At 39.3% G+C, this 57,671-nt stretch carries 60 protein-coding genes and 2 pseudogenes (1 of these 62 running past the window's edge); 15 read left to right on the forward strand and 47 right to left on the reverse strand.

Going from position 1 to position 57,671, the window contains the following annotated elements; translation table 11 throughout:
* On the forward strand, positions 1 to 375 hold a 375-nt coding region (locus IAE45_RS02970), incomplete at its 5' end, for an IS3 family transposase (RefSeq protein ID WP_002368750.1).
* 286 nt (positions 376 to 661) lie between these two features.
* On the opposite strand, the gene IAE45_RS02975 is transcribed toward IAE45_RS02970, so the two are convergent.
* From IAE45_RS02975 to IAE45_RS03040, 15 genes and pseudogenes are all read right to left on the reverse strand, one after another.
* Entirely contained in the window at positions 662 to 1,186 is a 525-nt protein-coding gene (locus IAE45_RS02975) for a hypothetical protein (RefSeq protein ID WP_200127836.1), read from the reverse strand.
* Positions 1,183 to 1,860: a DUF6998 domain-containing protein gene (locus IAE45_RS02980; protein WP_200127838.1), complete on the reverse strand. Its 678-nt coding sequence runs from the start codon at positions 1,858 to 1,860 to the stop codon at positions 1,183 to 1,185. The genes IAE45_RS02975 and IAE45_RS02980 overlap by 4 nt, the downstream gene beginning before the upstream one ends.
* 371 nt (positions 1,861 to 2,231) lie before the next feature.
* Complete coding sequence (locus tag IAE45_RS02985; protein ID WP_200143119.1) at positions 2,232 to 2,621, reverse strand: hypothetical protein; 390 nt, start codon at positions 2,619 to 2,621, stop codon at positions 2,232 to 2,234.
* Between the two features lie 25 nt (positions 2,622 to 2,646).
* Entirely contained in the window at positions 2,647 to 3,570 is a 924-nt protein-coding gene (locus IAE45_RS02990; RefSeq protein ID WP_200143120.1) for a hypothetical protein, read from the reverse strand.
* A gap of 71 nt (positions 3,571 to 3,641) precedes the next feature.
* Positions 3,642 to 4,652, reverse strand: a complete 1,011-nt coding sequence (locus IAE45_RS02995; RefSeq protein WP_200143121.1) for a DUF4062 domain-containing protein — start codon at positions 4,650 to 4,652, stop codon at positions 3,642 to 3,644.
* Positions 4,653 to 4,801: 149 nt separating this feature from the next.
* Entirely contained in the window at positions 4,802 to 6,199 is a 1,398-nt protein-coding gene (locus IAE45_RS03000; RefSeq protein ID WP_200124905.1) for a HEPN domain-containing protein, read from the reverse strand.
* A gap of 6 nt (positions 6,200 to 6,205) precedes the next feature.
* Positions 6,206 to 6,808 (reverse strand): annotated as a pseudogene (locus IAE45_RS03005) (recombinase family protein).
* A 265-nt stretch (positions 6,809 to 7,073) separates the two neighbouring features.
* Complete coding sequence (locus IAE45_RS03010) at positions 7,074 to 7,346, reverse strand: hypothetical protein (RefSeq protein WP_200124907.1); 273 nt, start codon at positions 7,344 to 7,346, stop codon at positions 7,074 to 7,076.
* 237 nt (positions 7,347 to 7,583) lie between these two features.
* Positions 7,584 to 8,741: a hypothetical protein gene (locus IAE45_RS03015; protein WP_200124909.1), complete on the reverse strand. Its 1,158-nt coding sequence runs from the start codon at positions 8,739 to 8,741 to the stop codon at positions 7,584 to 7,586.
* A 763-nt stretch (positions 8,742 to 9,504) separates the two neighbouring features.
* A complete protein-coding gene (locus IAE45_RS03020) occupies positions 9,505 to 10,131 on the reverse strand; it encodes a hypothetical protein (RefSeq protein WP_144771443.1) in 627 nt (208 codons plus the stop codon).
* 317 nt (positions 10,132 to 10,448) lie between these two features.
* Positions 10,449 to 10,625 carry a helix-turn-helix domain-containing protein gene (locus IAE45_RS19340; protein WP_442784168.1) on the reverse strand — a complete coding sequence of 59 codons (177 nt, stop codon included), beginning with the start codon at positions 10,623 to 10,625 and terminating at the stop codon, positions 10,449 to 10,451.
* Positions 10,617 to 11,018, reverse strand: a pseudogene (locus IAE45_RS03025) (recombinase family protein); the annotation flags it as partial. The gene IAE45_RS19340 and the pseudogene IAE45_RS03025, both read right to left, overlap by 9 nt.
* Positions 11,019 to 11,126: 108 nt before the next feature.
* Positions 11,127 to 12,104 carry a tyrosine-type recombinase/integrase gene (locus tag IAE45_RS03030; RefSeq protein ID WP_200124911.1) on the reverse strand — a complete coding sequence of 326 codons (978 nt, stop codon included), beginning with the start codon at positions 12,102 to 12,104 and terminating at the stop codon, positions 11,127 to 11,129.
* 200 nt (positions 12,105 to 12,304) lie between these two features.
* On the reverse strand, positions 12,305 to 12,634 hold the full coding sequence (locus IAE45_RS03035; RefSeq protein WP_005231940.1) for a metal-sulfur cluster assembly factor: 330 nt from the start codon (positions 12,632 to 12,634) through the stop codon (positions 12,305 to 12,307).
* Between the two features lie 74 nt (positions 12,635 to 12,708).
* Positions 12,709 to 13,644 carry a YitT family protein gene (locus tag IAE45_RS03040; protein WP_005230189.1) on the reverse strand — a complete coding sequence of 312 codons (936 nt, stop codon included), beginning with the start codon at positions 13,642 to 13,644 and terminating at the stop codon, positions 12,709 to 12,711.
* 153 nt (positions 13,645 to 13,797) lie between these two features.
* On the opposite strand from IAE45_RS03040, the gene IAE45_RS03045 reads away from it, so the two are divergent.
* Positions 13,798 to 14,289 (forward strand): YajQ family cyclic di-GMP-binding protein, encoded by a 492-nt coding sequence (locus tag IAE45_RS03045; protein WP_005230187.1) that lies wholly within the window; start codon positions 13,798 to 13,800, stop codon positions 14,287 to 14,289.
* A gap of 90 nt (positions 14,290 to 14,379) precedes the next feature.
* Here IAE45_RS03045 and IAE45_RS03050 read toward each other — a convergent pair whose 3' ends face one another.
* The 3 genes from IAE45_RS03050 to IAE45_RS03060 form a co-directional block, all read right to left on the reverse strand.
* Positions 14,380 to 16,866: an ATP-dependent DNA helicase gene (locus IAE45_RS03050; protein ID WP_200124912.1), complete on the reverse strand. Its 2,487-nt coding sequence runs from the start codon at positions 16,864 to 16,866 to the stop codon at positions 14,380 to 14,382.
* 254 nt (positions 16,867 to 17,120) lie between these two features.
* Entirely contained in the window at positions 17,121 to 17,657 is a 537-nt protein-coding gene (locus tag IAE45_RS03055; RefSeq protein WP_081118975.1) for a hypothetical protein, read from the reverse strand.
* Positions 17,658 to 17,936: 279 nt separating this feature from the next.
* Complete coding sequence (locus tag IAE45_RS03060; protein WP_200124914.1) at positions 17,937 to 18,350, reverse strand: GNAT family N-acetyltransferase; 414 nt, start codon at positions 18,348 to 18,350, stop codon at positions 17,937 to 17,939.
* A gap of 98 nt (positions 18,351 to 18,448) precedes the next feature.
* On the opposite strand from IAE45_RS03060, the gene IAE45_RS03065 reads away from it, so the two are divergent.
* The 3 genes from IAE45_RS03065 (at position 18,449) to IAE45_RS03075 (ending at position 20,790) form a co-directional block, all read left to right on the forward strand.
* Positions 18,449 to 19,069 carry an MBL fold metallo-hydrolase gene (locus tag IAE45_RS03065; RefSeq protein WP_077453727.1) on the forward strand — a complete coding sequence of 207 codons (621 nt, stop codon included), beginning with the start codon at positions 18,449 to 18,451 and terminating at the stop codon, positions 19,067 to 19,069.
* Between the two features lie 33 nt (positions 19,070 to 19,102).
* Positions 19,103 to 19,807 (forward strand): histidine phosphatase family protein, encoded by a 705-nt coding sequence (locus IAE45_RS03070; RefSeq protein WP_077453728.1) that lies wholly within the window; start codon positions 19,103 to 19,105, stop codon positions 19,805 to 19,807.
* Between the two features lie 149 nt (positions 19,808 to 19,956).
* Positions 19,957 to 20,790: an undecaprenyl-diphosphate phosphatase gene (locus IAE45_RS03075; protein ID WP_081118973.1), complete on the forward strand. Its 834-nt coding sequence runs from the start codon at positions 19,957 to 19,959 to the stop codon at positions 20,788 to 20,790.
* Positions 20,791 to 20,865: 75 nt separating this feature from the next.
* On the opposite strand, the gene IAE45_RS03080 is transcribed toward IAE45_RS03075, so the two are convergent.
* Both IAE45_RS03080 and IAE45_RS03085 read right to left on the reverse strand, forming a co-directional pair.
* Complete coding sequence (locus tag IAE45_RS03080) at positions 20,866 to 21,489, reverse strand: DUF47 domain-containing protein (protein WP_077453729.1); 624 nt, start codon at positions 21,487 to 21,489, stop codon at positions 20,866 to 20,868.
* 12 nt (positions 21,490 to 21,501) lie between these two features.
* Complete coding sequence (locus IAE45_RS03085) at positions 21,502 to 22,557, reverse strand: inorganic phosphate transporter (protein WP_081118972.1); 1,056 nt, start codon at positions 22,555 to 22,557, stop codon at positions 21,502 to 21,504.
* A 237-nt stretch (positions 22,558 to 22,794) separates the two neighbouring features.
* On the opposite strand from IAE45_RS03085, the gene rpsT reads away from it, so the two are divergent.
* Positions 22,795 to 23,049: a 30S ribosomal protein S20 gene (gene rpsT, locus IAE45_RS03090; protein ID WP_005230162.1), complete on the forward strand. Its 255-nt coding sequence runs from the start codon at positions 22,795 to 22,797 to the stop codon at positions 23,047 to 23,049.
* 52 nt (positions 23,050 to 23,101) lie between these two features.
* On the opposite strand, the gene holA is transcribed toward rpsT, so the two are convergent.
* From holA to IAE45_RS03140, 10 genes are all read right to left on the reverse strand, one after another.
* A complete protein-coding gene (gene holA / locus IAE45_RS03095; RefSeq protein WP_286088808.1) occupies positions 23,102 to 24,121 on the reverse strand; it encodes a DNA polymerase III subunit delta in 1,020 nt (339 codons plus the stop codon).
* A gap of 31 nt (positions 24,122 to 24,152) precedes the next feature.
* Positions 24,153 to 26,396 (reverse strand): DNA internalization-related competence protein ComEC/Rec2, encoded by a 2,244-nt coding sequence (locus IAE45_RS03100; RefSeq protein ID WP_200124916.1) that lies wholly within the window; start codon positions 26,394 to 26,396, stop codon positions 24,153 to 24,155.
* On the reverse strand, positions 26,368 to 26,865 hold the full coding sequence (locus IAE45_RS03105; protein WP_005230159.1) for a ComE operon protein 2: 498 nt from the start codon (positions 26,863 to 26,865) through the stop codon (positions 26,368 to 26,370). The genes IAE45_RS03100 and IAE45_RS03105 overlap by 29 nt, the downstream gene beginning before the upstream one ends.
* A 93-nt stretch (positions 26,866 to 26,958) precedes the next feature.
* Positions 26,959 to 27,600 (reverse strand): ComEA family DNA-binding protein, encoded by a 642-nt coding sequence (locus IAE45_RS03110; RefSeq protein WP_081118969.1) that lies wholly within the window; start codon positions 27,598 to 27,600, stop codon positions 26,959 to 26,961.
* A 119-nt stretch (positions 27,601 to 27,719) separates the two neighbouring features.
* Complete coding sequence (locus tag IAE45_RS03115) at positions 27,720 to 28,760, reverse strand: CAP domain-containing protein (RefSeq protein ID WP_200124918.1); 1,041 nt, start codon at positions 28,758 to 28,760, stop codon at positions 27,720 to 27,722.
* Positions 28,761 to 29,065: 305 nt separating this feature from the next.
* Positions 29,066 to 29,683, reverse strand: coding sequence for an HAD-IA family hydrolase (locus IAE45_RS03120; protein WP_081118967.1), 618 nt, complete (start codon positions 29,681 to 29,683; stop codon positions 29,066 to 29,068).
* 216 nt (positions 29,684 to 29,899) lie between these two features.
* Positions 29,900 to 31,459, reverse strand: a complete 1,560-nt coding sequence (locus IAE45_RS03125; protein ID WP_200124927.1) for a TPM domain-containing protein — start codon at positions 31,457 to 31,459, stop codon at positions 29,900 to 29,902.
* A gap of 174 nt (positions 31,460 to 31,633) precedes the next feature.
* Positions 31,634 to 32,983: a PFL family protein gene (locus IAE45_RS03130; protein WP_081118965.1), complete on the reverse strand. Its 1,350-nt coding sequence runs from the start codon at positions 32,981 to 32,983 to the stop codon at positions 31,634 to 31,636.
* A gap of 8 nt (positions 32,984 to 32,991) precedes the next feature.
* Positions 32,992 to 33,258: an ACT domain-containing protein gene (locus IAE45_RS03135; RefSeq protein ID WP_081118964.1), complete on the reverse strand. Its 267-nt coding sequence runs from the start codon at positions 33,256 to 33,258 to the stop codon at positions 32,992 to 32,994.
* A 103-nt stretch (positions 33,259 to 33,361) separates the two neighbouring features.
* Entirely contained in the window at positions 33,362 to 34,024 is a 663-nt protein-coding gene (locus IAE45_RS03140; RefSeq protein ID WP_081118963.1) for a 2,3-bisphosphoglycerate-dependent phosphoglycerate mutase, read from the reverse strand.
* Between the two features lie 415 nt (positions 34,025 to 34,439).
* On the opposite strand from IAE45_RS03140, the gene IAE45_RS03145 reads away from it, so the two are divergent.
* From IAE45_RS03145 to IAE45_RS03155, 3 genes are read left to right on the forward strand one after another with little or no spacing between them, the layout of a single operon-like run.
* On the forward strand, positions 34,440 to 35,921 hold the full coding sequence (locus tag IAE45_RS03145; RefSeq protein WP_081118961.1) for an ABC transporter substrate-binding protein/permease: 1,482 nt from the start codon (positions 34,440 to 34,442) through the stop codon (positions 35,919 to 35,921).
* Positions 35,914 to 36,636, forward strand: a complete 723-nt coding sequence (locus IAE45_RS03150) for an amino acid ABC transporter ATP-binding protein (RefSeq protein ID WP_200124929.1) — start codon at positions 35,914 to 35,916, stop codon at positions 36,634 to 36,636. Before IAE45_RS03145 ends, IAE45_RS03150 begins: the two co-directional genes overlap by 8 nt.
* 17 nt (positions 36,637 to 36,653) lie before the next feature.
* A complete protein-coding gene (locus tag IAE45_RS03155) occupies positions 36,654 to 37,808 on the forward strand; it encodes a pyridoxal phosphate-dependent aminotransferase (protein ID WP_200124931.1) in 1,155 nt (384 codons plus the stop codon).
* 134 nt (positions 37,809 to 37,942) lie between these two features.
* Here the strand turns inward: IAE45_RS03155 and IAE45_RS03160 are convergent, their stop codons facing one another.
* A complete protein-coding gene (locus IAE45_RS03160; RefSeq protein WP_200124933.1) occupies positions 37,943 to 38,650 on the reverse strand; it encodes a DUF4811 domain-containing protein in 708 nt (235 codons plus the stop codon).
* Positions 38,647 to 40,125, reverse strand: coding sequence for an MDR family MFS transporter (locus IAE45_RS03165; protein ID WP_034872230.1), 1,479 nt, complete (start codon positions 40,123 to 40,125; stop codon positions 38,647 to 38,649). Before IAE45_RS03165 ends, IAE45_RS03160 begins: the two co-directional genes overlap by 4 nt.
* A 137-nt stretch (positions 40,126 to 40,262) precedes the next feature.
* Here IAE45_RS03165 and IAE45_RS03170 point away from each other — a divergent pair, with 137 nt between their 5' ends.
* From IAE45_RS03170 to spxB, 3 genes are all read left to right on the forward strand, one after another.
* Positions 40,263 to 40,751 carry a MerR family transcriptional regulator gene (locus IAE45_RS03170; protein WP_142962549.1) on the forward strand — a complete coding sequence of 163 codons (489 nt, stop codon included), beginning with the start codon at positions 40,263 to 40,265 and terminating at the stop codon, positions 40,749 to 40,751.
* Between the two features lie 171 nt (positions 40,752 to 40,922).
* Positions 40,923 to 41,615: an N-acetylmannosamine-6-phosphate 2-epimerase gene (locus tag IAE45_RS03175; RefSeq protein WP_200124935.1), complete on the forward strand. Its 693-nt coding sequence runs from the start codon at positions 40,923 to 40,925 to the stop codon at positions 41,613 to 41,615.
* A 126-nt stretch (positions 41,616 to 41,741) separates the two neighbouring features.
* Positions 41,742 to 43,475, forward strand: coding sequence for a pyruvate oxidase (gene spxB / locus IAE45_RS03180; RefSeq protein WP_200125298.1), 1,734 nt, complete (start codon positions 41,742 to 41,744; stop codon positions 43,473 to 43,475).
* Between the two features lie 75 nt (positions 43,476 to 43,550).
* On the opposite strand, the gene IAE45_RS19165 is transcribed toward spxB, so the two are convergent.
* The gene (locus tag IAE45_RS19165) at positions 43,551 to 43,679 is read right to left on the reverse strand and encodes a hypothetical protein (RefSeq protein WP_005236316.1); all 129 of its coding nucleotides are present in this window, start codon (positions 43,677 to 43,679) and stop codon (positions 43,551 to 43,553) included.
* 410 nt (positions 43,680 to 44,089) lie between these two features.
* On the opposite strand from IAE45_RS19165, the gene IAE45_RS03185 reads away from it, so the two are divergent.
* Positions 44,090 to 44,635, forward strand: a complete 546-nt coding sequence (locus IAE45_RS03185) for an NfeD family protein (protein ID WP_081118951.1) — start codon at positions 44,090 to 44,092, stop codon at positions 44,633 to 44,635.
* Positions 44,636 to 44,660: 25 nt separating this feature from the next.
* The gene (locus IAE45_RS03190) at positions 44,661 to 46,115 is read left to right on the forward strand and encodes a flotillin family protein (RefSeq protein ID WP_096742609.1); all 1,455 of its coding nucleotides are present in this window, start codon (positions 44,661 to 44,663) and stop codon (positions 46,113 to 46,115) included.
* A gap of 78 nt (positions 46,116 to 46,193) precedes the next feature.
* Here the strand turns inward: IAE45_RS03190 and IAE45_RS03195 are convergent, their stop codons facing one another.
* The 3 genes from IAE45_RS03195 to IAE45_RS03205 all read right to left on the reverse strand — a co-directional run bounded on the left by IAE45_RS03195 (position 46,194) and on the right by IAE45_RS03205 (position 48,394).
* Positions 46,194 to 46,763 (reverse strand): sugar O-acetyltransferase, encoded by a 570-nt coding sequence (locus IAE45_RS03195; RefSeq protein WP_142962553.1) that lies wholly within the window; start codon positions 46,761 to 46,763, stop codon positions 46,194 to 46,196.
* A gap of 22 nt (positions 46,764 to 46,785) precedes the next feature.
* On the reverse strand, positions 46,786 to 47,298 hold the full coding sequence (locus IAE45_RS03200; RefSeq protein WP_200124937.1) for a cyclophilin-like fold protein: 513 nt from the start codon (positions 47,296 to 47,298) through the stop codon (positions 46,786 to 46,788).
* Between the two features lie 124 nt (positions 47,299 to 47,422).
* Positions 47,423 to 48,394, reverse strand: a complete 972-nt coding sequence (locus tag IAE45_RS03205) for an alpha/beta hydrolase (RefSeq protein WP_200125299.1) — start codon at positions 48,392 to 48,394, stop codon at positions 47,423 to 47,425.
* 337 nt (positions 48,395 to 48,731) lie between these two features.
* On the opposite strand from IAE45_RS03205, the gene IAE45_RS03210 reads away from it, so the two are divergent.
* Positions 48,732 to 49,616 (forward strand): LysR family transcriptional regulator, encoded by an 885-nt coding sequence (locus tag IAE45_RS03210; protein WP_200124939.1) that lies wholly within the window; start codon positions 48,732 to 48,734, stop codon positions 49,614 to 49,616.
* A 193-nt stretch (positions 49,617 to 49,809) separates the two neighbouring features.
* On the opposite strand, the gene IAE45_RS03215 is transcribed toward IAE45_RS03210, so the two are convergent.
* The 11 genes from IAE45_RS03215 to IAE45_RS03265 all read right to left on the reverse strand — a co-directional run.
* Positions 49,810 to 50,670, reverse strand: a complete 861-nt coding sequence (locus tag IAE45_RS03215; protein ID WP_077453758.1) for an AraC family transcriptional regulator — start codon at positions 50,668 to 50,670, stop codon at positions 49,810 to 49,812.
* Between the two features lie 158 nt (positions 50,671 to 50,828).
* Positions 50,829 to 51,614 (reverse strand): ABC transporter permease, encoded by a 786-nt coding sequence (locus IAE45_RS03220; protein WP_200124941.1) that lies wholly within the window; start codon positions 51,612 to 51,614, stop codon positions 50,829 to 50,831.
* On the reverse strand, positions 51,611 to 52,558 hold the full coding sequence (locus tag IAE45_RS03225) for an ATP-binding cassette domain-containing protein (RefSeq protein ID WP_200124943.1): 948 nt from the start codon (positions 52,556 to 52,558) through the stop codon (positions 51,611 to 51,613). The genes IAE45_RS03220 and IAE45_RS03225 overlap by 4 nt, the downstream gene beginning before the upstream one ends.
* On the reverse strand, positions 52,558 to 53,340 hold the full coding sequence (locus IAE45_RS03230) for a MerR family transcriptional regulator (protein WP_200124945.1): 783 nt from the start codon (positions 53,338 to 53,340) through the stop codon (positions 52,558 to 52,560). Before IAE45_RS03230 ends, IAE45_RS03225 begins: the two co-directional genes overlap by 1 nt.
* Before the next feature lie 232 nt (positions 53,341 to 53,572).
* Positions 53,573 to 53,851, reverse strand: coding sequence for an ATP-binding protein (locus IAE45_RS19345; RefSeq protein WP_369522135.1), 279 nt, complete (start codon positions 53,849 to 53,851; stop codon positions 53,573 to 53,575).
* A gap of 80 nt (positions 53,852 to 53,931) precedes the next feature.
* A complete protein-coding gene (locus IAE45_RS03240) occupies positions 53,932 to 54,423 on the reverse strand; it encodes a DUF3788 family protein (protein WP_233618930.1) in 492 nt (163 codons plus the stop codon).
* 6 nt (positions 54,424 to 54,429) lie between these two features.
* Positions 54,430 to 54,927 carry a DUF3788 family protein gene (locus tag IAE45_RS03245; RefSeq protein ID WP_200124949.1) on the reverse strand — a complete coding sequence of 166 codons (498 nt, stop codon included), beginning with the start codon at positions 54,925 to 54,927 and terminating at the stop codon, positions 54,430 to 54,432.
* A 323-nt stretch (positions 54,928 to 55,250) separates the two neighbouring features.
* Entirely contained in the window at positions 55,251 to 55,739 is a 489-nt protein-coding gene (locus IAE45_RS03250) for a hypothetical protein (RefSeq protein ID WP_200124951.1), read from the reverse strand.
* A 59-nt stretch (positions 55,740 to 55,798) separates the two neighbouring features.
* A complete protein-coding gene (locus IAE45_RS03255; protein WP_200124953.1) occupies positions 55,799 to 56,101 on the reverse strand; it encodes an antibiotic biosynthesis monooxygenase family protein in 303 nt (100 codons plus the stop codon).
* A gap of 171 nt (positions 56,102 to 56,272) precedes the next feature.
* The gene (locus IAE45_RS03260) at positions 56,273 to 56,620 is read right to left on the reverse strand and encodes a hypothetical protein (RefSeq protein WP_170924087.1); all 348 of its coding nucleotides are present in this window, start codon (positions 56,618 to 56,620) and stop codon (positions 56,273 to 56,275) included.
* A gap of 283 nt (positions 56,621 to 56,903) precedes the next feature.
* Positions 56,904 to 57,671 carry the 3' portion of a serine hydrolase domain-containing protein gene (locus IAE45_RS03265; RefSeq protein WP_200124955.1) on the reverse strand. The gene runs 216 nt beyond the window's last position, so the window shows 768 of its 984 coding nt (coding positions 217-984); the start codon falls outside the window, past its right edge — the gene reads right to left on this strand; the stop codon is at positions 56,904 to 56,906.

Consider the following 57,671-nt stretch of genomic DNA (forward strand, 5'->3'; position numbering starts at 1 on the left):
CGTATCAAACAACCTCTGACAGAGGTTGAGATTTTTCATACTGATCGTGGAAAAGAGTTTGATAACCAAGCTATTGATGAATTATTAACAACTTTTGACATCAATCGATCATTGAGTCATAAAGGCTGTCCTTTTGATAATGCCGTAGCTGAATCAACTTATAAGTCGTTGAAAGTAGAATTTGTCTATCAATACACATTTGAAACCTTACAACAATTGGATTTGGAGTTATTTGACTATGTCAATTGGTGGAACCACCTTCGGTTGCACGGTACACTTGGCTACGAGACACCGGTTGGTTACCGTAACCAGAGATTGGCGCAGCGAATCCTTGATAATGAGCTCGGATGTGCTAACGCTAGCGAGGCAGTCTAACTTTAACTGTTAGCTCCTGCCGAAGATCGTCACATCCGAGGAGGCTCATTGTCAAGGACAATCGGAATAGCATACGGAAAGAAGTTCTGCACCTTATAAAATTTGTCAAAAAAACTGTTGCCATTCCATAATGATGGAAATTTGTCATTTGATACATGGACAACTGATATAGATGGACACACTATAACTTGGGCTATAACACCACAATAACGCAAAAAACTCAGTAGACTTAGAAAAATTCTACTGAGTTTTATTTTTTTAAAATCTATTTACTCAAAATTATCTCTCAACTTTGAGCTGTAATTATTATCTCGCCATCTTCTCTATCAAAAATACTTACAGGTTTACCACTTGTTAAATTACTTGTTTCAATGGCTTTATTTAGAAATTGTTGATAGTAATCTTCGTTTCCTTGACCAGATGTATAAATCTGTAAATTTTGAACTGTCGCAGCCATTAGCGGTATTAGATTAACTGTACTTCCATCATCTACAATATAACATCCTAAGTATTGAGAGTTTGCTTGAATTGGGTCATTAATGTCTAAATCTTGATAATAGATTGTTCCTAAATTAATCATATCATTTTGTACTATTGTATTTTCGGATTCTGACTCTAATCTAGACGAACTTGTATCTGTTACAACTGATTTCGTACTTGAAGAATTTGTATCAGAACTTGTAATTTCAAATGTACTTGAAGTAATTTGAGTTTCTTTTGATTCCTCTACTCTCTTTTTTGAGTTGCTACAGCATGCTGATAAATTAACAAATAACAAGAAAAATAAGCATACCTTTATTTTTACTTTCATAAATCCTCCTCATTCAATTGGCGAATTACGTCATTGCCAAGTATCCTAGTTGTTTTTAAATTACCATTTCCATTATTAATATCCACACCTATTTCTTTTGCTATTTCTCTAAGAACAGGTTTAACAATAGGAACTTCATTTCCTTCATGAATAACTCTAATTTTTCCACTTTCTAATTTTTGAACTATATAATTTTTGTACTCTGTTTCTTGCATAATAATTGACCTTGTTTCTGTTGTAGAATTTTTAAGCACTTTGCTCTGAGATATAGATTTGTCTCTACCATCTTTAGTATAAACCATTAATTTTTTTGCTTCATTAATAAGTCCATCATAGATAAATTGAACTTCCAAATCTTCAACATTCACATAAACTAATACTATTCTGTCAACTTTTGTTAGAGTTTTACTATTAAATCTAAATTGATGACTTCCACTTTTTCTAGTTGTAGCTTTAACACTAATACGTTCCCCAGACTCAGAAACAACATCATAACCTTTTTGATTTGTTTCCGTAGCCATTTGACCATTTGTCATAATTGCTGTGTAAAGCTCTCCAATACGGCCAGTAATAAATCTTAACTCCCCAGCATTAGTTCCCCAATTACTTTCTTGTTCTAACCAATCTAATAATTTTGATAGTGAATGAATCATATCTTTTTGTGTTATTGACATTCTATCACTCCTATTTTTTCTAATTTTATAAATGAGTATTTCAATTGTATCATTCTTTAAACTGGCAAATGATAATAAAAAAGCTCTCACAAAATTAATTGTAAGAACGATTTATTATTTACGTAAAATCTGTCTGTATTTAGCAATACGGTCAGGTTGACTTTTCTTTTATTTGACAAAATCATACCACATAAAGCTTTGTATATCAACATTATTAAAAATAGATTGTTATGTACTGCTAACTAGGATGCATTTTGCAGTTAGCAATATCTTACTTTATATTCAATTCAGTGTGAACTAAAAATAACCATCAAAAATCAAAGATTAATCATTTTTTTTAAATACACAAAAAATATACATAGTTAAACTTATTATTCATTTCTATAGAAATAGTCACCTATTTTTTCAAAGTCTGTCTTTTGATTAGATAAATAATAAGTATCTATTTGCTGAGTTTCTTTATTCAAGGTTTCTACACATGTACCCCAAACCCCTAATTTTACATGGCCTTCTCCAATTTTAGTGTAAATCGTTTCTCCCAATGCGTTACTTTTCAAATCATAAAAAAATATATAGTCATGCTCATAAATTTTATTACCCTTAAAATCTATAAATCCAGTGTTTTGACTGAGCATATATGTTTGACCTTGAAATTGTCTAATTACATCGTATAGAGTTCCAGTAATTTCTGGTGTTTCATTACTTTCGATTACTTTACCATTAAATAAATCTATCACTCTAAAATCAGCATTTATAGTCATTGTATTCCTCCTAAAATTAAAACATTTATAATTTTGTTATTTTTACTTGAAAACTATTTGTGTAAATATCAAAAATTGGGAAATCACTTTCTATTTTTAAAAATTTTATTTCATAAATATCATCGTAAAAGAAATGTTCAGATAATATTTTTTCATTTACATCACTAGTATTAACTTTTCCTAAAATATAGTTTTCTAGATTTTCATTTCTTATATTATAATTAATTAGTTTTAAAATCTCTACAATATCATATATGTTTATCTTTTCATTTGAAAAACTAGTAAAAAAATCAAAGAAATCTTCTTTATTATCAAAAAAAATTTTCATTTCTAATCTTAAAGAATTTATTAATTGTTTTTTTTGCTCATCATTATGCCTACCGTACAAATTCCTTTGCCATTTATAAAAATTAGTTTTCTCGCGATTATCAGAAAGAATATCTTTTACATAATCCAAGAGTAGAGGTAACAATGTCACTAATAATATAATGGCTACATACAGATAGCTATCTTCATAATTATTAAGCTGAGTAGTCACATAATCTAATACTTCTTTATGTTTTCTTAAATTCGAGTAAGATATTGTTGTATCAAATAACCACTTCGTAATTTTTGGTATCAAAAGTAAAAAAACAGGAGTCAATATTGCCCCTATAACTGCTTCATTTTTATTAGAACTCTTTATTATTTGTTCCACATTCCAAAATAAAAGTATTATAGATATAGCCATTATTAAAATCTGAAGAATAGATATTTTATTATCAACATCGGGCAAATTATTTATTAAAAAATATAATACAACTAATATTGATGCAATTAAATTTACAATTAAATTACTAATAATAACTGAAAAAATGCCTTTTTTATCTAATTTATCTCCTGAGTTCATCTTAATATTAAATTTAAATCTTTTAAATCTGTATTTATATACGTTAACTCTGTTCATCATCCATTGTTTTATTATTCTCACACCCTAATTTAACTGTACATATATTGTTAATATAAAATAAGAATTTTATTCTAAAATAATACATCTTCCCAATCTTCAATAGATTGAAATCCCATTTCCCAACTATTCTTAATATTAGTTACTAAAGGATATTCATATAATTTATCATTGATATCTTTAAAAGTTAATATCACCCTATCAAAATCCCTATTTAATTCACTTTTTTTAATTGCGAAATATAAGGTATATTTTTCTGATGCGTAAGGTTCTAAAAGAAATGTATATTTTTCTTCATTTCCAAAAACTTCCACATCTGTCTTTTGTATTTGAGTCATCTTTCCAAGTTTTTTATCTTTATGATAGAGTTCTAAATTCACGTCTTTTATAAAACCACTCTCATCAGCTGTATTAAAAAATTCAATCCATAATGGCATAGAGAAAATTACTTCGCCATCATTTTCAAATGTTCCCCATGGTTTATTATTTGTTTTTGAGTAGACCTTTTTAACTGAAATCTTTATATTAGAAAGAGGATTATACTTATCTATTTTTGGTATTAATGATTTCTCTCTTATCCATCCTACAAGTTGTTCTGCGGAATCTTCAATAACAAAACTAATATTTTCTGAAATTTTCAATTTTAAATTATCAATACTACCAACCTCATGAGCATATCTACCCGTATCTCTTAACTTACTTTTAAAATCAACATATTGAGGTAACAAAGTTTCATTTTCATTCAATTTTGCTCCATTCAATTTTCTTTCCAACCAATCATTTGATAAAATTAACACTATTCTTGGTTTATTTAACTCTACCGCTAAGTTATATTCCCATTCTGTATAACTTATTTTTGAATCAGAATCTATTGTGCCATACCTGTATCCTAATATTAATACATAAATATCAGATTCTTCAATCCACTTTCTTATTATATCTTTTTGGCTTCTATCATCTGCTCTAAACAACTCCATTCCAGCAGGAATATGACCTTGTTTCAATATTTGTTCAACTACAGCTTGCCTCTCATCCATTAAATCTGTATATGTTGAGGATACAAATACTTGATATTTCTTATTCATGAATATCTCCAATTCTATGATTTATTGTTATGTTGCTATATTTCAAACCTTTTTTAATTAAATTTCTTAAGCATTTTATTAATATTAGTCATCACCAAAATATGATTAATTTAATGTTTAGTATTTACTTTATAATGAATGAACTTCAACTAAAACTTTTCTTCATCAGACTCCATCAAAGCTTTCTTATAACTTCTTTTATCCCTTATTCTTGTAAATTTCTCATTTATTTTAAAAAAATTTTTTTCTTCATCAAATCCCAATTCTCTTAATAGATGATATTCTAAAATCCCTCTTAAAATAGCGATAGCATCTATTAATTCCTCACCTTCTAGTGCATTTTTTCTTCGTTTTTCATTATAATGAGTGTAGTAATTTCTTGTATCAGAAATTATTTTAGGAAATTCTACATAATTAAATCCGCCAGAAAAAATATACTTTGGATTATCTACAAACATTAAATCTGATATCCTTTCACTCAATAAAATTTTATTTCTTTTCTCATCCCTAACTAAAAACTGTAACCACTCTTCTGGGTAATCATTTAATTTCTTTTTACAAACTTCTATATAATTTTTTTTATTATCTGTATACATTCTGGAATGATAGGTTTCTAGTGCTTGACAGATATTTAAAAAATGATTTTCTATCTTTGACGCATCCGAATAGTATGCTTCCACGTATAAATTCAATATTGGTTTTAGTTTTTCACTTTTTTGGTACCAATTAGCCAAATCACTTGCTTCTAATAAATCAGTACAAGTAAATAAATAATTTGTACTATCAAAATAGTTTTCTTCTTGATTATTAATTGTGGAAAATGAAGAATTAACTACTAATATTGAGTCTTTAGTTTCAGAAAAAGATTCTGTATTTTTTTCTTGTACTGATAATTCTTGATAATTAATTTTTTTATGTGTTGCTAACTCAATAATTGTTTTAAATTGATTAAATTTTTCATCAAACCACTGTATGCTTTGAGGCGATTTGCTTTCTATAATAATTGTCGGTTTTTGAGTCAATTTTACTTCTTCTATCATAAAATCACTCTTAAATATATATCCCACAAAATACTCTATTTTGTACTCTTCAGATTCATAAATTAATAGTTTAGTGTCCCTAGACAAATCGATATAATGTTTTGCTTCCTTCGATACTGATAGAATAAAATTTGATTTTTGAGCCCATTTCATTATTCCTGATACTTTGTAGTATACTTTTGAGAACCTATTCAAACTATCAGATGCTCCATCGATTATATAATCAAAATAGTATTTAAAAACCTCTCTTCCATATGATATTTCCGAAGAATGTTGTACTCTTTGACCATCAACTAATAATATTTTACCACCATTAGATAATGTGACTTCCATAGTGTTTATAAAGTAAGGTAAGAGCGTGGATGAGCCTCTTCCTTTTTCCTTATTATAAAAGTTGATATGAACAAAGTTCACATTTTTTTCATCATTTTGGTAAATTATAGTATCAAGAGATTCCTCAATTCCTTTAATCTCGGTTTTTCCAGAGAACCTTAAAGTCAGTTTCATAAATTTTTACTCCTTTTTCTCATCTCTTATCCTATAAATCGTATTCCTAGCAACATCAAGTTCTTTAGAAATCTTAGTTATAGGTACATCTTTCTCTAACATCTCCACAATCTTTTCATATGTTACACGTTTCTGTTTATCTGTTGAATCAGCACTATACGCAAAAGGTCTACCTTTATATTTACCTTTTTCTCTCGCCAACTCAATACCTTGCCTTTGCCTTTCACGTATCTGTTTACGTTCATTCTCAGCCGTATACTTAAACAATTCAATGATTAGATTATTTAGTAACCTTCTCAAGTTATCATCCTGTATACCATTAAGAGATGGTAAATTAAGTATTTCAAGTGTTGCTCATTTATTTTGTATCTGGTTCATAATATTAGTTATCTCTTTATTATTGCGCCCTAGCCTATCTAATTCGCTTACAACAACTATATCACTTTCTCTAATATAATTTAATAACTCTTGTAATTTTGGACGATTATTATCTTTACCACTTAATTTATCCGAAAAAATCTTATTAACTTCTGCTTTCTCCAACAATTCAAATTGTCTTTCTAAATTTTGTTCTCTTGATGAAACTCTCGCATACCCTATTTTTGTCATGGTAATCCTCCTGATAGGATTCATATATAATGAACATGTATATTGAACGCCTTGAAACCATTATAAATCAATGACTGCATGTTGTATTGTTTAGGTATACTCAAGTTAAACAAAAAAACATACTAATTAAAGTGAACATTAGTATGTTTTCAAGAATTAATTTTAATATAAGACTAATTTTTCTTTTATAATGAATAGTGAATGTCTTCGTTTTATACTTCAAATTCATGTTTATAATTCTTCTTATTAAAATTCATTTTCAAAGTTAAGCTAAAATTTCATGAATAGCATCTAAATAATTTTGCGGGAGTATCATTCCGCCTTTGTAATCCTCGCCAATTTCAGCATTCAACATTCTGTCATACTGTTTAGCAGAACGTTTCAAAAAGATTTCAATTTCCTCTTCCATCCTACTATCAATATATTTCTGAGCTGTCTCTTTATTAAAGAGTGGTTGCTCCCACTCTTTCCCATCAGCATTTAAACCAGTATTCAAGAAACCACATTTCTCTTCAACCTCTAAATTGGTAAAAATCAATCCGACTTTACCATTTTCACGCTTTTTAACGATATTTTGTTCTATAAATCACTGAACAACCTCAGTTGTTTCTAAATCACATAAAAACTTTTTGATTTGCGTGAACGAAAAATATTCTTTTCTGTTCTTCTTTCTCTCTTTTGTAATTTCACTCATTTCTTCTAGAGTAATTTCTTTCTCATTTTTATAAGAGCTTAAATCAATAATCTTATCGTTTTACATTTTGTCTACTCCTTTTTATTCCGCTACTTTTTTAAGTAAGTTAATTTGATACAATCTCGCTTTATCTTCTTTGTTTAACTTGCCACCGTTCAACTCTATCATTCTTTTTATTTCTTTTTCATAATTGATGATATTCTCAATAAAGCTTGATACTGCTTCATTATTTTTACTATTTTCATCAAACATTTCTTTAAAAAATAACTTCATGAAATCAACAAAATTACCATTCTTCAAAAGCCTAACATTCAAGATGTCTATACTTGCTTCATCATCATCTACAAATTCTGATTTAGATTGTTTTCGTTCAGCGGACTGAATCACTCGACTATACAGAAAATTTGTAATCTCAACAAAATCATAGTTGTCATTTTTTAACTTTTCTGCATTATGAACAAAGTAAGTAACAAAAGCATATTGAAAAGGAAACTTTTCTTCAACAAGCTTATTCATTTGTTTGACAGTGATTCTTGGGTTATTTTCTTTTTGTTCTTTTTTGAATTTTGTATATTTTTTATACTCTTCTTCTGTGATTTGAATATATTTGCCATCTTTTTCCGCTTTATATTTTACACTGTGTTCATGCTTTGCTAGAACGGCATCTACTCGATTCAACAAACTTGTAGTTATGCGACTCTCTACAAAATAATCAAGATAATCTTTCATTTTTGCCAAGTCGTACATCATTCTATTCAAGTTCCAATTTTCATTGTCTGAATACATATTTTTGACTTGTTGAAGACTTTCGATATTATCATTATTGATAAAAATTCTTACTAATGCTTTTACTATTTTGTCTTCTTTAGTCAATCTCTCTATAATTCTTCTCTTAGTTACATAATGTTCATATTTATTGCCTTTCCTTTCTTCAACAATCATCATATAGCCCATGCGGTTTTCAATGTAGTTATCAATCTCTGACCAATCAATTGATTTACCTCCAACATTCTCATATTGATTATACTCACTTTCTACCTCTCTTGGGTTGCCAAGAATGAAACGTGGTTCTTGACCTCTCTTGCCTGCAACATACTCAACTGTCTCGTGTGAATGCTGTAGTTGACGGATTACTGATTTTTTAACATTGTCTCTCATTTTCCCTGCTTTAATGATTGAATCCTTTGTCGATGGCTTTATTAAATTCGATTGCAACAATTCTGATATTGTAATTTCCATATTATTTACCCCTTTCTTATTGGTACACAACTCTATTCTTTTATTAATCTATTTTAATTTTAATAAAGAAACGGAGTTGTGTACCAATTAAATTATATCTTGTTCAAAGACCGAACCCCCTGACGCGTAGTTTGTTACTCGCAAGCTCGGTCACAAACTACTTGTCGTAGCCAAGAGCTAACGCTCTCGTCTACATCATCTCTTCTGCTACATATATTATTAATTATTCAACTTTCAAAATCTAAAATATTTAAAAGAAGAAGGTTCTAAAAAATAACTTGTATGAGCGAATGCGAGTATAAGTTATTTTTTAGGCGGTCGTGTGATTCGCGCGTTAACTTGTTAACGTGTGAATACGCGGACGGGGGTCTTGAATTAAATAATATTTTGCCTTTAGGAATGATTCAAACTGGACTAATAAATGTAAATTTTTTTAACACTCTATTCCTTAGTGTCTATAAACTGCATTATTTAAACGATAAACAAAAAATTGTCATATCGATATATATATATTATACCATATTTCCAGATTATTTTATCCACAACACCACAAACGTATGTTCCCTTCGCGAAAATGTTAATAATTTTTTCAACAAAAGAGGGTGTCGACTATACTATAGTCAACACCCTCCTAAAAGCCTACAATTAAAATAACGAATTTTTGGTTTTAAATGTCGTTTATAAACGCTGTATAAACACTAAAGGTCTATTGCATCGTGTATATACTTAAATATTATTTTAATCAATAGTTGCGAGAAAGAAGTTATTTTTTGTTTAAATCACTTATAATTAATTCGAGTTGACCAAACAATTTCCATGCTTGTTCCTTCTCAGTTTTTGATAATCCTTTTTTATCACTAAAAATTAGTATCTCCTTGTATGGATTATCCATGTCATTAATTTTAAATTTAAAAGAAATTCTACTTAATTTATTTAATGACTTTGATTTTGCCGTATTGCCACCAATAACTGCACCGATTCCTCCCGCTAGTGCTCCTCCTACAACGGCTCTTGATATAGCACTACTCGAAGATACTTTGCTAACTATGTCATTGTCTTGGATTAATTCGACTTCAATTACATCCGTTAAATTAATCATCTCTTTCATTTTGTAATATGACTTTGAAACTCCATCTAGCTTAATGTGTCTCAAATTTGCTTCAAAAAACACTTTTTTTTGTATATCTATACCAAGTCTACTAAAACTACCATTAAAACAATTATTCGAACTTGTATCAATTCCATAATGATTTAATTCATCACTCGAAATGTCGTTCGTGGTTAATTTTGGTGTTGTTATAGTTGCGATAATTCCCGCTACTACAAAAAAACCTATTGCAATTATTCCTAACCATCCTAAAGTTTCCATCAAACTCATTGACTCTTCCATTTTCATTCTCCTTTTTATTATTATAGTTGCACGAAAGAAGTGGTGTAATCATTACTTTTAATCATTATTACTAATTTTGGTAAAAAGCTACCCCTATATAAACTCCCTTCAATCTATATTTCACTATTACTAACACTGTTAGACTATGTCTAAAACGAACGAATTAGATAATAATGAATATAATAGAAAAAGAATCTCAAAAAACAACCAAAAAGGTTGAGTTTATAAGATTCTGAGTGAGTCAGTTTTTTATTGTTTAACGTCTGTCAAAAACGTTCGTTTCTTAACATCATTATACGTTACTTACTAAAAGTTTATCAACCTTTGTTACTATTTAATTTATGTGTTCTAACTATTCTGTAAATACTGCTTTCACTAATATTAAGCTCAAGTGCTATCTCGCTCACTGTGTAAGTCTGTTTTCGATGCATTTCAAGCACTTTAGCTTTTGTTAAATTATTTAATTTCGGTCTACCACCTTTGTTATCCGACATCGCTAGAGCTTGTTTCGTGCGTTCTGAAATTAAACTCGCTTCCATCTCTGCAACTGCGGATAAGATTGTAAAAATAAGTTTCCCAGTCGCTGTTGATGTGTCAATCCCCTCCGTAATGATATTAAGATGAATCTTTTTCTCTTCTAATTGACTAATAAGATTGACCAATTGTTTAGTGCTCCTTCCTAATCTGTCAAGTTTGTAGACTATTAGCGTATCTCCTTCTTCTAGGATGTCTAGAGCTCTGTTTAATTGCTCTCTATCAACTTTACGACCACTGACTTGTTCAATGAACCAGTGAGTGGGTTGGTAAGCTGTGAGAGCCTCTATTTGGACTTCAATACCTAATGTTTGCTTACCTGTCGATGTTCTTACATATGCTACTTTCTTCATTGCTGACTCCTTCTATTTGTTTAATAACTTCATGGTGTCAGTAATAGTGAGTGGTTAAGAAACTTTGTAGCAAGCTTATGAACTATTACTGATATTGTCAATACATTTTTACTTAATTGTTTGTAGCGGTGAGTGTTTGACTGCTTTTTCTATTGAATCGTCAATATTTAATGACCTTAGATAGACTTCCGTCGTCTTAATCGAGGAATGTCCCAATAATTTTTGAATCATATAAATATCTGCACCATTTCTAACTAGTTTCTGAGTAAAATAATGTCTAAAAGTATGAGGACTAATCCTAATATTTGGATTAACATTACTTGCAACACCAATTTTCTTAATTTCTCTCTCTGCCGAGATATAGCTATATTGTTTGCCATACTTTGTAAGAAATACATATTCATCTTTCATAATTTCATAATATTCAAAAAAAACATTAGCTACTCTGAGATACTTTAGATAAGCTTTATATACTGTTGGCGAACAATGAACTACTCTATCTTTCTTCCCTTTACCGTTCTCCACCTTAATTTGCGATTCTTCAACATGACAGTGTTTAAGATTCATAACCTCACTTATTCTGAGACCAGTGTCAACTAAAATTAGCAACAGTAAGTAACTTCTTTCATTGGTAAACTTGGTCTGAAGTCCTAGATGGTATTTGTCTTTACGCTTTACATTAGTAAATGTTCTTTGTTTAGCGTACTTTAACATCTTTTTAACTTCATCATCAGAGAAGGTGTTGATAACAACCTGTCTCTCTTTTATCCACTTTACATATAAACAGGGATTTTCTTTTTCTCTCATGTAATTCTCATCTATACAATACCTAAAAAACGCTCTAATGCTACGTAAATGGCTATTTACGTAAGTTTCTGCTTTTCCTTCTTCAATATTCTTAATCAAAAAGCCGCGTACGTGAGATACAGTCACCATATCTAGTGAGTCAACATTTTTTTCTTCTAAAAATTTCAGAAACATACTCAAAGTTTTCCCATGTTTTTTTATCGTCTTTGGAGATAATCCTCTTGCCCTGTCATTAAATGCTGACTCTACTACTAAATCCTTTAATATCAATCTTTCCATAACAAAAAAACTCCTTCGCTAACATATTAGTTAACGAAAGAGCCTTCTGACTTTTGCCATTTTAAATTAGAGTCCAATCAAAATTAACTCATGTGGTAAGTAATCCAAGACAGTAAAAATTCATATTGGACACCGCACTAGATGAGTATTTAACCCATCAAATTTCAATCAAAAACCTCTTTAAACCTTGATATATCAGCTTAACGAATCCCCAAAGCAATCCGTGCATAACGACTCATTTTATCGGTCGTCCAAGCGGGATACCAAACTAATTTTACCTCTGGATTTTTGACTTCTGGAATATCGCTTAATGCTTCGTGTATCGATTCAGTCAATACGTCGGCTAAGGGACAGCCCATTGTTGTTAAGGTCATTTTGATTACGGTATTGCCTGTTTCTGCATCAAATTCGACTTCATAAACTAAGCCTAGATTCACTATATCAATCCCCAACTCAGGGTCAATCACGGTTTCCAAGGCAGCCAAGACACGCTCTTTGATTGCTTCTGCTTCTACTTCAGTATATGCCACGGTTGAAGACCTCCTTTAATTCTTGTTTCAAATAATACCTTCTTTTGCAAGATTTGTAAATGGACGATCCTTGATTATGGACGGCTTTTCTTGTGTATTTTCAGTTCTGGGAAGACTCCTGTCGTTTTAAAGGTCCGTTGTTCATCATCTGTCGCAAAACGGCCTGTAATCGATTGGGTCGGCACAAAATTAATAAACGCATTGCCGTCAGCTTCTAAAACGGCTTGTTCTAAATCGTAGATCTCGTAGCGCGTCACGACCATCATGATCATATTGCCAGGTACGCCTGAATACCCTCCGACTGAGGGGAACAAAGTCATGCCGCGAAACACATGCTTAGAAATATTTTTCCCAACAGCTTCCGCATTGGTCGTAATAATCATCGCCGTTACCTTTTGATGACTTGTGTGCAGCATGTCCACCACGTAGCTCATCGCGAAAATCGAAATGATCGTGTACAAGGCACTTTCCCAAGAAAAGACGAAACCTGAGACCATGACAATGATGCCGTTTAAAATAAACATATATTTACCGACCGTTTTTCCAGTCGTTTTTGATAATATCAACGAAAGGATATCCATTCCGCCGGTGGTAAAACCCATTTTCAGTGAAAACGCAACGCCGACGCCTAACAGTACGCCACCGAGCAAAGCGTTAACCAAAATATTGTCAGTGATCGCTCCTTGCGGAAGGATCATCGTTAAGACAGAAACGACAACGACATTGATAAAGCTCAATAGTGTCGATGATTTCCCGAGTTTGATGAACCCGAGAACAAAAATAGGCAAGTTTAAGAGGAAAATAAACAGCCCTGTACTAAGGTGAACGCCAAAATGTTCCAAGGCAAGTGCCACGATCAATTGGGCGACCCCGTTCATCCCAGCAGAAAGAACGTTTGCGGGAATCAAAAAGAAATTTAAAGCAATGGCTGCGGTGATACCTGACAGCAAAATAACCCCTATTTTTTTCAATCGTTCTGATTGTTCGTGCTTCGTTAATAACTTACTCACAATGATCTAGCTCCTTCACTAAAAATCTCCTTCCAAAGAATAGCAGTTTGTGTGAAAAAATGAAACAATTATTTGCAAAAATTTACTTTTCATTCCCGCATCGTTCGCCTCCATGTTAAAATCATAAGTAAGAGATGAGAGGAGTGATTGATTTTGGCAAAAGAAGCAAGTTTTGATGTCGTATCTGAGATCAACACAGAAGAAGTGAAAAACGCCATTCAACAGGCGGAAAAAGAATTGAAAAACCGATTTGATTTTAAAGGCTCCACGGTAGAAATCAAGATGACTGAGGGCAAATTGACGATTGTTGGGGATGACGAATTTAAGCTGGAGCAAATCAAAGATGTGCTCTTTGCGAAGCTGATCAAACGGAATGTACCAACGAAAAATATACAATTTGGCGAAACGGAGCATGCCTTGGGGGCAAAAGCTCGTCAAACGGCAGAATTGATCAATGGCATCGATAAAGAAAACGCCAAAAAAATAACCACAGCGATCAAAAACGCCAAGCTAAAAGTTAAAACCCAAATTCAAGACAATCAAATTCGGGTAACCGGCAAAAGTCGTGACGATCTGCAAGAGGTGATCCAATTATTGCGTAAACTGCCTTTAACGATCGATTTACAGTTTACAAATTATCGCTAATAAAAAAACTAGAACAGAGTCTAACGTGTTGGTTAGGCAAAATCAGCTTTATCTGCTGATTTTGCACAACCTCTCCTGAAAGCTCTGCTTCTAGTTTTTTTCTTGCCAAAAATGAGTCAATGCCTTTGATAACTCTTGCGGCCGTCGAATCTGCAAGGCATGCTGCCAGTGTAGCGGGAAAAGTTCTTGGTAACGCGGTGTCCGAAAGCGCTGATCCAGCAATAACACCACGCCGCGATCGCTGACATCTCGGATCACTCGACCGGCTGCTTGCAGGACTTTATTCATCCCGGGCAGCTGATAGGCATACGCAAAGCCAGCTGCCTTTTTTTCATCGTAATATTCCCGAATCAATTCTTGTTCGTGATTGATTTGCGGCAGTCCGACACCTACCACTGCGGCACCGATCAAGCGATCGCCTTTTAGGTCGATCCCTTCAGAAAAAATTCCTCCAAGGACACAAAATGCCACCAATGTTTTTGGTTGACTCTCTTGTTTATCTTGAATTGTTTCTAGCACGGATGATTCTTGCTGATTCACGGATTGAAACTTTGCAAGAAACGCTTCACGTTCAGCTTCATTCATAGCTGTCCCCTGAATCAAGACCTCCACCTCTGGCGTCTGTTGAGAAAATGCTGCCGCCACATCATCCAAGTAACGATAAGAGGGGAAAAAGACCATATAGTTTCCCGCTTTCGCTGCCGTCATTTGCTGGATCGCATCAACGATCGCAGGAATGCTGGCTTCACGTTGGCGATACGTCGTTTGGATATAGTCCGCAATAAAAATCCCCTGATTTTTCGGATCAAAAGGACTTGGCAAGCGATAGCGCAAAGCTTCATCGCCGCCACCTAATACTTCTTGATAATACGACAAAGGGGTAAAGCTCGCAGAAAACAACAGGCTGGCCTTGCCCTTATCTAACACGGATTCCAAAAACGGCGCTGGTTCGATGCAAAATTGCCGTAGTTTGATATCATAGCGGTCGATCTCCACCGTCGTTTCGTAGTGATCATCATAAAATTCACTGATCTTCAAATAATGGTTAGCTTCAAAATACACTTGCAACACTTCTTCTTGCAATTCATGCTCAGGATTTGCCGGCAACCATTCCTTCATCAATTCAGCTAATTTGTAAAGCTGGTTGACCATTGTATCATGAGGAGCCGCTTGATGATGGTACTCCCATCCTTCCTCTTTTGCTAATTGGGCTATAGCCACAAATTCTTTATCAACTTTGTTTAGTGCGCGTTTTAGTTTCTGTTGATCTTTCGGCAGCTTCTTCTTTAATTCCTTAAATGGCTGTCGCGAGATTGTTGCGGAATACATTTCTTTTGAACGGTTAACTAAGTTATGGGCTTCATCTACTAAAAAGAGATACTCTTCTTCTGGTTCTTCAAAAAATCTCCGTAAATAAACGGTTGGATCAAACAAATAATTATAATCACCTATAATGACATCGCAAAAGACACTGACATCCAGTGAAAGCTCGAAGGGACAAACCGTATGTTTCATTCCATAAGTCTCGATCACTTCTCGGGTTATTTGGTTTTCGTGATGCAACAGATCCCACAAAGCTTCGTTGATTCGATTGTAATAGCCTTGTGCATAAGGACAATGCTCAGGCGTACAATTTCGTTCATCCAAAAAGCAAATTTTGTCTTTGGCAGTGATCGTGACACTCTTAGTTTCACTACCGTTGTCTGCTAACTTGCTCAATGCATCTTCAGCCACTTGTCTGGTGATCGTCTTCGCCGTCAGATAGAAGACCCGATCAGCCCCTTCTTCCCCGAGAACTTTTAATGCGGGAAACAATGTTGACATGGTTTTTCCAGTTCCAGTGGGCGCTTCCGCAAAAAGTCGTTTGCCATTTTTTAGTGTTTTATACGCCGCCGCTGCTAGCTCTCGCTGCCCTTTACGAAAGGTTTCAAAAGGAAAAGATAGCAGCTGCAAAGATGTATTTCGGACACGACGCCAATTCTCTTGAAAGACTAGCCACTTATGATACTCCTGAAGTAAGTCTTTATAAAAAACTGCCAGTTCTGAAAACTGAAACGTTCTTCTCGTACGAGTAATCTGCTTTTCAGTCGTTTGATAATAAGTCAATTGTACGGCAATCCGATCGATTGGCTTCTTCGCTTCTTCTTGATCAGCAGAAACGGCTTCTTTTTTCTCCTGATCTTCACTCTCACTAAGCGCTGCTTGTTCATTTTCTTGTAGTAAAAACAAATAAGCATAAACCATTCCCTGGGCAAAAAACAAGTCGATTTGATCATCAGGAATATCTTCGAAAGCTGGTTCTGAAGTTTTGATCTCATCAATCACCCAAGAATCAACGGAAGCATCAAAAAAGAGACCATCGGCACGTCCTTCGACAGTGATGGCATCTTTCTCAATTTGGCTTTCTCGTTTGAAGAAGACTTCTTTTTGATACCCATCCCCGGCCTCTTTTTGTAGTTGGCGATGGATCCGGGCGCCTTCTTGCGCGGTATGATTACTGACTTTGCGGCTATCAATATCGCCTCGGCGCAAAATAAATTCTACGATTTTTCTAACCGCAACTTTTCCTTTATACACGTGTTCACCTTCTTGTTTGCCATTATAGCGGATAGTTTGCTTTTGGAAAAGCGAACAGAAACAGCTTTTCGTCCTCTGCGAATGGTATTTTCTCCAAACAGGTTTTATCCCTAAAAAAACACTTGTGGCAAAATGCCTACTCATCAAATAATCAACACCATTCCCACTTCCAGAAAATGGGTTTGTCGAAAGTTTATAAAAAAACCTACTCTACTCACCTAAGCAAGTAAAGCAGGAATATTTTTTAAGGAAAATTATTGATCCACCTGAATATCATAACTGACACCATTTTGGTCATAAGCTTGTTGATTGTCTAAATCTAAGGTGAACTCAAAGGTCCGTCCATCTGCTTTGATCGTCAAATGCTTCCCTTCAACCGTGTAGGATGCATCTTGGTAGGTGATCTCATAGATTTGATAGGGATCATTCGACAGCTGAACCTCTGAATGGGAAAAATGTCGCTGAAAATCACTTTCGATTTGGCCTTCATACAGGGTAACATCGCTGGCGCTGGCAGAACTATCTTCTAAATCCGCCATCGGCAAATACTGCTTAACGATCGTCAATTCATTCTCATGAAAATCATAAACCCCTTGGCTTTGCGGAAAGATGACACTCTCATCTTGGATCAGCATTAAATCAAGGCCGCCATTTTCAACCGCTTTCGAGGCGGAAGTAACGGTTTCAGAAGCTTCTTTTGAATCGTCGATGGCTAACTCCTCCTGGCCACAGCTCGCTAAAACGAATGCGGCGAAGCATAGAGTCAACAAAAATTGCAGCGATTTTTTCATAAAAACACCTTCTTACAAAAAAGTTGATGTATACCAATCAAAACTAACGCAAGATAGAGATGACACATTTTCCTCGTAGTTGGTCACGAAGAATGTTCATAGTTCCGTCAAAAACTAAACCAGTTTCAAACGAATCACACGCTTTCTTATTTTAATTAGTATAACAGCAGTTTTTTGCTAGTGCGGTTTCTTAGAAAAATTTTCGAATTCCCACAATAATTCTAAGCTTTTCTCTCATCAAACTATTCTTTATCTGACCACTTGCCTCAGAAGGATCTTTCACAGCATCTTCACAAAATAAAGTTTATCTGTACCAAGCACTGGTGTATCAGAAAGCACACCAAATGTTTCGAAGCCTGCTGCTTGATAGAAATGCGGCGCTTGGTAGTCTTGGGTGGTGACTGTCACAGAACGACATCCTACTTTTTTCCCATAATCAAAGAGCGCTTGAATCAATTGTTTCCCTATTCCTTGATTTTGATGGTCTGGATTGACTGCCAATAATTGAATATGGATCGTATTGCCTGTTCGTTTCCCAATCAATCCACCGAGTTGATCCTGATTGTCAAAAAAAGCCAAAGAGAGCTGTTCTTGATCGAAAAAGGCACTCACTACCTCCGTTTTTTTAGATGAATGATTGAGCCATTGACAGACTGCCTGACGATTGTCTTCTACGTTTATCGTTTTTATCATTAATTTTTCACTCCTAAAAACCTTTCTTTGTTTCCTCTAATACTTTAAGCTATACTTATAGTCAGACACAAGCATTTGTGATCCTAGGAGGTTTTAGCATGAAAATCATTGGTTTAGTGACAGGGCCCGTTCAAGAAAATTGTTACCTTATTTGGAAAGAAGATTTTTTGTTGATTGTTGATCCTGGAGCAGAAGCAGCGAGATTGATCGCTGAGATCGAAAAAACCGGCGCAAAACCAGCAGCGATTTTATTGACCCACACTCATTATGACCATATTGGCGCAGTTGACCATTTGCGGGATTATTATCAGATCCCCGTTTACGTGAGTCCGCTCGAGCAAGAGTGGCTGAGTGATCCTATGAAAAATCTTTCTGGACGCCATCCTGAATTAGGTCCCATCACCGCACGTCCAGCAGAAATTGAGCTTGAACTGAAAGAGTATGAGATAGCTGGCATGTCCTTTAAGGTGGTTGCAACGCCGGGTCATTCTATCGGCAGCGTCAGTTTTATTTTTGACAAGTTTGTCGTTTCCGGAGACGCCTTATTCAAAGGCAGCATTGGGCGGACAGACCTGCCAACCGGAAATTTGGAACAATTGCTGACCAGCATCCAAACGCAACTCTTTGTTTTACCGAATCAAATGGCCGTTTATCCTGGCCACGGGGAACCAACAACGATCGAGATTGAGAAACGGACCAATCCGTTTTTTAACGCATAAACGAATTACGAACCAAAGGAGGAATTACTACTTATGGCAAAAACGGAATTGTATGTCGTGCGTCACGGGAAAACCATGTTCAACACATTGCAGCGGGTGCAAGGCTGGTGTGACACACCATTAACTCGAACCGGTGAACAAGGCATCCACTATTTAGGACTTGGATTACGCGATGTGGATTTTGTGGAAGCAGTATCCAGTGACAGCGGCCGAGCGATTGAGACTATGCGTTTGATCTTAGGTGAACATGTCCGCGGACCGGAAATCCCTTACCATATCGACAAACGGATTCGTGAATGGTGCTTTGGCTCCCTTGAAGGGGCCTACGATGCAGAGATGTGGGGCGTTCTACCAAGAATCCTTGATTTTCCTGATTACGATGAGATGATTGCCAATCATGTCTCGTTTGAGGCGATCGCCAATGCGATTTACCACGCCGATACAGCCAACTGGGCAGAAACCTTCGACGTTTTGACCGAACGTGTGAAAACCGGTTTTGAAGATATCGCCTATCGCGTTGAGAAAAAAGGCGGCGGGAATGCGTTAGTTGTTTCTCATGGCTTAACGATCGCTTTTCTTTTGCATTTGATCAATGATGAGAACAATGTTCGTATGGATATTGAAAATGGTTCGGTCACTCGACTGATCTACGAAGATGGCAGCTTTACGATCGCCGAAGTTGGTAACACAGAATACATCAAAAAAGGCTTAGCGCTCTCTCAAGAGCTTTTATCCTAAAGAAGAACGTTGAACAACAAATCAATTTCTTTAATAAAGGAGCAGTTTTTGTTTTAAAAACTGCCCTCTTTTTTTAGGAAAAAGATTGGTATTCGAATCAGGAAACGGTATACTAAGAGTTGTATTTTGTCATAGAAAGGACTGGACCAATGTTTTTTACAAATTTTATAAAAGCGATTTTATTTGGGATCATCGAAGGGATCACGGAATGGCTGCCAATTAGCAGCACCGGTCACTTGATTCTTGCCGACGAATTTATCGGTTTGAATGTTACCCCCGAATTTATGACGATGTTCAATGTTGTCATTCAATTGGGCGCGATTTTAGCAGTCGTCTACTTATATTTCCATAAACTAAACCCTTTTTCACCGCAAAAAAATGAGATAGAGAAAAAAGATACGTGGACGTTATGGGTTAAAGTTATCGTTGCGGTCTTACCATCGGTTATTATCGGATTACCGTTAGATGATTGGTTAGATGCGCATTTCTACAATTTCTTTTCGGTTTCGATCGTTTTGATCGTTTACGGGATCGGCTTTATTGTAGTTGAAAAACGAAACAAAAATAAAGCACCAAAATGCACCGATTTGAACAAATTCACCTACAAAGCGGCTTTGATCGTCGGCATGTTCCAAGTATTGGCATTGATCCCAGGAACATCTCGTTCTGGTGCCACCATTTTAGGTGCTATCATGATCGGCGCTTCTCGCTATGTTGCTGCTGAATTTTCATTTTTCTTAGGTATTCCAACCATGTTTGGTGCCAGCGCATTAAAAATTTTCAAATTTTTGAAAGATGGCAATGCCTTTGATTTCCAAGGAACCGTCATCTTATTGACAGGAACCATCGTATCATTCATCGTTTCGATCATTGCGATCCGCTTCTTGATGAATTACATCAAACGGAATGACTTTACCGTTTTCGGATGGTACCGTATCGTTTTAGGAATTATTTTGATTGGCTATTGGCTGATCCAATTATAAGCAAAAAGAGCAACTATTGGGCATTTCAATGCTGCAATAGTTGCTCTTTTTTCGTTAAGTAGAATTCTTATTCCATCACGTGTTTTTGATTACCATACCGTCAATAATATCAACCGCACTTTCGGTATCGTTGATGATGGATTCAAAACGATCATAAATATCTTTCCATTTAATGATTTCCAGCACATCCGTTTCGTCTGTAAACAACGCTTTCTTCATTTTTGAATACAAAAGATCTGCTTCTGATTCAATCGTATTCACATCATTGATCATTTGACGCAACGTTTTTGAATTTTTGAACTTAGGAAATTCTTTTAAAGCCGTTTCAACGCCTTGTGTCGCTTGAACGATCATTTCAGCAAATAAGTTCGTCTCGGGGCGGATCTTCGTAATGACCAAATTCTCAAATAAATAAGTCAGTCCCATAATACCATCCAAAATATCATCTAAGCGCTCAGAGATGACCAAGATGTCTTCGCGATCGATCGGTGTGATAAATGAGTCGTACAACTCATTCGTTAGCTCAGCGATCACTTTATCCCCTTCTTTTTCTAATCCATGAATCTCGGCTGCTGCTTCACTTAACGCTGTTTCAGAGTAATCATTGATCAACAGCGAAAAACGTTTCGCAGCTAGATGACCATTTGTTGCCAACTGCTCCATTGCTGCAAAATAATCGAATCCTTTTTTTCGTGCCATTTCTTTCTCTCCTTACAAAATTAGCAATAAAAATTTGACCATTAGAAACGCAATCAATCCACAGCCAGGAAAGGTTAAAATCCAAGCATAGATCATTTCTTTTACAATGCGCCAATCAACGCTAGAAAAACGCCGAGACGCTCCAACGCCCATGATAGCGGTCGTTTTCGTGTGCGTTGTTGAAACTGGGATACCAAATACAGAAGACAAGAACAAACAGATTGCTGCAGTAACATCTGCAGAAAAGCCTTGGTATTTTTCCAGCTTTACCATATCCATTCCCACTGATTTGATGATCTTCATCCCACCGACCGATGTACCGATCCCCATGGTCAATGAGCAAAGAACCATCACCCACAGTGGGATCGCAAAGCCATTACCAGTCTTTTCAGCAAGATTGTTGTAAAAAAGGCCTAACATGAACACACCCATGAATTTTTGGCCATCTTGGGCACCATGCAAGAAGGCATTGGCACCAGCCGCAATGGCTTGCCCAACCGTAAAAATTTTGTTGGCTTTTCGCCGTTGCGTATCACGAAAGAGCCAAACGATCAGTTTTGTGATCAAAAATCCACCAATAAACCCCATTAACGTAGACACTACGAGTCCGATCAAGACTTTCAGCCATTCTTCACCGTTGACTGCATGTAAACCACCCAGGGCCATGGCAGCTCCTGTCAATCCCGCGATCAATGCGTGAGATTCACTGGTTGGGATCCCAAAGTACCAAGCAGCGACCGTCCAGACGACAATCGAGAATAAAGCAGCGGCTAAAGCAATCTGCGAGACTCGAAAGCTTCCACCTGAGTCAAATGTCACAATGTTGCTGATCGTTTCTGCTACTTGCGCATTAAAATACGTCATCACCAGTACACCTAAGAAATTCATGACGACGGCCATGCCAATGGCGATATTTGGACGCAAGACTCTTGTTGAGACCGCGGTTGCAATAGCATTAGGAGCATCCGTCCAGCCGTTGACGAAAATCACCCCTAATGACAAGACAATCGTTAGAAACAAAGCGATATTCACATAGATTCCCCCATTTAAAAATTCCGAAGTAATCATAGCATAGAAAGCTCTTTCTGTGTAAACTTTTTATAACTATTCTGTAAAAAATATGTAAAGAAGTATTTTTAAATTCCATAAAGCAAAAAATAGCGTGGCCGAAAAATCATTTTTTTGTGTTAAGTAAAATTTCTTTACAACTTTTATTGCAATCACTCTTGGCATTAGGTATAATGACTAGTGTTGATTTATACGTTTTCTAAACGTAATTGAACTTTTTTTTCGGAGGTGAAATACATGCCAAACATTGAATCTGCAATCAAACGTGTTCGCACAAGCGAAGCGGCTAATGCTAAGAATTCATCTCAAGTAAGCACAATGCGTACAGCAATCAAAAAATTTGATCAAGCTGTTGAAGCTGGTGCTGATAACGTAGATGCGTTATATAAAGATGCTGTTAAAGCAATCGATATGGCTGAGACTAAAGGATTAATCCACAAGAACAAAGCTAGTCGCGACAAATCTCGTTTAAGTAAAAAAATTGCAAAATAAGCAAATTAAGAAAGGCGCAGCAATCGATGATTGCTGCGCCTTTCTTTTTGACTTACTGTTTGCCATGTTTTAAAACAAATAGCTGGAACAAATACTCTTTGTCCATCTGACCACTTTTTACTAAGTAATCATTTTCGATCAATTCACTATATAGTGCTGCTAATTGCTTTTCTCCAAACCCACGAGCTTGCTGCATCGCTAACTTCACTCGGTACGGATGAATCCCCAACGTTTCTGCGATATTGGCTTGCTGGTAGCCAATTTTCATCAAAATCGCCGCCTGTAACAGCAGACGGACTTGGCTGATCAAGATAGCATTGATCTTGATCGTCTCTTCCCCTTGCAATAATAGATCGTCATACAAGCGCAACGCATCCGATACGTTCCCCTTTAAGACATCGCTGGTTAATTCAAAGACATTGTGTTCCAACGTCTTAGGGATCAACTGCAAGACGATCTCTTTCGTGATTTTATTGCCGTTTCCTGCATACAATCGCAGTTTCTGTAACTCCTGCATCGCTTTTGAAAGTTGCAGATCCGTTAACCGTAAAAACAAATCAAACGCCTCTCGGCTCATCTCGATGCCGTCATTGGCCAACGACTGTTGAAGATACTGACGCACGTCGGCTTCTTTCATAGGTGCGACATCAATCACAACTGCGGCTTTCTTCAGCTGCTTAGTAATTTTTTTCCGTTCATCTAATTTATCGACATCTGCAAAAATCACCATTACCGATGATTCCAATGGGTCTTTGATATAATTCAAAAAATCATCTAGGTCATGCTCAGGTGCATTGCTCTTTTTTTCAGCCGTTAAGAAAAATGGCCGCTCGACGAAAAGTAAGCGCTGATCGCCAAAAAAAGGCAACGATTGGGCTTCTTGGATCACCATATCAAGGGGATCTTTCTCCATGTCAAAGGAAGCAAAATTCAGATCATCTTTCCCAACGGAAAAACGCTCCAAAAAGGCCGTGCGAACTTGCTCTTGTAAAAACATTTCACTGCCGATGACTAGATAAATCGATTGCAACTCCTTGGTCCGAATTGCTTGCAACGCTTTTTGTAATTCCATCGTTCCCCCCGCTTTCATTCTTATCCTACCATTAGTCAATCGGATAGTCTAGCAGCGTTTTTATCAAAAATGATTGTTGTTTTTCAGACCAAATAAATTGGATCATGCCCTGGTGATCCGTTCGCAAAACGGTCTGATTTGCCAACGTTTCCAGCACCTCTTCATGAGGATGCCCGTACCGATTGTTCCGTCCACTTGAAACGATCCCGAATTGGAGGTCGATTGCCGCAACAAACTCAGGTGCCGTCGAGGTTCGACTGCCATGATGCCCTAGTTTCAATACATCAACTTTTAAATTCGGATAATCATGAATCAACTTTTTTTCCCCTGCTTGTTCGAGATCACCAGTAAACAAAAATGTTTTATCCCCTACCTTGGTTTTAATCACCATCGAATCTTCGTTTTGTCCTGCACCTGATTCTGGTGCCAATACTTGCAACTGAAGGAAATCACCTACCACCTGGCCAACCGTCGTCCAAACAACGCTTGTCTGCTTAGGCAGTTCGTTTAATAGCTTGGCAATCCGGTGATCTTGTTCACTTCCTGGTACAAGATATAACGTTTCAACGGGGATCGCCTTCATCAATGCTAGTGCGTCCCCCATATGATCCGTGTCCCCATGAGTTAAAAACAAACCAGTAATCTTCCTGACTCCCTCCCCCTTCAAAAAAGGAATCAATGTAGATTCCGCGGCAGCTTGTCGTTTACGCTCTTGCCAGGTTTCTTTCGGAAAAGACAGAGACCCTCCAGTATCGATCACATAAACTTCGCGATTTTTTTCTGCCTGTAAAACAATGCTGTCTCCTTGCCCAACATCGACATAGCTAATCGTCGGTACAACGCTGTTTTTTTGGTAGACCGTTGGTATAACGAGTGAGAAACAGATCACCAACAACCACCGTGTCTTTTGATAAAAAAACAGGCCAAGCAGACAACAGATGCCAGCCAATCCCACAGGTATAGCACCAATTGTCAGGGAAATGCCCCCAACAGCGCCTATAATTATTTCCAAAAGCAGCAAAAGTCCTTCGAAAAGGACAATCAGCCCCCTGATGGGTGGGAAAAGTGTACTGACCATAAACAATAAAAGACATGCTGGTAGCAAAATTACTTGAAAAAACGGCAGAAAGAAAAACGTCAATAAGCCGCCAAAGAGCGGAAATTCATAAAAAACTGCGACAATGATGGGTGCTGCAAGTACAGGTAAGAATTGGCAACACCAAAACCATGACCATCCAACTGGTCGTTGCATCAGTAGCAAAAACGTCATCAAAAGGCTTAGTTGCCCCGATGTTTGAAGCAATACTTTGGGATCAACGAATAAAAGAGCCGTTAAGACAATCCCATAGCGATCACTCCCCGATAGGCGTTGAGGAAAAAGGGCGTTCACTTGATTAACAGCCAATGCCAAGACGGCGCGCCATACACTAATGCCACCCCCACACAGACCGATCGCCCCTAAGAAAAAGACCACCAAAGGCAACAACATTTCTTTTTGCGTGAAACCCAATCGGCATAAGATCTCGCGAAACCATTTGAAAAATAAGACGACATGCATTCCTGAAATCGTAAAGAAATGCAACAAGCCACTTGCACTGTAAATTTGTCGCACCTCTTGAAACGCGTGATCTTTAAAACCAAAGAGCAATGCATTGATATAGGTAGCGGATCGTTCAGGAAAGATTCGTTGAACAGAAGAAATAACATCCGCTCGAACTTTTGCAAGCGAAAAGCCTGAGTCTGCTGCTTCCATTCCTACCATTTGTTCGATATGGACTGTGCCAATAATTGATCGACTGGCTAGATAGGCAGAATAGTCAAACCCGTGGCGGTTTCGTGGTTTTTCAGGAAGAGAAAAAAATCCTTTCACCAGCAGCTTTCTTCCCCAATCGGATCGATCCTGCCATTGCTGTTTTTCAGTCTCTGAAGAAATCGTGTAACGACCAATCACTTTACCTGCGGAGGATTTTGCTTCAAACGTAAGCAGATCACCATTGATTTTGATCGTGTCTGGCAGCACATTGACTACCCCTCGATACTCACCTTCTTGTATGTCCCCAGTCCGAAATAGAGAGACGCGGACACTTAACAGCAACAGTCCGACAAAACAAACCATGCACAAAAATGCCTGTCGTTTTAAGACAAGCATCCCGAAATAATAAAGTGCAATGAGTCCCAGTAAGATGGACTGCACATAGTAAGCAGTCACCGAACAAGCAAAAATAATACTAAGAAATAAAAATGAATCAGTTCTCTTTTGTTGGTTGTGCATCATTCAGCACACCAAATGAAAGTTTTTCAAAATACACCGGATCGAGTTCAACTTGGTGGACGGAAGCACCTACTTGTTGAATCAGTTCCATTGCATACTGATTATTGCGATAGTCATTCAAATAATGGATCGTTTTGACCCCTGCTTGCAAAATTGCTTTCGTACAGGGAAGGCAAGGAAAGTGCGTCACATAGATTTCCGCATTGTCTGTAGACACCCCTAATTTTGCACATTGCAATAAGGCATTCATTTCTGCATGAATAGTCCGAATACAATGGTCATCCACAACATAACAGCCATCGTCGATGCAGTGTACATCGCCACTGACGGATCCGTTGTAGCCTCCAGCAATAATTCGGCGATCTTTGACTAATGTAGCTCCGACCTCAAGTCGGGAACACGTACTGCGTAAAGACAGTAAAACAGCTTGAGCCATAAAATACTGGTCCCAAGGGATTCTCGTATTGCTCATTCGTTTGCTCCTTTGCGATTGATTAGTTCTATTCTAATCGAATTTCTTGAATTTTCAACCGTCATTTCTTAGTATTGCTTACTTTTATTTGGTTCAGTCCGTCACTGTAATCATCTCTTTCAAGGACTCAAAGGTCTTCTCTCCGATGCCTGTGATCTTTTTTAGGTCATCAATCTGTTTAAAAAAACCATATTCTTCGCGGTAAGCGATGATTGCTTCTGCTTTTTTGGCACCCACACCCGGCAGTTCTTGCAGTTGCTGCGCATTGGCTTGATTCAGATTGATTTGTGTCACTGCAGTCTGGCTGTCGTTTACTCCTGAAGCATTTATCTCCATAAACCCTTCATCCTCTTGATGGAGAACGATCACCATCTGTTGATCTTGCAGCACTTGTGCTAAGTTTATCGCTGTTTCTAACGCCTCTTCTGTCAGACCACCTGCTTGTTCGATCAGTTCATACATCCGCGCACCTGATTTTAAGCGATAAATTCCCGGTTGGTGCACTTCCCCTTTGATATCTATGACAATCTCAGATTCTTCATCGTGAGGACTTTCTTCTTGAAGGGTTCCACCTTCCACCATTTCAGACGTTTGCCCTGCTGCATCTGCCATTGAATGCCAGTTTGTTTCTTTGTTCTTCGAAAACGGCACAAACCAGATAATCAACAAAACCACCAGCACCGCACCTACAAGTGCAATCCGCCAGTAATCTTTAAGCATTTTCCATTGATCCATTTTCACCACCTCATAGATGAAATACGCAAAAAGTAATCAAGGACAGAAAAAAAGTCAACACTTTCCACGTGTCGACTTTTTCACTAGTTAAGAGTTTCTGTTTCACGCAATTCAGGAATTCACGACGCCGAGCCTCGATGATACAACGTTGTATAATAAGGCTGTTCGCTGGTATCGATCGCAATACCGATCCCCAGGTAGTCATACCCTTCAGTTAAGATCGTTGCCCGATGTCCTTCTGAATTCATTAAGCCTTGGTGAGCGTAAATGCTGCTGGCTTGGCCAAATGCTAAGTTTTCTCCTGCGGCGGTGAAGCTGATCCCGTCTTCTTGCATCCGATCAAAGGGGCTTGACCCATCCAAAGCAATATGATCAAAATACCGATTTTCAGCCATATCTTGGCTATGCTTACGGGCAGTCTCACTTGTTGCAGCACTAAATTCTAATGGCTCCAATCCAAATTTTACTCGAGTCGCATTCGTAAGTTCAAACAGCTGCGTACGCAGACCGCTTAATACCGCTGTCTGATTTTGCCTAAAATCATTTGCATGCAAGACCTCTAGCTCTTGATTGATGATTTGGATCGCGGTCACTGTGTCTTCGGCATGAACATCATAGAAAAAAGTAATCAATTGATCATCATGTAAAAAGAGATCATAGTTCGCATCTGGCTGGATTCGATACCGTCGTGATCCTCGTTGAAAACTTTCTTGACGCGTACCCATCTGATTACGAACGTTTGCTTTTGAAGACCCGATACCTAGCGTGTCATCGATAAGAATCGTATCTTGATTCGTATAGATCCCTTGCGCAATATCATGTTCATCATACATCACCATCATGAAGTTACGAAAATCATCGTGATAGGAAGTCCAGTTCAGTCCATACCGATTCGCTGATTCATTGATCGCTTCCCCAAAGGTTTCTTCGATCACTTGTCGTGATTCATTATATAAATATGTCTGGGCAGGTGTTTCTGCCGCTGGCCTTGCTGAAGTGTCTTGTGAAAGAGAAAATTGGGACGAGAGAGATTGAGTGATCTCGTTGAGGCGGGCATCCCGAAAGGCCAAACGACCGTCATGCCATGTGATCATCTGGCTTGCAAAATAAAGAAGCCCGATGAGAAAAATGCTTTTGAATAAGAATTTTAGTTTTTTCATACGACTCCTCCGTCAATGATTTTTTTATCTGCTAGCTGTAACGCGATCGGTGATCCACTTCACTCATCCTTAGTTTAGGTCGCTGAAGAAACCTTCTTGTCTTTTCTAAAGACTATCATTCCTGTGGGAAGTTGACCAGTTGCAGCATGAAATTTCTTAGATTGTCTATGTCTTTTTAAGCTCCTGTTAAGAAACTTTTTTTACTCACGAAAACTTTGCAGTGCCATCGAACGCTCCATTAAAATAAATACTCCTCATCAACAGGAAGAACTAATTAGTCTTCTATGCAAAAAAGCCTTGATTTCTCAAGACTTAATGATTTCTTGTATTTCAGCCATTGATTGGACGGTATGGTCGGCAGATACATCTTTTAAGATACCTTCTATATCATAAAAAATTGTCTTAACACCTGCTCCTTGTCCTGCAAAAACATCCATCGTACGATCGCCGATCATGACAGTTTGATCTTTGTCCAGCTGATATTTCTCGACAAGATAAATTAATGAAGTCGGATCAGGTTTACGGGGAAAGTTGTTTTCCGGTCCTACGATCTCAACGATCAGGTCTGCCATCTGTTCTTTTTCTAGCAGTTCTTTCGTTGAGATAACATCGCGGTGGGTCAAAATGTAGTTCTTGCCACCAGCAGCAACCACGGCTTCTAATGTTTCTTTGGTTCCTGCAAAGGAAAGCGGCAAACGATCATCCAGCGCTTCATTTGCTTTGAATGCTTTAGTGAACTCTTGAAAATCTAAGTTGTATTTTTCAGCAACTTTTTTGGAAGATGAATCTTTCAATATATAATAAATCTCCGCTGGATCTGGATCGAAGCCATACTCCTTCAATGTCTTGATAAAAGCTTTTAACATGATTGGGTAGCTGTCGTAAAGTGTTCCGTCAAAATCCCATATGTAAGATTGGTACATGATATCCCTCGTTTTCTCCCTTTTTCAAATGAATGAAAGTTCCATTCATTTTCAGTAACTCTAAAAAGTTTACCACACTTTGTTTGGTTTGTCTTATTTATCAAGGGATTTCCTCCACAAGAAAAAACGCCATTGACCATACAATCCTTCCGCTTGCACAAACCTACATGCAAGCGAATGTATTGCAGAACAATGAACGTTCCTCACTACGAAAAATTACCAGCTACCAGAAACACCGCCACCGCTGCTACTTCCTCCGCTAAAACCGCCAAAATCATTCGAAGAACTTTGCGTATCGGCAATGACTTGTTCTTGATGGGTCACATGATTATTCATCATCACAAAGAACAACGCCATATTCATCCCATGCGGGTCATACTCTTGGCGAGCATTATTTAAAACTGCTGCTCGATCAGAAGCATCAAATGAGGATAATTTGTTTGCTAAATCTGGGTGATTTTGATAAACCTGTTTCAAGTCAACTTGGAACAAGGCATCTGTTTTCACTTCCGCTAGAACATTAGAAACTTCTTTCGAAATGGCTTGTACCATCTCAGGATAGGTCGCTTTTTCCGTCACAAGTTGAGCTAAATAACGCCCCTGCTCATTGCGTCTTCTGATCTCTTCTTTAGCTTGCTTAGCTATTTCTGCTCGATACGCATCTGCTAAAGGCAAATTCTCAGGTAACACCGCATCAGTTAAATCGTAGTCTGCCATCTGTTCAGACACTTCCCTGCCTAATTGGGCTTCATAGGTTTTTAAGGTGTCATGTTGTGTAAGGATCACCTGACCGAAATGTTTGACCGTGGTTTTTTTCTTCATCAGCAAGTTTGAAAAATAAGATCCAATTGCTGGATTCGTCAAGGCATGTTGGATAACTCGTTTATCCGCAGTCGACAATCCAGTGATCGAGCTCAATTTCGCTGGCACGTAAGTACTCGTCACATACTGCGTAAATGCTTGTTGACAATCTTTGGCTGTCTGATACTGATGGTAACGCTGATAGTTCTTTCTATTGCTAGCCCATTTCAAGAAATCTTTCTGTTGGAAGTGACTATCTTCTAACAGATGTTTCGGCAACGGCAGGTACTCCGCAAAACGCTGTTTGGTTTTAAGATGACGAAAACTAATGAACCCTACAAGGCCTGCAGCTGCTGCCGCTACAACACCACTAACGATTTTTCCAATAGTGAACCACATCTGCTTGTTGGCTTCTGCTTCTTGTGCCTGTTTTTCTGCTAACATTTGCTTGCCATCTTGATAGATCGTCCCTAAACCAATCGTTTCATCCGCTTCTTTCATGCGCTGATAGACTTCATTAGAAGCTGCCAATATCGCTGTATCATAATCTTCATCTCGTAATGCGTCTTTGGCATCTTCATCCACTAAATCATCTTCCGATAGCTCACTGAAGACATAGGATAGTCCATCGCCATAACCCAGACGAAATTCACGATCATCAATAGCAAAGAGAAACAATAGTCCATTATTGTCCTCTGGATTTCCTAAACCATACTCATTGAACAGTTCCAAATTACGCTCTTCAATCGATTGCCCGTCTAAGGAAGGGATCGTGATCACAGCATATTCTGGCGCTCCGGTCAATGATTGGAACCCCTCTTTATTCAAGGCATCGATCTGTTCGATCGTCTCTTGTGAAAGGACCCCGGCATCATCACGAACAAATGTCTGTCCAAAGGCAATTGATGGTTGAAGGACAAAAAATCCCATCAAACCAACAAAAACCAACATCCCAAGTTGGAAGATTTTCTTCATTTTTACCACCCCTTTTTATCGTGTTATCTTTCATTGTATTCGATTCCAAACAATAAAACATCCGTCTTAGGAATGAAAAAAATAGTAACAGGACCAAAAAACCTTTAAAAGACAGCATTCTGATTAGTCTTTTAAAGGTCATTTCATCATATTTTCTTACAAAATGAACACGAGCTAGTTTTTAAATGAATGGATCGGTGCGGGAATACGACCGCCACGCAAAATGAAATCGGTAGACTGCGCAAGATTGGTTTTCATCACTGGCGCCGTCCCTAATAAACCACCAAACTCGATGCGATCGCCGATTTCTTTGTCTTTCGCTGGAATGATTCGGACAGCTGTCGTCTTGTGGTTGATGACACCGATCGCTGCTTCATCCGCGATCATTGCGGCGATCGTCTCAGCCGAAGTATCTCCCGGAATCGCAATCATATCTAAACCGACAGAGCAGATCGCCGTCATGGCTTCAAGTTTTTCTAAATTCAATAAACCAGCTTCTACTGCTTTGATCATCCCTGCGTCTTCAGAAACGGGGATAAAGGCACCCGACAGACCACCAACATGGTTGCAGGCCATTACGCCGCCTTTTTTGACTGCATCATTTAACAATGCTAGTGCAGCTGTCGTTCCGTGGGTACCGACAGATTCTAAGCCCATTTCTTCTAAAATCAATGCCACGCTATCGCCGACTGCAGGAGTCGGTGCCAGCGAAAGATCGACGATCCCAAATGGAACGCCCAAGCGCTCTGAAGCCACGCGCCCGACTAATTGCCCCATCCGCGTGATCTTGAAAGCTGTTTTTTTAACGGTTTCCGCCACGACATCAAAGGACTCGCCTTTGACTTTTTCCAAGGCACGTTTGACGACACCAGGTCCGCTTACACCGACGTTGATTTCCACATCAGCTTCACCGACCCCATGAAAAGCCCCCGCCATAAAGGGATTGTCTTCCACTGCATTGGCAAAAACAACCAGCTTTGCACAGCCCATATCTGATGCTTCAGCAGTCTTCTTGACTGTTTCTCCCATCAAACGCACTGCATCCATGTTGATTCCGGCTTTCGTTGATCCAATATTGACCGACGAACAGACAAAATTGGTTTGTGCCAAGGCTTCTGGAATCGATTCGATCAATGCAAGGTCGCCGCCTTGATAGCCTTTTTCTACTAGCGCACTATAGCCGCCGATGAAATTGACCCCAACTTCTTGCGCCGCTCGATCCAAGGTCTGCGCAACTTTGATACAGTCGGCTGGCGTCGGCTGGCAAGCGGCCACTACGATCGCTACAGGGGTAACCGAAATCCGCTTGTTAATGATCGGAATACCATATTCACTTTCGATCTCTTCGCCGACTTTGACAAGGTCTTTCGCTTTTGTTGTAATTTTTTGAAAAATTTTCTCACAGGTACGATCAATATCGGCGTCAATACAATCCAATAATGAGATCCCCATCGTGATCGTACGAATATCTAAATTTTCTTCTTCCACCATGCGAATGGTTTCAAGTATTTGATTTGTCTCCATAGTGCCTCCTATAATTTGTGCATGGTATCAAAAATTTCTTGATTTTGAATGCTGATTTTCACACCTAATGTCTGACCTACTTGGTGAAGCTCCTCACGAATACCGTCAAAATCCTGATTGGCATCCATGTTTAAAAGCATCATCATCGTGAAGTAATCTTCCATGATCGTTTGGGACACATCTAAAATATTGATTTCTAATTCTGCTAATTTCTGGCTGACACCAGCAATGATCCCAACCTTGTCTTTTCCAATAACGGTTAATACGGCTTTCATATCCTCCCGCCTTTCATTAAATTTTTCTTATTATAGCACAACAAAACCACATTTTCGATGTAACATCAAACGAAAATGCGGTTTATTCTATAAATGTTCGTTATTACGCCCGTTTAATCAAGTTTGCCTGGCTATCAAACTCATAAATGATCGGCTGTGCGTTAGGAATATCGATCGTATCCATGGCATCTTTGGGCACGTTCTCCAAGTACTTGACTAACGCCCGCAAGCTGTTCCCATGACCAGTGATGAGGATATTCTTATGATCTTTAAGTAACGGAACCACCTGGTCTTGCCAAAATGGGACTACTCGCGCCACCACCATCCCCAGATTTTCGCCCTTAGGTATCAAGCGGGGGTCTAAAGAATCATAGCGGCGGTCTAAATCATTTTCCTCCACATATAAAGGCGGTTCATCATATCCACGTCGCCATTTTTGCACCTGTTCTTTTCCATATTGTGCGACCATCTCATCTTTATTGACCCCTACTAATTGGCCATAATGACGTTCATTTAGGCGCCATGTTTTTTTCACAGGAACCCAAAGCTGATCGCTGGCTTCCAGAACGGCATCGCAGGTGATGATCGTTCGCTGCAGCACAGATGCAAAGGCAAAATCAAAGGAAATCCCTAATTCTTTGATCTGTTCCCCCGCAGCCCAAGCTTGTTGTCGGCCTTTTTCGGTCAGAGAAACATCCAGCCACCCTGTCCAATAATTTTCGAAATTTGCTTCACTTTCGCCATGTCGAATCAATACGACCTTCATTCTATCGCCTCCTCTTCTCTTTTATTATCGCAAGAAATCTAGAAAATGTCTTATGTTTCGTTTTTGTCGCTTTGTTTCAACCCACTTCTCATTTTGTCATTGCAGATCCTGGTTCTCGTTTAAGCGAAGCTGTTTCCTTTCTTCATTATCCGTTATTTTCTAAGCATCCTTTCAAATAGACGTATTTAGAAAATGGCTGCTGCTCCTTCACCACTTTCTTCTTGCTTGGATTGCAAATAATTTGAATAAATGGTGTGACCCTCTACAACAATTTTTGACTTTTTTTCTCTGACTTATTGACTTCAACTGATGTTATGCTATGATAGTTTCTATCACTTATATGTATTTTTATACATTTATTAGTTATTATTTGCATTTTTAATAGATGCGTAGAAAAAGTTAAAGGGGCGTTTACATGAAAAGGTTTAGTAAGGGAACTGTTTTATTAGGGATCATCACAGCGTTGCTGCCGTTTTTCTTTGTCGGACAAGCACATGCAGAAGAAACCGATCCAATCTATGAAAAAGTCAAAGAAAATGGTGTATTGGTCGTGGGTTTATCTGCCGATTATGCACCTTATGAATTCCGCGCCAATGTTGACGGAAAAAATGAAATCGTGGGAATCGATATTTCCATTGCCAAAAAAATTGCAGATGACTTAGGGGTCGACCTGAAAATCGAGGAACTTGGGTTTGATGCGTTGTTAGGAGCGTTAAAAACGGGCAAAATCGATGTCGTCATCTCTGGAATGGCTGCTACGGATGAGCGCCGCAAAGAAGTCAATTTCACTGACACTTATATGGAAGTCCAACAGACCGTTTTAGTTCGAGCAGAAGACGCGGATCGTTTTCAATCGACGGCTGATTTTGATGGTGTGGCTGTCGGTGCACAACGTCAAACCACCCAAGAAGAGCTGGCAAATACAGAATTGACTGGCTCCACCGTCACCTCTTTGCAAAGGGTGCCTGATTTGATCACCAATCTAAAATCACGCAAAATTGATGCGATCGTGATGGAAGGTCCCGTTGCCGAAGCATATGTGACGGCGAATGATACCTTGGCATTAGCTGAAAATGTCACGTTTGAAAACGGTGTGAAGGAGACCGCCATCGCCATCTCGAAAGAAGCGCCGGTTTTATTGGAAAAACTCAATTCCTCTATCGAAACTATCATTAGTAATGATCTTTTAAGCCAATACAAAGAAGATGCCTATCGTTTGATGTTTACTGAAGATGGCACGATCGATGAAGAGCAAAGCTTTTGGGAAAAATATCTACCCTTTTACATCACTGGAACTGGCTATACGATCTTCCTAGCCTTGGTTGGGGTATTATTCGGCTCTATCGGTGGCAGCTTGTTAGCCTTTATGAAGCTTTCTAAGTCAAAAGCATTGAAAGTCATTGCCGCTGTCTATATTGAATATGTTCGGGGAACACCTTTGTTAGTACAAATATTTATTGTATACTTTGGAACAGGCGTTTTAGGCTTAGAGCTTTCGAAATTAGCTGCCGGCTGTATTGCCTTAGCACTAAACAGTGCCGCCTATGTGGCAGAAATCATTCGTGCCGGGATCAATGCCGTCAATAAAGGACAGCTGGAAGCCGCTCGTTCATTAGGAATGAATCAGATCCAAGCGATGCGCTTCATCATTTTCCCGCAAGCCATCAAAAACATCTTGCCTGCTCTAGGAAATGAATTTGTCACAGTCATCAAAGAGTCTTCGGTCGTATCGGTGATCGGTGTGTCTGAACTGATTTTCCAAACAGGCGTCGTTCAAGGGGCCAGCTTCAAACCGTTTTTACCATACGTTATCGTATCATTGATCTACTTCGTATTGACCTTCGCCCTCTCACGTCTATTGGGTGTTGCTGAAAGGAGAATGAAAACTAGTGATTAAAGTTGAAAAATTAGTGAAAACATTTGGCGAAAATACCGTCTTAAAAGAAATCGATCTTGAAGTGACACCTGGTGAAGTCGTTGTGATCATCGGACCCTCAGGAAGTGGAAAAAGTACTTTCTTACGCTGCTTGAATCTGCTTGAACAGCCGACTGGTGGGAAAATCACCTTCGAAGGCAATGATTTATTGGTAAAAGGGGTGAAAATCGATCAGATTCGTCAAAAAATGGGAATGGTCTTTCAAAGCTTTAATCTATTCCCTCATAAAACGGTCTTAGAAAATCTGACTATCAGCCCGATCAAAGTCAAACAGCAAGAGCAAGCCGCTGCCGAAGAGACAGCGAAAGGATTGCTGGAACAAGTTGGCTTAGCTGAAAAAGCAGATAGTTACCCCTCTAGCCTTTCTGGCGGGCAGCAGCAACGGGTCGCTATTGCTAGAGCGTTGGCAATGGATCCTGATGTAATGCTCTTTGACGAACCAACCTCAGCATTAGACCCAGAAATGGTCGGAGAAGTGTTGACGGTTATGCAAGCTTTAGCAGAAAAAGGCATGACGATGGTGGTCGTTACCCACGAAATGGGCTTCGCCAAAGAAGTTGCCGATCGTGTCATCTTTATGGCTGACGGTATCATTCAAGAACAAGGAACACCAGAACAGATCTTTGAGCATCCGCAAAATGCGCGGACACAGGATTTTTTAAGCAAAGTTTTATAGAAATTGGAGATGACAAAATGAACCGTCCGTTGATTGCAGAACGTTTTTTACAACCAGAAGAAAATCTTTTAATGGAGATCGCCACTCTTGCGAAGAAAACCCAAAATTTGATTGATTTGTCGATTGGTGATCCTGATTTGATTACAGATGCGACAATCATTGAAGCAGCTTTTGCTGACGTCAAAGCGGGTCATACAAAATACACCGCTTCAGACGGCAGTGCTGATTTTATCCAAACTGTCGTTGATTTTTATCAAAAGCAATACCAGCTTACTTTTTCTCCTAGTCAAGTACGAGGAACTGTCGGTGCATTGCATGGCATGTACTTAGCTTTGGCTGCCATCATTGATCCTGGTGATGAAGTGATTATTCATGAACCGTACTTTTCGCCTTACAAACAACAAGTGGAACTAGTCGGTGGTGTGCCAGTCTTTATTCCGACCTTTGAAAAAGATGGCTTTCAAATCGATGTCGAAGTCTTAAAATCCGCCATCACTGAGAAAACTCGGGCGATCATTATCAATTCACCAAACAATCCTACTGGTGCTGTTTTTTCTCCAGAAACTTTTGAAAAAATCGCAGCAGTTGCCATTGAACATGACTTGCTGATCCTCTCAGATGAAGTCTATGAAGCCTTTTGCTTTGATGATACCTTTGTACCGATGGCAGCCTTCGCACCTGAGAACACCATCACTTTCAGCAGTTTCTCAAAAGCCTTTGCCATGACTGGCTGGCGGATCGGCTACATGATTGCACCTGAATCGATCAATCTTACGGCAAAACTGATCAATGAGGCGATCGCCTATTCGGCACCAACCCCTTCACAACGGGCAGGTATCTACGCATTGAATCACTATGATACCCTCGTGCCGCAAGTGGTTGCTGTCTTTAAGGAACGACTGACTTACATTGAACAACGGGTTGCTGAGATCCCCTTCCTTTCCTTATCTCCAGTCAAAGGAAGCATGTATGCCTTCATCAACATTGAACAAACGGGGTTGGACTCTGTCAGCTTTGTCGAGAAATTATTAAAGGAAACCAGTGTGCTGATGATTCCTGGGAAAGCCTTTGGAGAAACGACCGGCGATGGCTATGTTCGCTTAGCTGCCACCCAATCGTTGGACTTGTTAAAAGAAGCTTTCGACCGGATTGCCGCGTGCTCATTTGACTAAAGAAAATCCCACTCACTTCTAGTGTGTGGGATTTTTTTTGGTGGCAGCCGTTTTTCAAAAGTATCATGTTCCATATAAAAAAGGGACAGAAGAATCCGATTTGATTCTTCCATCCCATGACTATCTACTCGCTTTTACTTTTTTGCTTCTTCAAGCAATTTTGCCATCGCTTCTTTTTGATAAGCTTCTGTCAATTCAGCGATTTTTGCTTTTTGGGCTGCCTCATCCATAGTTGGATCAGCCATTAATGCAGCTTGCATGTTTTCTTGAACATACGCTTGTCCTTGTGTTTTCATGGTGTCCGCTTGTTCTTTCGCTAAAGAAGCCAGTTTTTTTGCTTGATCCACACTCAAGACTTCCCATGAATCTGGTAATGAGAACGTATTGGTACGGCTGACATATTGGCCATCGTTATCAGCGATTCCGAACAAGAAGCGTGATAGGTCACTTTTATAAACCCAGCGGGTCGTTTTTGTTTCTAATTGAGCTGAATCAGCCCCTGTTTCCACGACATTAGTCACTTTATCAGTACCGGTTTGTTTTGGTTCCTCTTGATCAGCATCCGTTTTATACAGGTAGATTTTTTCCGTACCATCTCCTAATGGCTGATACAATAGCAAATCAAAATTCTCGTTATCGGCACTAGAAACCAGTGGGGTTGTTTTAGCAGTCGTTTCTTTTTCCATTCCAAAATGATAGGTCAAATTGGCCATCAATGCGACGACACTTGCCACGAAGACTAGACCTAAGACCAATGATAAACCTGTTTGCAGCTTGTTTTTGGCAAAGACATTCAGTACCGCAAACCCTAACACGCTAAGAACGATCAAAAGCAAGATCATTTGTCCGCACCTCCTTCAAGAACCGTCAATCGTGGTTCTTTTTTCTTTAAGGAGAAGGCGATCAAGAATCCTAAGAAGCTAAAGACCGCTGCCACATAAAAGGCGGCATGGTAGCCAGATAAAGTCGCTTCGATTGCTTGGTCTTTGTAGGCCAAAGGCGTTTTATCCAGCAAAGAATCACTTGGCAAGTTGCCCTTGGTGACGTTTGTCAAGACACTGATCAAGATAGCCGTACCAATTGAGCTGGCTACTTGACGGAAGGTATTGTTTACTGCGGTACCGTGACTGATCAAGTTTCCAGGCAAGGCATTCATTCCTGAAGTCGTTACTGGCATCATCACCATTGAGATCCCGAACATCCGAATCCCATAAAGAATAATGATATGCAAAATCGGTGTATCTTTTGTTAGGAAAGCAAATGGTAAGGTTGCGGCGGTCAAGATAAACATCCCGGTGATGGCTAAACGTTTTGCACCATACTTATCAAAGATCGCACCAGTGATCGGCATCATGATCCCCATGATCAACGCACCTGGTAATAACATCAATCCTGAATGGAACGCTGATTCACCACGAATGTTTTGGATATACAATGGGAGAACCATTTCAGCACCGATCATCGCCATATTCGTGACCCCTGAAAGGATCGACGCCAAGGTAAAGGTCGTTGATTTGAACACGCGCAACTCTAAGAACGGATGCTCAATGTGCAATTGACGCCATGCAAAGAAAGCAATGAAAAAGACACCGGCTGCAAGAAAACCGATTACTTCAATACTGCCCCACCCTTTGTCACCGACGCTTGAAAAGCCATAGAGCAATGTACCAAAACCAAGCGTTGATAAAATCGCTGAGAACAGATCGATTTTCGGATGCGACAATTCAATCACACTCTTCATTAGAAAGAGCGCTAAGACTAAGACTAAAACGACGATCGGAATGACCATTCCGAACAAATAACGCCAGTCATAATGATCAATGATCCAACCAGATAACGTTGGGCCTAAGGCTGGTGCCAACCCGATAACGATTCCGGACATACCCATAGCTGAACCGCGTTTTTCTGGTGGGAAGATCGACAACATGATATTTTGCAAAAGCGGCATGGAGATCCCTACACCAGCAGCTTGCACTAAGCGGCCAATCAATAATGTAGAAAAGTTCGGTGCAGCAAAGCAAGCGATCGTTCCAGCCAGGAAGATGCTCATGGCGGTTAAGTAAAGATTTCTTGAGCTGAACTTATTGATCAGCCATGCGGTGATCGGGATCATGATCCCATTGACCAGCAAGAAACCAGTTGTCAGCCATTGAACATCAGATGCTGAGATGTCAAAGGCATCCATCAAGGTTGGAAAAGCCGTTGTTAACAATGTTTGGTTCAAAACAGTACAAAACGTACCGATCAGCAAAACCATAACCAGTAAGGAACGGTTGTAAGGTTTGCCATAGATATCTAAAGGACGACTCGTTGACATATTTCACACTCTTTTCAGTATATTTTTCATAAAACCTTCTTTACTTTAAATCTTTCCCTAACGTTTGTCAACCTACTTGACATAAAAGTAAAACAAGTTACAATGTTAACAAATACCTTTACAAGAATGGAGTCCGTATGTCTCATCTTTTTCGAAAACTCGTTGATAATGAAAACTTGTTGGTCGGCATCAGCGAACTTAGTCAAATGTGTGCTATCTCCCCTCGCCAATTGCGTTATTGGGAACAAAAAGGATTTATTCAATCGGTCCCACAAGAAGAAAATGCCCCACGAAAATACCGACTGCCCACGGTCGTCAAAGTGGAAATGATCAAAACGTTTTTAGATGAAGGCTTTACGTTAGCCAAGGCTGTAGAAAAAGCCGACAAAAAAATCAAGACCGCCCATCATATTCGCAAAGTGTTTTCTGGGGTTTTACAGAATTTAGAAGTCATCAATGAACGGTTTACGATCATCAGTCTGGGACCAGTAGACGAAGACGGAAAAATCCTCCATATCATTCACGATGAAGAAACAGAACGATTGCAATATGAAGTGTTGCCTGCTAATCAAACGATCGATTTTGAAAAGTTCAAGCAATGCACATCAAAACAAGCGAAAGAATGAGTTCCCTATCCTCACTTCGCAGTGAAGCAAGCACCCTTGATGACGGTGCTTGCTTCTTTTTGGTGTTCGCTTTCCTTTTAAAGAAGGTGTCCTTTCATTTACAAGGAAAAAGCCTCATGATATAGTCGAAGGGAGAAACGAACCTTTACAAGAATGGGAAGTGTCATATATATGGAAAAAGAAGCTTTTATCCAACAAATCAAGGACGGAGTAATTGTTTCTTGTCAAGCCTTACCTGGAGAACCCTTATATACTGAAAACGGCGGTGTCATGCCCCTATTGGCAAAAGCGGCTCAAGAAGCCGGTGCTGTTGGCATTCGTGCCAATTCCGTTCGCGATATTCGCGAGATCCAAGCAGCTGTTGATCTGCCAATCATCGGAATCATCAAAAAAGACTATCCACCGGAAGAACCATTTATCACAGCAACCATCAAAGAGGTACACGAATTAGCCGCTTTACATATTGCGGTGATCGCTTTGGACTGTACCTTGCGCAAACGTCATGATGGCTTGACGATCAATGCCTTTATCAAGCAAATCAAAGCTCTTTACCCCCATCAACTACTCATGGCAGATATCGCCACCTATGAGGAAGGCATCAATGCCTTTGAAGCAGGTGTCGATTTTGTTGGTACAACTTTGTCCGGCTACACGGCGAATAGTCCTACCAATGACGAACCGGATTATCAGTTGATCCAGCAATTGGTTGCGGCGAAGGTTCCGGTGATAGCCGAAGGCAAGATCCACACCCCGGAACAAGCAAAGAAAATCCACGAAACGGGTGTGACGGGTATCGTGGTTGGTGGTGCCATCACCCGACCAAAAGAGATCGCCAGCCGATTCGTGCAAGAGCTTCGCAACTGAGTCGTTCATTTCCTAAAATAAGTTTTTCTATGCGCCTTGTGACAGAAGGCGCATTCTTTGTTGTCTTTTTGAGAAACGTTTATACTTAAAGAGAACGAATGACAACAGAGAAAGCGAGTGAAGAAAATGACAAAAATCAATGCTGGTACAGCAATGATCAAGGTTTTTGAAGCGTGGGGCATCGACCATATCTATGGAATCCCCGGTGGATCTTTCAACTCAACGATGGATGCTTTGTACCATGAACGGCAATCGGTCAAGTATATTCAAGTACGTCATGAAGAAGCGGGTGCGCTGGCAGCAGCGGCTGATGCCAAGCTAACGGGAAAAGTCGGTGCGGTTTTTGGTTCTGCTGGTCCAGGTGCCACCCATTTGATCAATGGCTTATATGATGCTCAAATGGATAACGTGCCCGTCGTTGCCTTGTTAGGTCAAGTAGCTTCGAGCTCGATGAACTACAATGATTTTCAAGAAATGAATGAAAATCCGATGTTCGCAGATGTCAGTATCTACAATCGCACGGTCATGTCCCCTGAAAGTTTGCCCCACGTGGTGGACGAAGCCATTAAAGCCGCTTACAAATTTAAAGGAGTCGCTGTGGTAACGATCCCGGTCGATTACGGGTTTGCAGAAATCGACGAACAGGAGATTGCAACCGCAAAAAATCATAAGACAGGTGTTCTCCAGCCTGATGACGAGGATTTGCAGGCTGCCCTTCCTTATTTTGAACAAGCAAAAAAACCTGTCCTATATATCGGACAAGGTCTCTTTGGTCATTTTGATGCCATCGATGCTTTTTCTAAGCATTTCTCAATGCCTATCGCAGCCTCTGTCTTAGCTAAAGGCATCGTGCCTGATCTTTATGAAAACTTTCTTGGATTTGCCGGACGGGTTGCGACAAAACCAGCCAATGAAGCTTTAGCAGAAGCCGATCTCATCGTGTTTGTCGGCAGTGACTTCCCTTTCGGCCGCCGCTTTTTCAATCCTGATGCCAACTTTGTCCAAGTTGATATCGACGCCTCGAAATTTGGTCGTCGTCATCAGACGGATGTCTCCGTTTTAGGAGATGGTGCGACCGCTCTTAGAAAATGGACAGAGATGGCAGCCCCACGTCCTGCAGATGCTTGGATAAAAGCCAATCAAGAAAACGCTCGGAAATGGCATGCATGGCGTCATAGTTTTGACCATGATTCGCAAGAGCCCTTACGTCCCGAACCTGTCTATCGAGAAATCAACCGTATCGCAGCCCCTGATGCCCTGTTTGTCACAGATGTCGGTAATGTGACCATCCACAGTATCCGTCATTTAGAAATGACAGGTGAACAGCGTTTCACAACATCTGGCTGGTTTGCGACGATGGGCAATGGCGTACCTGGTGGGATCGCCGCTCAATTGAGCTATCCGGATCGTCAAGTATTCACTTTTAGTGGGGATGGCGGTTTCGCGATGCAAATGCAAGACATCATTACTCAAGTAAAATACAATTTGCCGATCATCAATGTGGTCTTTTCCAATGACTCATTTGGCTTCATTGAAGCGGAACAAGAAGATACCGAGCAAACCAAGTTCGGTGTGCAACTAGCCGGTGCTGATTTTGGTAAAGTTGGGGAAGCCTTAGGTGCGAAAGGCTTTACGGTAATGAAGGAAGAAGAATTAGCGTCCGTCTTCACACAAGCAAAAGAAAGCCACGGACCCGTCGTGATCGATGTCAAGATCGCCAACGAACGACCTCTTCCCGTCGAAGAACTGAAACTGGATCCTAAGCGCTTCAGTGCTGAAGAAATCGCAGCGTTTAAAGCAAAATACCAAGTCCATGATTTGCCAGCTTTGAGTGAGTTGTACATGGATTTTGAAGAATAAAAAAAAGAGAGAAAGACAGCAACCCTGTCCTTCTCTCTTTTTTAATCGATCATTTCGTATTAATAATCTATCGCCCTACTTATTATAAATTTTCGGGCCTTTACGCATGTTTTTCCGATCGTTTTTTGGGGATTCCATCTTTTTTGAACGGCCGCCGCCTTGTTTTTTCTTGATTAGTTCTAACATTTTTTCTTTTTGATCCATCGATTCCACCTCTATTTCTTAGCAATACGATCTGTCGGTTGAAAAGAAGTGTCCCTGACTTCTTTTATGTTTGCGAACAACTACTTTATTTCGATTGGGTTAGAGAACAAAATCTGCCTCTTGATGTGTCTACAATCAGCAGTTGCTTTTGACCTTTTTACTACCCTGATTTAATCTACTTTGATTTTCATTGTTTGTCAATGGTTGTTGAAAAAATCATGTGTATTTGAGGCTTCTCCTATCATAACAAACCCACCATTATTATATTATTTAATCAAATTATCTAATTATATGAAATATTTTTCTTATTTATTGGTATAATTATAATAGAATACCTATTCTATTCTTTTGCTTCCCTCGATCATCTTCCAACTTTCTCCTAGCTTTCGTCGTACTCACAATCACACTATATGAAAGGAGGTGGATATGTGCTGCACACTTATGCACCTGAGCAAATTTATTTGTATGTTTTGATTGGCTGTGCCATTTTAGCTTTTTTGCTGCTTCTGTTTGGCGATATCTTCGATTTCGATGGTCCAGTAGATCCAATGTTGATCATCCCGTGGTTTGCCTTTACAAGTCTCTTCGGTTACTTAGGAGAAACTTTTCTGCCTGGCTATTCGCTCCTGCTTTTCGTCATTAGTGGCTGTCTTTCGACAGGGCTCGTTTTCCTCTTGAATTTTTACGTACTGATCCCCATGCGGAATGCCGAAGCAACACTTTCGAGTTCCGAGAAGGACTTTGAAGGTCGCATCGCAACGGTGCTGACGCCAATCCCTTGTGAAGGAATGGGCGAAATTCAACTTACAAGTGTCACTGGTTCAAGTAATCGACCAGCTACGGCTTTCCAGCCGATCGATGAGCCATTAGCAGCAGGATCGAAGGTTTTGATTATTGAAGTCAAAGAACGCATTTGCTACGTCGTTCCTTACACAGAAAAATTTTTGAATCACTAAACAAAATCACAAAAGAGGTGTATCTATGGATATTATATTATCACCAATTGTCTTTCCGATTGCGATCGTGGCATTTATTTTGCTAATGCTTTTGATCGTCTTTGTCACGAAATATCAAACAGCCAAGCCCGATGAAGCGTTGATCATCAGCGGAAGCTATCTTGGTAGCAAAAATGTACACGCCGATGAAAGCAACAACAAAATCAAAATCGTGCGTGGTGGCGGAGCCTTTGTTTTGCCAGTGTTTCAACGATCGAATCGAATCAGTTTGCTCTCCAGTAAGTTAGACGTCTCCACACCGGAAGTCTACACAGAACAAGGGGTTCCCGTGATGTGTGACGGAACTTCCATTATTAAGATTGGCTCATCCGTGGAAGAAATCGCAACAGCAGCAGAACAGTTTCTCGGAAAAACCCGGGAAGAATTGGAGAATGAAGCGCGAGAAGTCCTAGAAGGTCATCTGCGTTCGATCCTTGGTTCCATGACTGTAGAAGAAATCTATCAAAATCGTGACAAGTTCAGTCAAAGTGTGCAAGAAGTTGCCTCTGTCGATTTAGCAAAAATGGGCTTGATCATTGTCTCCTTTACGATCAAAGAAGTCCGCGATAAAAACGGCTATTTGGATTCTCTTGGAAAACCTAGAATCGCCCAAGTCAAACGGGATGCCGAAATTGCGGAAGCTGAAGCACTGAAAGAAACCCGCATCAAAAAAGCCCAATCGGAACAAGAATCGCAAACAGCGGAATCAAAACGTATGACGGAAATTGCTGAAGCGTTGAAGGAAAAAGAATTGAAACTGGCGCTTTATAAGAAAGAACAAGACATCGCCAAAGCCGATGCCGATCAAGCCTATCATCTACAAAGTGCCATCATGAAACAAAAAGTCCGAGAACAAGAGATTGAAGTCGAAGTCGTTGAACGACAAAAACAAATCGAATTGGAAGAAAAAGAAATCTTACGTCGTGAGAAGCAATTTGATTCTGAGATCAAGAAAAAAGCTGATGCGGATCGTTATGCGCTTGAGCAAGAAGCATTAGCGAAAAAAGCGTCTGCGTTAGCAACCACTGAAGCCGAGCAATTCCGAACAGAGTCCCTGGCAAAAGCCGAAGCCGATAAAATTCGTTTGATTGGTTTGGCAGAAGCCGAGACCACTTTGGCGAAAGGAACGGCAGAAGCCGAAACGAAAGAAAAAATCGCCGAAGCCTTCAAGAAATATGATGAAGCAGCGATCCTTAGCATGATCGTTGAGATCATGCCGCAATTAGTCAAAGAAGCAGCCGCACCATTAGGCAATATCGATAAAATTTCAGTCGTTGATACAGGATCAGGTGAAGGCGGCGGTGCCAATCGTGTCACCAATTACGCCACCAATCTCTTGTCGACCACACAAGAAACATTGAAAGAAACCCTCGGTCTTGATGTGAAATCGTTGATCGAAAACTTCGCCGGTTCCAATACGAGCGAGCCACCTCAAGAATAAGAAAACTGCTGTTAGTCTTCATCGCTTCAAAAGCGACAAGGCGAACAGCAGTTTTTTTCTTACTCATTGCTATTATGCTTACTCAGTAACCTCTTTGACATATTTTGCAGGTACACCAGCCACGATCGTGCGCTCAGCGACGTCTTTGGTCACCACTGCTCCAGCAGCAATAACCGCATGGTCACCGATCGTCACACCGGCAACGATCGTTGTATTTGAACCAATCCAGACATTCTTCCCAATCGTAATGGGTGCTGGATAAAGCGTGCTACGATCTTCAGGGTGAAGTCCATGATTCAAGGTAGCTAGAACAACGTTATGCCCAATTAGGGTACCATCACCGATCGTGATCCCTCCTTGGTCTTGAAAATGACACCCCGCATTGATAAAGACATCTTTGCCAATGCTGATATTCTTGCCATAATCTGTATAAAAGGGTGGAAACAGCGAAAATGTCGGCTCAACTGGTTTTCCTGTCAATTGGGCAAAAAGTTCTTGTAACTCATCAGACTCATGGTAGACTGTATTGATTTTCATCGTGAGTTTTCTCGCCTCAGCACTCAAAGTCACCATTTGTTTGGAAGCTTGCGAACCGCCAAGTAAGGGTTCGCCACTTGCCATGAGTTTGTTTAATTGATCGATCGTCATGTGTTTTACTCCTATTCATTCGTTATTCACGAGGATTTCTTAACGAAAACATAACCTCTACGTCTTCCGCTCCCAGTGCTTCGTTTAGCCCCACCGGATCTTCAATGACACCGATACGACTATAGCCACCATAAGAATTGGTGAAGGTCTGATAAAACAGCACCAACGTATGACTATTCCAGCTCATGATTTCTCCTTCGTGAATGATTTCCGGCCGTTCTGTAGTCATTTCTGGCAAATTCTCAGAAAAACGATAATATTTCTCGTTGTTGTTCAAGTCACTCATTGTCAACGTGAAGGGCATTTGATTCATTAGGTGTTCAGACGCCTCATTTTCATAAAACTTCGCTATAAAATCCTGTTGTCCAACCGTAATGACGACAGCTGTTGCTGATTCTATCGTCGGTTGATCATGATCCTGACTTGCCTCAGAGGAAGTTTCGCTGGCAGACAGCGCATGTCTTTCCTCTATTCCACTTGACCCACAGGCACTTAGTAGGAACAGCAAGACAGCAGGGATGAGTTTTATCAGCATGGCTTCGCTCCTTTCTGCTGATGATTCGATGTAGAAACGAGCAACTGAATGCGTAGTTTCAAAAAAACACGACTGCTCAGCAGAAGAAAGATGAGCGAACAGTCGTGAAGACCGTTGTGACTATTTAGTTCAAATGTTCTTGGAAGAATTCGGTCATTTGGTCAAAAGGAATCACATCTGTTTGGTCATATAGATCAACATGCGAAGCATTAGGAATGACCGTCAGCTCTTTGTTATCGCCTTGTAATTGCTCAAAGGCGTCTTGACTGAAGTAAAGTGAGTGGGCTTTTTCTCCATGAAGCAATAAAACGGCGCTTTGGATCTCATCGATATACGACAAGAGCGGCATATTTAAGAACGACAGCGATGATGTCACGTTCCAACCGTCATTGGAATTTAACGAACGTTCATGATAGCCTCGTTCTGTTTTGTAATAATCAAAGTAATCCTGCATAAAGACAGGCGCATCTTCTGGCAGTGTATCTGGTACCCCACCTGCTCGTTCGTAGCTGCCATTGGCAAAATCGACTGTCCGCTGGGCGTTCAGCTGCTGGCGCAATTCATGGCGTCCTTCAGCTCCCATTTCATCAAAATAACCTTGAGCATTGACTCTCGACATATCATACATGGTGGCCGAAACCGTCGCTTTCACACGGGTATCGATGGCTGCGGCATTCAATGCCATCCCACCCCAACCACAAATTCCAATCAAACCAATTCTTTCTTCATCTACATTCTCTTGGACCGATAGAAAATCGACTGCTGCTTGGAAGTCTTCTGTATTAATGTCTGGGGAAGCCACATAGCGTGGTTCGCCACTGCTTTCACCTGTATAGGACGGATCAAAAGCGATCGTAACAAAACCACGCTCTGCCATCATTTGAGCATATAGACCAGATGCCTGCTCTTTGACTGCTCCAAAAGGTCCGCTAACGGCGATTGCTGGAAGTGGTCCTTGTGCATCAATTGGTTCATAAAGATCAGCAACTAAAGTGATGCCGTAGCGATTCTGGAAAGTTACTTTTCGGTGATTCACCGTATCACTTTCCGGGAAGACTTTATCCCATTCATCTGTAAATGATACATTTTCTGTCATCGTTTCTCCTCCTGAACTGCCTTGTGTTACTTCGTTTGCCTCCTCGTTATTGCTGCTGCAAGCACCTAAAACCAGCGGTACCAGCAAAACTAAAGACACAAGGGCCTTCTTTTGCCTTTTTTTCATTTCATTCGCCTTCTTTCTCGGTCAACTATCCTGTACCTTAGGGCGATCCTCCAATTTTCCTCAACTGATCAAGGTGTGGATTATCACTTTTTCTTGATTGATTGAGCTATTTTTGGATAAACCTATTGTACTTGCAGCACCTTTCTATGTAAAATACTAATATCAAATACCCAACTATTCATATATAACATAGAAAGAGGAGTATAGACCTATGGAATTAAAAAATCTGACCACCTTTCTAGCAGTTGCAGAAAAAGAAACGATTTCAGCTGCCGCAAAACATCTACATCTCTCTCAACCATCCCTGTCACGACAGTTAATGGACTTAGAAAAAGAATTGGGCGTGACGTTGTTCACCCGTGGCAATCGCAAAATCACGCTAACAGAAGACGGACTGTTGTTTCGTAAACGGGCGGAAGAAATCGTAGAATTACTAGAAAAGACCCGCTCAGAATTCTTGTCGCCTCGAGATACGATCGCCGGCAATGTATCGATCGGAGCTGGAGAAACTTATGTGATTCAGTTGCTAGGAGCAATCATCAAAGAAATCCAAGCTGAATACCCCAACATCAAATTTCACTTTTATAGCGGCAACGCCGATGAGGTCAAAGAACGATTGGATAAAGGATTGTTGGATTTTGGCGTCGTAATCAGTCCAGCAGACGTCAAAAAGTACCATTCCTTGCGCTTGCCTGCCAAAGATACTTGGGGCGTGTTGATGCGAAAAGACAGTCCGCTAGCTGTCAAAGAGGTCATTACCCCAAAAGATCTCTGGGACGTTCCCCTAATTACTTCTCGACAAAGTCTGGTCAGCAGTGAACTTTCTAAATGGTTGAAAAAAGACCTGAAAAAATTGACGGTCGTCGCCACATATAACCTTGTTTACAATGCATCAAAGCTGGTAGAAGAAGGTGTCGGCTACGGCTTGACCCTGGATAAATTAGTCAACTTCGCCCCTGACAGTCCTTTATGTTTTAGAAAATTGAGTCCTACATTGGAATCAAACCTTGATGTCATCTGGAAAAACACCCAAGTTTTTTCAAAGGCTTCTGGACTTTTCTTGGAGCGGATGAAGGAAGCATTTGAAGAGATATGAAAAATAAAAACTGTTTCTTTTTTCATAGAAAGAAACAGTTTTTATTTAATGGCAATATTTTAGAGAGCCAACCACCTACTTATTATTTCACTTTGTATAGTAAATATTCTTGTCAAAAAGAGGACTTTGGGAGAGAATCTCTCATTTGCAAGTTCCTTCGACTTCAAACATCCATTTGTGTGTAAAATATTTCTCAGACAATTTCTTTCGGTAAAATTGGCATCCAGATTTCCCAGTTTGAGATTCTTTCTTGCGTATCTCCAGGAAAAACTTCAAGATTGGGCAGATCTTCATTTCGCCGATAGTGACTGGTTGGAAACCATTCCGTTAAGATTCTTGTATAGGCTTTGTCCCTAGTTTCATCAATACAGCCATCAATTTCGAATACCGCCCATGATGAAGCAGGTATGGTTTTTATCGATAGGGTTTCTTTCAAGGAAAACTCATTCTTATATTCTGCTCCAATTATGATGCTTAGATCATTTTTAATAGGATGGAAATCATACGCTGCGACTTGCCAATAGGGCGCTTGAAAGTTTTGAACCATCTGCTCATAATAGCTTTCATAAAACTCATACCATACAGTAGGCATACCTGCTGTAACTTCATCAGAAATCACACCTGATAAGCCTATAATCTCAAATTTTTCTTTCTCTTCAATTCTAAACGCCATGTCGCTCACTCCTTTTATACTAAGTAAGAAATGAATGGGTGGATAAGTCTTTACCGATACATTCGAGGTTCGTACAGATGTCGGGGTTGTACCGTGGAGTTCTTTAAACGCTCTCGAAAACGCAGCTGGTGATTCGTAACAGTATTTCAATGCAATGTCAATCATCTTCGTATCACTCTTTTGAATATCAAAAACTGCTTGCGACAATCTTCTGCGTCGAATGTATTCTGAAATAGATATTTCAGTCATGAATGAAAAGATACGAGAAAATTCATAGACAGAACATCCTAAAATAGTTGCTAAGGTTTGCAAATCGATAGGTTCTGTTAGATTTTTCTCAATATATTCAATCACTTCATTCATTCCTTTTAACCAATCCATCCAATCATCTCCTTCTGAATACTATTATAAAGAAATGAACAGTATATGCTTTGAATTTCTTGCTAAATATAAGACAGTCCGAAACAACTGCTCCTTTCTAATAAATATCACTTTCATTAATAATAAAGGAACTACTTGTCTACATAACATATTAACTCTCAGTCTCGTTTCATCTTTATTTTATACATAATTATCGATGAGCAGCCAAACAAGATTGTCAGCCCAATCCCCCAAAAAAATGCCATTTGTATTGTTCTTGTTGGCAAATCCTCGCTCAGTAGCAGTGATCGAAGGCTATCTAGAATAGGGGTCATCGGTTGGTTTTCAGCAAATATCCTTAGAAGAGGAGGCATCGTATCGGTCGGGACAAAAGCAGAACTTAAAAAAGGTAACGCACTAATCAGCAACATTAAGTCAGAAGAACTCTCAGGTGTTTTCGCCAAAATACCATTTAAAGTAGCTAGCCACATGATCATCTTAATATACAAAATCATTAACAAGATGATAATCATCCAAGCCTTAAAATTTGCTGTTGGTCTAAATCCTAACAAAATAGCCGTACCCATTGTTATCGTTACCGTGAATACGTTTTGTAAAATCGAAGATGTGACGTGAGCAAGCAGAATTGACGCATTTGAAATCGGCAACGTTCGAAATCGATCAATGATCCCATTTGTCATATCGTTACTTAAACGAACTGAAACAGATGGCGCGAATTGACCAATCGTTACTAAAATAATTCCAGGAACGATATAATCAATAAAGTTCCCCTCTCCTACATTCATCGCTCCGCCAAACGCATAGACAAAGACAACCAACATTGAAGCTGGCATGACAAGTGCTAGAGCAAAAGTTCCAGGCGTTCGAAAGGAAAATTTTAGGTTTCGTATAACTAATGTTTTCGTAGCTCTATACAGTGACTGATTAGAATTTTTCACACTCATACCGATTCCTCCTGTTTTTCTCCAATTAAGGCGAAAAAAGCGTCTTCTATTGTTGGTTGCTTGGGTGTAAAAGCTTCCAAAATAATACTCTCTTTATTGAGCTGATGTAAAACCTCTTCGAGTTGTTGCAGAGTTCCATCCGTCTGAACTTCTATTCCATGTTCATAACTACATTTCCGAAGTGGATAATTCTTCAATAACTCCATAACCTTTTTTTCATCTGCTTCATTCCTTACTTGAAGGTTTATGATTCCCTGTGGTAAAACCTGTTTCAGCGTTGCTGGTGTTCCCTTTGCAAGAATTACGCCATCATGCAATATCGCTATTTGATCTGCCAAAATCTCCGCTTCATGCAAATATTGGGTCGTCAGAAAAACTGTGGTTCCTTGAGCAGCCATTTCTCGAATGATTCTCCACATCTCAAGCCGGTTTTGGGGATCTAATCCAGTTGTCGGTTCATCTAAGAAAACAACCGATGCTTGGCCCATCAAACTCATAGCAATATCCAATCTACGTCGCATTCCACCAGAATAAGTGGCAACTAACCGATCCGCGGCGTCTTGCAATGAAAACAGCTCCAACAAAGCGGTAACTTCTGTTTTTTTATGGGGTAAGTTTCGCAATTCTCCAATCAAATACAAATTTTCGCGACCCGACAATAACTCATCCACTGTAGTGTATTGTCCCGTCAACGTAATATGTCGCCTCACTTCATTGGGTTGTTTTACGACATCATATTGGTTGATCATTACACAACCACTATCCATGGTTTTAAGCGTCGAAAGGATGTTCACAATGGTCTTTTTTCCGGCACCATTTGAGCCTAGCAGCGCAAAAATACTCCCGCTTTCAACGGTAAATGAGACCCCTTTTAACACTTGCTGCCTCTGAAAGGTCTTTTTTAAGTCTTTCACCACAACAGCTGGAAGTCGATTATTTTTCATCATATTTCACCTCTTTCTACTTGTTCCTGATTGTTTCTTAAGTAGAAATCTAGAGCCTTCTCGATAAACGACTGTTTCGCTTTCCACTTTTTGTCGCCGTATTTAGTAGCGATATCCGCAAACTCATTGAGTAAATGCGTATTATCACCAACGATCTGCATCACTACTTGCCAAAAACGTTGAGCAAATCGTTGTCCTTGCGTGCTGTCAGGAGCAACACCGGCAAGATGCAATTGTTCCGCTTCTTCCAGTAGAAGATTTTGTTCTTGAACCAAATCGCCAATCTCTGCTTCATATAAATTCGCAACTTGTGTCGTTACTTTTTCAGAAAAATGTTTTCTCGTCCAATACAACTCACTGTTTGATTGCAACAACATGATAATGTCTGCATAGGCAGCCCAGTCTACTTTTTCCATCGTTGTTACTTCCTGAGCAAACGCTTCCAATGCTTCTAAACTATCTGTTAAAGAACTGATTTTTTCTCTCAACTGCTTTATTTGTTTGACAAGAATACTGGACACCTCTTCTGGATTGCTCATCGTTGGCAATACTTGTTTGATTTGCTCCAGAGAGAATCCTAAATATTTTAACGATAGAATTTGGTGCAACTTTACGAAGTCTTTGTCTGTATAAAGTCGTCGGCCCCCTTCACTCACTGAGGAAGGCATCAGAATCCCTCGCTTGTCATAATATTGAAGTGTTCGCACCGTTACGTCCATTTTTTTTGCCAATTGACCTACTGTCATATAGCCATGAGGAATCCCATTGCTTTTTTCATCCATCTTTGATTTTGCTCCTCTCATTTGCATTACGCTCTTCTTGTGTTCAGTATAGCTCATGACCTAACGTTATGAACAAGCTATCTTATCAGCATTTTTTCTTCTCTATGCAAATCTCATCAACTAGTAAAAACGGAAATGTCTGTTCCAGCTTTTAACCTAAAAAAGACGTCTCCTTTTAAAAGAAACGTCTTTCAAATATACGTATGGATATCCTTTATGCTTGTTCATTAAATCATCTATCCGGAAGTAGCAACCGAATGCTCAAGCGACTATTTTCATAATTAGCCATAATGGTTCCATTCATCTCTTCAATAAGTGATCGTGATATGGCCAAACCCAAGCCAGTTGATTTCCTAGTAGTATCTACTGTATAAAAACGATGAAAGAGTTGCGCCACTTGAACCTGATCTAGCTCCTTCGCTGTATTGCAAAAAACGATTTCACCTTCTTCAGACAAAGTTATTTCCAAATCCCCATCAGTATACTTAATAACATTACTTAAAACGGTAATCCCTCATTCTATAAAGAGTAACCTCTACAGCAACGATCAGTAAAACCTTACCTTACTTTCTTCGTTATCTCCGAATCCCTTTAGATAAATGATTTTCTGAAATTGACTAAAACATAAATATCATTCAAAGGACTATCACTAGCAACATCAAAAATCACAGAGAAAAACTTCATTTTCGTGCCATTAGTTGGCGCCTTATGAATGCTTTCTTTTGTTTCTTCACTGATTGGTAAAGACAATAACTGTGTTCGGACTTTCTCGCTAAAGTGAAAGGAAACTTTGAAGAAACCCTCCCACATCGAGAGCCAAAAAATCGGTTTCACTTTATTCGTTCCACGAGTCGTTGTCCATTTGTATTCGCCTTTGGACAACCACGCTTTTCCATCTTGGTAATAGCGCCAACCCATAAGAGAGATGCCCTCGTTTTCAAAGGTTTCGATAAAACGTTGATAAATGACATATCCTTCACCCAGAGATTCTGCAATCAGCTGCTCTGTTGGTTTCACGTTTCTGTCTCGAAACAATTGCTCTTTGCCTTCCATCCGTTCACTCAACTCCTTTACTGTATTCATATTTAATTATTGAAAAAGACAGGTTGTAATCTCTTCGTGTGACATCCCTAAATCTAGTTGGCCAGACTTGTCCCTGTCATCAGGTAATATTTTACGATTAGGTTTACGCTTTATAGAAAGCAAGCGAATGATATCTTCACAAAGCGAGTTATCATAGATATCAAAACCAAGCCATTTACCGTCATGGTAAGTTTTGGCTTGATCATATCTATAACTTACTTTTTTACTTAACAGTTCCCGTTCTTCTTCAAATGTCTCTCTTTCCCTTTTACCTAGAACAATACAAGCGATAAAATATCTTTGACGAATTGAGAGAGTAATCAATGTCTTACCACCCCGCCTAAAACGCAAATTGTGATAGTGCTTATGATTAGGATTTCCTTCAGCCCATAACTCATCCATTATATAATAGTTTCGGATATATCCGACTAACATTTCCCAAGCCTCACTTGCTGATCCAAGCATGGTTTTAACCTCATCATATGATTTTATTTCTTTACTCATTTGCAAACCTCCTTTTGAAAAGTTCATAGTTTTCAAAAAATCCTTCCCACTAAATGTTGATAATACTACAGTACAAAATAAGCAACCCAGTCCTGTTTACATAAATTTGGCAAATCAGCTGTTGCATAGGCTTCTTTGAGCACTCTTAATATAAGGTTCTGAAAGAATAAAAACGCTGATATTCAAATATGTAAAAATCCAAGTTCTTTCGTTCGTTGACCACTTGTATCTTTCTTTGTAGAATCATTTTTCATTTTGATGGTAGCGTATCCAAAAGAGTAATGCGCTCTTTTTCAAACGTCGTTAAATCGTATCTTGATTACCTAACGCTCCAGCAAGCCACTGCATGCTAATTTAATCTTATTGATATCATCAGTGATGACCCAATCATCCATATTTTTTTCTCGATTGTACTGAAATGGTGTTATTTCTTCTAATTCAGCGATTTCATAGACCGCTAGATACTTTTTCCCTGCCCAACGATCGACTTGTTTTTTCGATAAATTCAACTCTTTTTCATAGCGTTTTACAAAATCTATGGATTCTTCTTTCGTCATCTTTTCAGATTCAGTCACGTTGGCAAGGATGCCTCGATGAGTGATGGTCAAATCGCCGCCGGTCTCCACAAAATAAACAAGATCGTTGATTTTGGCTCTTCCTCCTAAAGGTGATTTTCTTCCGGCTGCCCCCCGAATGATCATTGTTTTGTCACCTTGAATCAGTTTCTCAAGCTCTTGGGCTTCCTTATTTAAATAGACCAAATGTTCTGCCCGACCGGCTTTCCCTTGATACCATTCTGCTGTTTTTGTCATAAGAAGTTCCTCTTTTCATATGAATTGTTTTTTGCGCTGTTCTTTCCATGGTGGCTAAGTTATTTGAACGTTTTTTCAATCGTATATAGATGAGAGCGACAACTGTTTAAATTGATGAACGAATAAAACTCTTGTGCAAAGGCATTTGGCGTGCCGCATCGGGCAAATGCTTCCGCATCTTCTTTCGTTTCGAACTTGGTGATGTCCGCCCAAGTTTCTCCATCTACGAATAATTCAAAAGAAAGGTATCCTCTTTGTTTGGAAATGTATTCTCGGTTTAATTGTTCAACAACACGAACAAATTCCGCTGTTGAAACACCCTTTTTTAATTTGTATGAGTTATGAAAAGCAACCTGTGCCATCGTGTTCCCCTCCTTTCTGATTCCCTCAAGAAATAGAGCACTTAAAAAACGAATAGTTGTCGATTCAACCTTCAAATGACTTTTTAACGTCCTGTTGTATTTCCACTTGTAATCTCTAGACAGTTGCAACGAAAAGTCCGTTCAACTGGAGAGCCTTCGATACGGAAACGATCACCCAACAACTTCCCCCAATAGCTTGTCGTGGGGAACGATCAAACATTTCTCCATTGCTTTCCAATAACTTTCATACAACCTTTTTTGAGCTTTACCATAGTTTTCTTCGGTATCAAACTCCCAATAGTGGGCATATTTCACACATTTTATGACTCTTGTCAATGGATCAGGCAGGCGCCCTTCCTTGATGGTGCTCATTTCTTTAATGTAGTGGGTTCGTTTCATTAATCGAAAGAACATAGCTCCCTCCATGACCTTCATTGCCTCTGTTGCTTCTTGCATGATTGCTTCAAAGGTATCGACTTCACTTGGTTTCACTTGATAGATACTGATTTCTGAAAACACTCCTACCGCTCCTTTCGCTTGTGATTTTCTTCTCAACTATAGTATACCAAGTTTACGCCAGTGATTGTTTGGTCATTTTATTCATTTCTTATTTATCTTCCGTTTATTATTCATTTAGCCACCTATATGTGGTACCAAAATGCTAGATTATAAATTCATAAAACGAGTAGCCAACTTTTCTCAATAGGTCTCTGCTTGTCGCGATCAAGAAAGGATTCTTAAAGCTGTTACCTACAATAAAGCAGTCGGCTTATGACAGCGGACTGCTTTTACTTATTGCTCGTTATTGAAATAGAAATGGTTTAAGATCTGTCTCGATAAAGTCGATTCGATCAAAGACAGTTGGCTTAAAATAAGCCGTAATGGCGATAACAATCTCTGATTCGAGATCGATATAAAGGACATTTCCACTATTGCCGATGGCGGCATAGGAGCTTTTCTCAGTATCCAAGATCCACCACAAATATCCATAACTCATGTTTTGAAATTTCTCTATGTTTGTCTCTAGCGGATTGACCATTTCAGTGAGCCATTGTGAGGAAATCACTTGTTTTCCTTGATGGATGCCATGGTTCAAGCATAGCTCACCGATTTTGGCTAAATCTTTTGCTGAAAGACAAAGCCCGTAACCTGCAGTGCCAATATTTAAAGGATCGCAAAACCAAACTGGTTTTTTTGGTGCCTTGTCCATCGTAAAGTACTTATGCTCTTCTGCCGTTTCCGCATAATAGCTGGTCATTTCGGCTACGCCAAGAGGTCGAAATAAATAATGGTTCGCATAATCAACAGTCGTCATTCCAGAAGCTTTCGCTAACAAACCAGTGAGGATCTGCAGACAAACGGTTTGATAATTGAATTCATTTGTCACTCCTTTTCTTCCTCCCAATAAATCAAGGGAGGCGCTGGTCCAGTCATCACTCGAGCAAACCTTTGTCCATGGATCACCTTTGCATTTATACGGTGCTCGCATCGTTAATAGGTGTTTGATGGTAATGTCGTAAATCGTTTTTTCGCCCCGTTTTACTTGATAGTCTGGAAAATAATCGAGGAC

Source organism: Enterococcus sp. S53 (genome assembly GCF_016516865.1).
Lineage (GTDB): Bacteria > Bacillota > Bacilli > Lactobacillales > Enterococcaceae > Enterococcus_D > Enterococcus_D innesii.

Bases quoted from the DNA above. Each gene is read 5' to 3' on its own strand.
- IAE45_RS02975 (WP_200127836.1), bottom strand. From the start codon at position 1,186: ATGAAAGTAAAAATAAAGGTATGCTTATTTTTCTTGTTATTTGTTAAT.
- IAE45_RS02980 (WP_200127838.1), bottom strand. From the start codon at position 1,860: ATGTCAATAACACAAAAAGATATGATTCATTCACTATCAAAATTATTA.
- IAE45_RS02985 (WP_200143119.1), bottom strand. From the start codon at position 2,621: ATGACTATAAATGCTGATTTTAGAGTGATAGATTTATTTAATGGTAAA.
- IAE45_RS02990 (WP_200143120.1), bottom strand. From the start codon at position 3,570: ATGATGAACAGAGTTAACGTATATAAATACAGATTTAAAAGATTTAAA.
- IAE45_RS02995 (WP_200143121.1), bottom strand. From the start codon at position 4,652: ATGAATAAGAAATATCAAGTATTTGTATCCTCAACATATACAGATTTA.
- IAE45_RS03000 (WP_200124905.1), bottom strand. From the start codon at position 6,199: ATGAAACTGACTTTAAGGTTCTCTGGAAAAACCGAGATTAAAGGAATT.
- IAE45_RS03015 (WP_200124909.1), bottom strand. From the start codon at position 8,741: ATGGAAATTACAATATCAGAATTGTTGCAATCGAATTTAATAAAGCCA.
- IAE45_RS03020 (WP_144771443.1), bottom strand. From the start codon at position 10,131: ATGGAAGAGTCAATGAGTTTGATGGAAACTTTAGGATGGTTAGGAATA.
- IAE45_RS19340 (WP_442784168.1), bottom strand. From the start codon at position 10,625: ATGTCGGATAACAAAGGTGGTAGACCGAAATTAAATAATTTAACAAAA.
- IAE45_RS03030 (WP_200124911.1), bottom strand. From the start codon at position 12,104: ATGGAAAGATTGATATTAAAGGATTTAGTAGTAGAGTCAGCATTTAAT.
- IAE45_RS03055 (WP_081118975.1), bottom strand. From the start codon at position 17,657: ATGAAAAAATCGCTGCAATTTTTGTTGACTCTATGCTTCGCCGCATTC.
- IAE45_RS03060 (WP_200124914.1), bottom strand. From the start codon at position 18,350: ATGATAAAAACGATAAACGTAGAAGACAATCGTCAGGCAGTCTGTCAA.
- IAE45_RS03065 (WP_077453727.1), top strand. From the start codon at position 18,449: ATGAAAATCATTGGTTTAGTGACAGGGCCCGTTCAAGAAAATTGTTAC.
- IAE45_RS03070 (WP_077453728.1), top strand. From the start codon at position 19,103: ATGGCAAAAACGGAATTGTATGTCGTGCGTCACGGGAAAACCATGTTC.
- IAE45_RS03075 (WP_081118973.1), top strand. From the start codon at position 19,957: ATGTTTTTTACAAATTTTATAAAAGCGATTTTATTTGGGATCATCGAA.
- IAE45_RS03080 (WP_077453729.1), bottom strand. From the start codon at position 21,489: ATGGCACGAAAAAAAGGATTCGATTATTTTGCAGCAATGGAGCAGTTG.
- IAE45_RS03085 (WP_081118972.1), bottom strand. From the start codon at position 22,557: ATGATTACTTCGGAATTTTTAAATGGGGGAATCTATGTGAATATCGCT.
- rpsT (WP_005230162.1), top strand. From the start codon at position 22,795: ATGCCAAACATTGAATCTGCAATCAAACGTGTTCGCACAAGCGAAGCG.
- holA (WP_286088808.1), bottom strand. From the start codon at position 24,121: ATGGAATTACAAAAAGCGTTGCAAGCAATTCGGACCAAGGAGTTGCAA.
- IAE45_RS03100 (WP_200124916.1), bottom strand. From the start codon at position 26,396: ATGATGCACAACCAACAAAAGAGAACTGATTCATTTTTATTTCTTAGT.
- IAE45_RS03105 (WP_005230159.1), bottom strand. From the start codon at position 26,865: ATGAGCAATACGAGAATCCCTTGGGACCAGTATTTTATGGCTCAAGCT.
- IAE45_RS03110 (WP_081118969.1), bottom strand. From the start codon at position 27,600: ATGGATCAATGGAAAATGCTTAAAGATTACTGGCGGATTGCACTTGTA.
- IAE45_RS03115 (WP_200124918.1), bottom strand. From the start codon at position 28,760: ATGAAAAAACTAAAATTCTTATTCAAAAGCATTTTTCTCATCGGGCTT.
- IAE45_RS03120 (WP_081118967.1), bottom strand. From the start codon at position 29,683: ATGTACCAATCTTACATATGGGATTTTGACGGAACACTTTACGACAGC.
- IAE45_RS03125 (WP_200124927.1), bottom strand. From the start codon at position 31,459: ATGAAGAAAATCTTCCAACTTGGGATGTTGGTTTTTGTTGGTTTGATG.
- IAE45_RS03130 (WP_081118965.1), bottom strand. From the start codon at position 32,983: ATGGAGACAAATCAAATACTTGAAACCATTCGCATGGTGGAAGAAGAA.
- IAE45_RS03135 (WP_081118964.1), bottom strand. From the start codon at position 33,258: ATGAAAGCCGTATTAACCGTTATTGGAAAAGACAAGGTTGGGATCATT.
- IAE45_RS03140 (WP_081118963.1), bottom strand. From the start codon at position 34,024: ATGAAGGTCGTATTGATTCGACATGGCGAAAGTGAAGCAAATTTCGAA.
- IAE45_RS03145 (WP_081118961.1), top strand. From the start codon at position 34,440: ATGAAAAGGTTTAGTAAGGGAACTGTTTTATTAGGGATCATCACAGCG.
- IAE45_RS03155 (WP_200124931.1), top strand. From the start codon at position 36,654: ATGAACCGTCCGTTGATTGCAGAACGTTTTTTACAACCAGAAGAAAAT.
- IAE45_RS03160 (WP_200124933.1), bottom strand. From the start codon at position 38,650: ATGATCTTGCTTTTGATCGTTCTTAGCGTGTTAGGGTTTGCGGTACTG.
- IAE45_RS03165 (WP_034872230.1), bottom strand. From the start codon at position 40,125: ATGTCAACGAGTCGTCCTTTAGATATCTATGGCAAACCTTACAACCGT.
- IAE45_RS03170 (WP_142962549.1), top strand. From the start codon at position 40,263: ATGTCTCATCTTTTTCGAAAACTCGTTGATAATGAAAACTTGTTGGTC.
- IAE45_RS03175 (WP_200124935.1), top strand. From the start codon at position 40,923: ATGGAAAAAGAAGCTTTTATCCAACAAATCAAGGACGGAGTAATTGTT.
- spxB (WP_200125298.1), top strand. From the start codon at position 41,742: ATGACAAAAATCAATGCTGGTACAGCAATGATCAAGGTTTTTGAAGCG.
- IAE45_RS19165 (WP_005236316.1), bottom strand. From the start codon at position 43,679: ATGGATCAAAAAGAAAAAATGTTAGAACTAATCAAGAAAAAACAAGGC.
- IAE45_RS03185 (WP_081118951.1), top strand. From the start codon at position 44,090: ATGAAAGGAGGTGGATATGTGCTGCACACTTATGCACCTGAGCAAATT.
- IAE45_RS03190 (WP_096742609.1), top strand. From the start codon at position 44,661: ATGGATATTATATTATCACCAATTGTCTTTCCGATTGCGATCGTGGCA.
- IAE45_RS03195 (WP_142962553.1), bottom strand. From the start codon at position 46,763: ATGACGATCGATCAATTAAACAAACTCATGGCAAGTGGCGAACCCTTA.
- IAE45_RS03200 (WP_200124937.1), bottom strand. From the start codon at position 47,298: ATGCTGATAAAACTCATCCCTGCTGTCTTGCTGTTCCTACTAAGTGCC.
- IAE45_RS03205 (WP_200125299.1), bottom strand. From the start codon at position 48,394: ATGACAGAAAATGTATCATTTACAGATGAATGGGATAAAGTCTTCCCG.
- IAE45_RS03210 (WP_200124939.1), top strand. From the start codon at position 48,732: ATGGAATTAAAAAATCTGACCACCTTTCTAGCAGTTGCAGAAAAAGAA.
- IAE45_RS03215 (WP_077453758.1), bottom strand. From the start codon at position 50,670: ATGGATTGGTTAAAAGGAATGAATGAAGTGATTGAATATATTGAGAAA.
- IAE45_RS03220 (WP_200124941.1), bottom strand. From the start codon at position 51,614: ATGAGTGTGAAAAATTCTAATCAGTCACTGTATAGAGCTACGAAAACA.
- IAE45_RS03225 (WP_200124943.1), bottom strand. From the start codon at position 52,558: ATGAAAAATAATCGACTTCCAGCTGTTGTGGTGAAAGACTTAAAAAAG.
- IAE45_RS03230 (WP_200124945.1), bottom strand. From the start codon at position 53,340: ATGGATGAAAAAAGCAATGGGATTCCTCATGGCTATATGACAGTAGGT.
- IAE45_RS03240 (WP_233618930.1), bottom strand. From the start codon at position 54,423: ATGAATACAGTAAAGGAGTTGAGTGAACGGATGGAAGGCAAAGAGCAA.
- IAE45_RS03245 (WP_200124949.1), bottom strand. From the start codon at position 54,927: ATGAGTAAAGAAATAAAATCATATGATGAGGTTAAAACCATGCTTGGA.
- IAE45_RS03250 (WP_200124951.1), bottom strand. From the start codon at position 55,739: ATGACAAAAACAGCAGAATGGTATCAAGGGAAAGCCGGTCGGGCAGAA.
- IAE45_RS03255 (WP_200124953.1), bottom strand. From the start codon at position 56,101: ATGGCACAGGTTGCTTTTCATAACTCATACAAATTAAAAAAGGGTGTT.